This window comes from Deltaproteobacteria bacterium, from assembly GCA_009930495.1.
GTDB lineage: Bacteria > Desulfobacterota > Desulfovibrionia > Desulfovibrionales > Desulfomicrobiaceae > Desulfomicrobium.
In genome coordinates, this window is the sequence record RZYB01000002.1 from 1 (window position 1) to 56,093 (window position 56,093).

Here is a 56,093-nt window from a genome sequence, read left to right on the forward strand (position 1 = left end):
ACTACTACAGAAGGAGGATCCCCTCAATCAAAATATTCAATTATTTTAGAAAGATTTCTGCTTCCGCGACTTTACTAACAACCCCGAAAGTCGAGTTTCTTGAATGAAACGTTCGCCGCATGTATATTCAGGTATCTTTCAATGTCCGCTACGGAGATACCATGTTCAAGCATCTGAAAATGCGGTATAAAATTCTTTTTCCGGTCAGCCTGGTCATCATTTTGGTCTTAGTGGCCATGATGTTCGTTGTTCAGGACAGGCTCAAGGAACAGGCGCTCACGGACGCGCGGCGGCTGGCGCAAGAGATCAGTTCCCGCTACGCGAACATGGTCAAGGGCGAGCTGGGCGCCGTCACCTCCGCGGCCAAGGCCCTGGCGGCGGGCATGGCCAACGAACGCGCCCAGCCAGAGCCGGACCGGCGTGTGGCCGCGGGTCTGCTGCATCGAACATTGGATGCCTTTCCGGGGCTTTTCGGGGTCTGGACGGCCTGGGAACCGAACGCTTTTGATGGCCGTGACGCGGAATTCGTCAAGGCCGACGCCTTGCACGAGGAATCCGGTCGCTTCCTGGCCTATATCATCCGGGAAAAGACCGGGACCACCGAAACCCACACCACGGTGGTCAATGCCACGTCGCGCGCCGAGGATGACAAATGGTATTGGCAGCCTCTGCAGACCAAGCGCGTGTTTCTGACCGACCCCACGACATACGAAGTGGCCGGCCAGAACAGGATGATGATCAGTGTTTGCGTGCCGCTTTTCGAACAGGGTCAGGCCGTGGTGGGGGCGGATTTAAGCCTGGAGGGTCTGCAAGCCCTGGCCGCGCGGGTTCAGGTTTTCGATACGGGTTATGGCTTCTTGTTGTCCCAGACTGGGATGGTCGTGGCTCATCCCGACAAGGACTTGATCGGCGTGAATTTTCGCGATCATATCGCCGACGCCAATAGAGCCGATTTCGAAACGTCCCTGGCCCAGGGCGAACAGGTTCTCTTCACGCAGTATTCCAACACCACGCATCAGGACATGCTTTACTGCATGACGCCCATTTCGCTTGAAGGCGTGGATGGGTACTGGAATTTTGTCATCAACATTCCGCAAGAGGCCATCTTTGCCGGCGCCCGCGACATGCAAACCCTGTTGCTGGGCCTGAGCCTGGGCGGGCTGGTCCTGCTTGTGGTGCTGGTTTATGGTATCATCGGGATGATCGTGAAGCCCGTGGGCGAGATCACCGTCGTGGCCCAGGCTATCGCGGCCGGGGATCTGGACCGAAATATCGGGATTCAGCAGCGGGACGAGATCGGGATCCTGGCCGATTCCTTGCGGGGGATGGTTGCCTCGCTCAAGGGCAAGATCGAGACGGCCAACGTCAAGACGCGCGAGGCCGAGGAGCAGAGCCGACTGGCACGGGAAGCCATGGACCAGGCCGAGGCGGAGCGACGGCGCGCGGCTTTGGCCCGAGCCGAGGGTTTGGCCCAGGCCGGGGCGCGTCTGGAACGGATCACGTCCGTGATCGTCGACGCTTCCGAACGCATGGCTGCCCAGACCCGGATCATGCTCCAGGGCGCGGATGAGCAAGGTGGTCGTATCCAGGGCACGGCCACGGCCATGGAGGAAATGAACGCCACTGTTCTGGAAATCGCCCGCAACGCTTCCCAGGCGGCCGAGGTTGGGCAGCAGGCCCAATCCAAGGCCGAGGAAGGCGCGGGCGTGGTGGAACAGGCCAAGGCCACCATGGGCCAGGTCGTGTCCGAGGTGGATGTCCTGAAGCACAACATGGCCGAGCTTGGCACCCAGGCCCAGGGTATCGGAGCCATCATCGGGGTCATCGACGATATCGCCGATCAAACGAACCTCTTGGCCCTGAACGCGGCCATCGAGGCGGCCAGAGCCGGGGACGCCGGACGCGGGTTCGCCGTGGTTGCCGACGAGGTACGCAAGCTGGCCGAAAAAACCATGACCGCGACCAAGGAAGTGTCCGCGTCCATTAGCGCCATCCAGAGCGCGGCAATGGACAATATCGGGGCCATGGATTCCGCCTTTGGTAGGATCACCGAGGCGGATCGCTATTCATCCCGATCCGGGGAAGTGCTTTTGGAAATCGTGAGCCAGTCCGAGGCCAGCGCCGCCCAGATCAGGAGCATCGCCACGGCGGCCGAGGAACAGTCCGCAGCCTCGGAGGAGATCAACCACGCCATCGACGACATCAATCGCATCACCCAGGAAACCTCTCGGGGGGCACGCGAGGTGGGCGATTCCATCTCCGGGATGGCGGCCCAGATCGCGGAACTCAACGCCATCGTCATGGAACTCAAATCCTCGAAAGCGGACGAATAAAGAGAAGAGAAGGGGAGGCTTCAGGCCTCCCTTAGTTTTTGGAAGGACACGCCGCGCGTAGGAAAAGCCCCGGCCGGAGGTCGGGATGATCGCAGCGCAGGATCAGGCGCAGGCCGCTGTGCGCGTCGCGCACGAGACTACCGTCGTCTTTTTCCGCGCCGAACGATCCGGCCGCGAGACGGGGGCGGCGCAGGCCCGGGGCCAGGATTTCCAAGGGTTCGCTGTCCTGGAAGCGGTGCTTGACGTCCATGATCCATGCTCCGGGGCGGATTTCTTCCACAAGGCGGGCCACGATGTTCTTGCGGTGCTCGCGCGGCAGGGGCTGGGCCAGGGTATGGCGGATGGGCGTGAAAAAACCGGTGGACAGCGGCCGGGTCGCGGTCTGACGTAATTCGTCCAGATACAGGGCGGGGCGGAACACGCCCGTGGTCAGGTCATCGAGGGCCGTGCGGTGGATATCCGTGACCTGGGCCAGATAGGACGTGGTCTTCATGCGCCCCTCGATTTTGAGGCTGTGCACGCCGACGCGCTGGAACCAGCGCAGGTACTTGATCAGGCACAGATCCTCGGCGCCCATGATCTGGGTGTAGTCTTCGTCCTCGACCAATTCCCACATGTCCTGGCCGGACCGCAGCCGCTCTTCGAGACGGACTCCGGTGATTTTGTAATCAAAGCGGCAAGGGTGGGTGCACAGGCCCTGGTTGGCGGACCGGGCATTGACATGGGCCGAGAGCAGACATCGCCCGGAAATGGCCATGCACATGGCCCCATGCACGAAAACTTCCACCTCCAGGTCCCGGACATTTTCAAGCACGGTGCGGATGCGCGCCGCGCCCAGTTCACGGGCCAGATTGACCCGTGTCACGCCCTGGTCGCGCCAGAACGCGGCCGAGGCGGAGTTGGATGTATTGGCCTGGGTCGAGAGATGTATGGGGATGCGTGGAGCACGTCGCCTGGCCATGGCCATGACGCCGGGATCGGCGATGATGAGGCCATCCACGCCGGAGGCGTCCAGTTCGTCCAGATAGCGGGCGACTTCGGGCAGTTGTTCTTCCCAGGCCAACAGGTTCAGGGTGAAGTAGACCTTGGCCGCGTGGGCGTGGGCCGTGGCCACGGCCTGGCGCAGGGCTGGAAACGAAAAGCCGCCGGCCTTGGCGCGCAGGTTCAGGCCCTGGCCCCCCAGGTACACCGCGTCGGCTCCGTAGAGCAGGGCCGTGCGGAGCTTGTCCGGATCGGCGGCCGGGACCAGGAGTTCGGGCATGGCGTTCACGAGCATTCGGGCAGGGCCAATCCAAGGGCTGCGCGGCGTTCCTTCATGCGTTCCACCAGCCGGTAGGACGGACGCAGGCCTCCTTTGCCCCGGCCCAGGGCGATGTTGGGCTTGTTGTCGCCGTGGAAGTCCGAGCCGGCGCTTTCCAGCAGGTCGAGACGCCGGCACAAGTCGGCGTAGACCGTGGTCTGGGCCTGGGTGTGCATGGAATAGTAGACCTCCATCCCGTCCAGGCCCCAACCCTTGAGCTCCCGCAACACGTTCTCCAATCCCCCTTCGTCCAGATGCAGGGTGCAGGGATGGGCCAGGATGACCGTGCCTCCCTCGGCCTTGAGCAACTCGATGGCCTGACGTGGATCGAATTTTTCCTTGGGCGCGTAGCCCTTGGTGCCGGGGCGTAGCCAGGATGCGAAGGCGTCGCGCATGTCCAGGGCGTGGCCCTTGCTCACCAGAAGTTGGGCGATGTGCGGCCGGCCGATGGTGCCACCGGCGGCGGTGCGTTCCAATTCATCGTAGGTGATGGCCACGCCGTGGCTGTTCAGGTTGTGGATGATGGTTTCGTTGCGGGTTTTGCGCAGCCGGGTCAGCGTGTCCAGGCTGGCCTGAAGCCGGATCGGACGCAGGGGCAGCCACAGACCCAGGATGTGCATGCTGCCCTTGGGAAAATTGACGCTCAGTTCACAGCCGCCGATGACTTCGATTTTCCAGGCGCGGCCGGCCGCGCAGGCTTCCGGCAGCCCCTGGATCGTGTCGTGGTCGGTCAGGGCCATGGCCCGAAGGCCCATGGCCGCAGCCTGGGCCACCAGCTCGGACGGCGTCAGGGTGCCGTCGGAGGCGGTGGAGTGGGTGTGCAGATCGATTTCTGGCATGTAATTGGGTTGAGGCTGGAATCCGGGAATGGCAGAGCGTGTGTTTACCCGGAAAAAACAAAAATCGGCATGCGTCGGAACACACGCCGTTTTCAGAGCGCCGGAGCGCGGGACGTTATTTGAAGCGGTAGGTAATTCTGCCCCGGGTCAGGTCATAGGGAGAAAGCTCCACCTTGACCCGGTCGCCCGGAAGGATGCGGATGTAGAATTTGCGCATTTTGCCAGAGATGTGCCCCAGTACCTGATGACCGTTTTCCAGGCGCACCAGAAACATGGCGTTGGGCATGGCTTCCTCGACAATACCTTCGACTTCGATTGACTCTTCCTTGGCCATATAAGACGGATACCTTCTTTGTTTACAGGAGTTTTGATTCAAAGACGCAAATTCATACCCGCTTGAAAGTGAAATGACAAGCTTCGAAATTTCTCCCCAACCGATCCCGAGGCATGGATCAGGGGCCGATGCGCACGGGTCCGGCATCCCATCCTGGCCGTGGCCTCGTGGGGGCGCTTGTGCCCGGAGAAGGAAATACCCTCGAATTTTTGAAGCCGGAGCGGACACGCGGTTTTCGTCGAAAATGGACTTGCCTGTTCCCGCCCTTGCCTCCTAGGTCTTGGGCGGCTCGGCGCCGCTGGCGCCCTTTTTTGAACCTTTTCACGTGAGGACGATCTTCATGAAATATAAGGCAGTTGTTTTCGATATGGATGGCACCCTGCTCGACACCCTGGATGACTTGGCGGATTCCATGAATCGGGTCCTGGTCCGGAATCATTTACCGACCCATCCCGTGGCGGCGTATCGCGAGTTCGTGGGCAGTGGCGTGAAACAGCTGGTTCATCGCGCCCTTCCTTCCGAGGTCCGCGACAACGAGGGCGTGGCGGACGCCTGCGTGCGTGGATTTCTGGACGAATACGAAGCCAACTGGAATGTGAAAACAGGACCTTACGCGGGCATTCCCGAGCTTTTGGACAATCTTGTGGCCCGGAACATGCCCATGGCGGTGCTGACCAACAAGCCACAGGATTTCGCGGACCTGTGCATGCAACGATTTCTGGGGAACTGGCCCTTTGCCGTGACCATGGGTCAGGTACCCGGCGTGCCGGTCAAGCCTGATCCGGCCGGAACCTGGCGCTTGATCGAGCGTTTGGCGGTGCGCCCCGAGGAAATCGCCTATCTTGGCGACACGGATGTGGATATGCGCACCGCCGTCAACGCGGGCATGTTTCCGGTGGGCGTTCTGTGGGGCTTTAGGTCGGAAGGGGAGTTGCTGGATTCCGGCGCGGCCGCGATCATCGGGCATCCCCTGGACGTGCTGCGCCTTTTGAACTGAACGCCGGATTGGGCGTGTCGGCTGCTTTTCGTCCGAGGCCGTGGGCTCTTTGGCTGGCACGCGTGGCCGGGAGCCGGATGGATGCGCCGATTCGGACATGGGTCCGAAAAACCGGGATGGTGCCCACGGCTAGAGCAGGTTGGGCATGCGTCCCGGTCCGGTCGTGTCCAGGACGCGTGCGTCCAGAAGTTCGTCCAGCTCTTCCAGGAGGCGGCCCCGGTCCGTTGGCAGACGCCCGGCCAGGGGCAGGATGTTCGAGACATGGTCCGCCCTGAACACCGTTTGGCGGAGGTTTAGCGCCGCGAGCAGGTCGCGCAGCTCCCGCGCGGCCTCCGCCTCGGACAGGAGGGCAAAGCGTCCGGCCTGGATCCACGCGGACAGCGGCGTCTTGGGGATGGGAACAAGACGCAGACAGGAGAGCAGCCGGGGTTGCATGGCATTCAGGGCCAGGGCCGTGTCGCGGACATGGGCGGCCGAGGCGGCGCGTCCGCCAAGGCCCAGGAGCACCATGACCGAAACCGAGATTCCCGCCATCCGCATCCTTTGGGCGCCATCGATCATGCACGCGGCCGAAGTGTTCTTGGCCATGCGTTTCAGGATGTCCTCGCAGCCACTTTCCAGACCAAGGTACACCGTGCGCAATTTGGCGGCGCGCAGCGCGTCCAGGTCGTGATCGCTTTTGGCGGCCATGGCCCGGCCCGAGGCGTAGCACGTCACCCTGGACAGTGCCGGAAAGTGCTGGTCCAGCTGCTCCAGGATGGTCAGCAGACGTGGCGTGGGCAGGGCCAGGGCGTCGCCGTCGGCGAGAAACACGCGTCGGGCCAGGGGTTTCGCGCGCGCGGCCTGGGCAATGGCGCGGGCCGTGTCCTCGGGCTCGTGGACGCGGTAGGGCACGCCCCGGTACATGGCGCAGAAGGCGCAGGCGTTGTGCGGGCACCCGTCGGCCACCCGGATGAGCACGCTATCGTGCTCGGCCGGTGGGCGGAACATTTGGTGTTGGTGTGCGGACATGGGCGGTTTGCGCGGTGTAGGGTTTAAGAATCTTGACCAGATCCGCCTTGGCCACGGGCTTGGGAAGATGGCCGTTCATGCCCACTTCCAGGAAGCGCGCCGTGTCCGAGGCAAAGGCATGGGCGGTCATGGCGATGATGGGGATGCTTCCTCCCTTGTCCTTGGGCCAGGACCGGATGATGGTGGTAGTCTGGATCCCGTCCATTTCGGGCATCTGGATGTCCATGAGAACCAGGTCGAAGTTATCCGAGGCCAATTTTTCCAGAACCTCCTTGCCGGTCATGGCCAGGGAGCCGTGATGGCCGAGAGATTCCAGGAATTTGAGGGCGACGGTGCTGTTGATGGGATTGTCCTCGGCCACCAGCACGTTCAGGCTGTGCTTTCCGGGCATGGCCAGGGGCGCTGTTTCGGGTTTGGCCGGGTTTTCGAGTTTGGCCGGAGGGGATGCCAGGGGCAGAAGGACATAGAAGGCCGTTCCGAGTTCGTCGGATTCAAAAGCCATGGATCCGTTGAGTAAAACCACCAGCTGGTGGGTGATGCTCAGGCCCAGGCCCGAGCCGCCGAATTTTCTGGTCTGGGTGGAGTCGGCCTGGGAAAAGGGCTCGAAAAGGCGGTCTTGGGCTTCGGGTGGGATACCCACGCCCGTGTCGCGGATTTCGATGAAAATGCGGTGCTCGCCCGGTCGCACGGGCGAGAGCAGGGACATGGACACGTCCACCCGACCGTGCGGGGTGAATTTGACCGCGTTGCCGATGATGTTGGTCAGGATCTGGCGGATGCGCACCGTGTCTCCGAACAGATATCCGGGCACGGCCGCGTCCACGGCGATGTCCAGGACAAGGCCCCTGTCCAGGATCACGGCCTGAAAGCTGTCGTCGAGGTCCTGCATGAGCGCGCGGGGACTGAATGTCTCCGCGATCACGGGCATGCGCGAGGCCTCCAGCCGGGACAGATCGAGGATGTCGTTCAAAAGGCGTAGCAGGCTCTTGGCCGACTGCATGGCCGCCTGCAGGTAGCGTTGGTTGTCGGCCGGATCGGGGCTGTCCATGGCCAGTTGCAACATGCCCATGATGCCGTTCATCGGAGTGCGGATTTCATGACTCATGTTGGCCAGGAACTGGCTTTTGGCCCGGGCCGCCGTCTCGGCGTCCTCCTTGGCCTGGGACAGTTTTTGCTCGGCCGTCCGGCGTTCCTCCACTTCCAGACTGAGCTGGGTGAAGGTGTCGAGCAGGTTTTCGCGCATGTTTTCCAAGGCGGCGGTGACCTGGTCCAATTCGTCGTTATGATTGTTTTTGCGCAAGATAATGGGACGACGCAGGTTCGTGGGCGAAAGATCCATGACCTGGTTGGCCAGGGCGCCGAGGTGGCGGCCGATGAGATGGTGGAACAGGGCGATCAGGGCCGCCGCCAGGGACAGCGCGACCACGCTTTGGGCCGACAGGGTGCTCAGAAATTCCTGGCCAATTTGTTTTTGTAACGGGTCCAGGGACGCCGTGACCGAGAGCTGCCCAAGATGATAGGGCTGGCCGTTGAAGGCGTGGATGAGCTGGAAGTCGCGGTGCAGAAGATTTTTGCCGGTCATGGCGCCGGCTTCGGCGATGACCGTGCCGGATTGCGTGATCCTGGCGTGGATGAAGTTGGGCCGCTGGATCAGGCCCTGGAGCTGGATGGCGAGCAGATTGGAGTCGAGTTGCCACAGGCTGGCGGTGATGCCCTTCAAGTCGGAAGCAGCCACGTGGTCCAGGGTGTTTTTCAGCGTGGCGACATCATGACGATATTGATGAAAGAGTTGCAGGCCGGCCAGGAGGGCGCTCATGACCACGCTCAGCAGGCAGGCCGAGATGATGAGCCTGGAACTCAAGCTGCGACGGGTCGTGGACATGGCATGGTCCTTGTGGGCGACAAAAGGCTCCGCAGGATATTTTTTCCAAATATCGGGCATGCTACGTGTCCCTTGAATCTTTGACAAGTACTGTCCGAGATTGGAGATGCCGTCCTTTTTTGCATATCCGGCTGCCTCCTGCTAAACAGGCTGACCATGAAGACAACATTGCGCCTGCCCGATTACTTGGACTTGGAATGGTTTTTGAGACAGGACGGCGACATCCCGCCACGGGAAGTCGCCGAACGGGATCGGGCCATTGGCTTGCGGGTGCCTTCCCCCGAGGCCGTCAACCTTGGTTTGTGGTTGGCCGCGCGGCGCCAGACGGATTTAGGCCCCCTGCCCTCGAACCTGTTTCGTTCGGCTCGGACCGTGGCGGGGTGGGGGCTTGGCTTGGTGGGATTTTTGGCCGGGGTTTCCCTGGCCCAGGTTCTGCTGGCGTACTCCGGACAGGCCCCGATCAATGTGTCCGTGTTTCTGCTCGCGGCCGTGGCTCCGCAAACCCTGCTGTGTCTGGTGTCCTGTCTGTTTTTGCTTATCCGCCGCCCCGTTCCCGGTCCAGCGGGGTCGGTTTTTTTCCTGATTTGGCGTGGGTTGGCGCGTCATGCCGCCCCTGGCGATGCCAGCGCGCGCCTGGAGGGTCTGATCCGGGGTTCCGGGCGCTATGGTCGGATGCTGCTTCTGGAAGGCCTGCGCTTGTCGCATCTGGCCGGGGTCGCCTTCGCGGCTGGCGCGTTGCTCTGCCTCCTGGTGGCGGTCGTGGCCACGGACTTGGCTTTTGGCTGGCAATCAACCTTGCGGACGGGCGCCGCCGGCGTGCACGATCTGGTCATGATTTTGTCCTGGCCGTGGTCCATGGCGCCGGACTCCTGGAACCTGGCCCCTGGTTTGGAGCAGATCGAGGGCAGCCGTATCGTGCTCAAGGATGGGATCGCGGCCCTGGCCAATGCCGATTTGGTGGCATGGTGGCCCTTTTTGTCCATGTGTCTGCTGGTCTACGCGTTGTTCCCGCGCGTGGGACTGCTGCTGGTCGCGCATCTGGGTCTTTCACGGTTGGAGCGTCGTTTTATCCATCCCGATCAGGCCCGTATCGAGGACCGCATGCGCGCGCCGGTTCTCGGGCTGCGCGCGCCGGCTCAAGTCGGACCATCCGTGCCCCTGCCCCTGCGCGCCCATGAACAGGTTGAGCCGCCGGCTCCTTCCAGCCAGACAGGCGAGGTCGGGTGCGCTGTCCTGGTGCCCGAGGAATTGGCCGACCGTATTCCGAAACCGGATCTGGAACGCCTCGCGGAGCGCGTTTGCGGCTATCCGGAGACCAGGATCATGACCGTGGAACTCGACGCGGACGGGGCCCGGCTGGCGGCCCAAGCCTGCGCCGGCCTGACCTGGGTCGGCGGTTTTGAGCGCGTGGTGCTCCTGGTCGAGGCTTGGCAACCCCCGATTCGCGAATCCCTTCTGGCCGTGGCCGACCTGGGTCGGGACAATCCTTCCGGACGGAGTGTTTTCGTGGCCCTGACTGGCCGCCCCCGCGGCGGGGTCTGGCTGACCCCGCCCTCGGACACGGAGCGGCGGGTCTGGACCGAGGCCTTGGCCCGCTTGGCGCCAATCCGGATCACCGTGTTTCCCGTGGAGGCAGAATGAATCTCCCCGTGTTCGCCGTCATCGGTCATCCCAACGAAGGCAAATCCTCGGTGGTGGCCACGCTGGCCGAGAACGACAGTATCCGGATCAGTCCCACTCCGGGAGAAACCATGGTCAGCACCGCCTACCCGGTTCTGGTGGATGGTCAGCCCGTCATCACCTTCGTCGATACGCCTGGTTTCCAGAATCCGTTGCAAACCCTTGGGTGGATGCGCAAGTACGAGGGCCCCGACGAGGAGCTGCTGCCACGGTTTTTGAAGGAGTTCGAGAACGATCCGGGCCTGGCTCACGAGCGCGAGCTCCTGCGTCCCGTGGCCGAGGGCGCCGGCGTGATCTATGTGCTCGATGCCTCGCGCCCGGTTCGACGGGTGGATCTGGCCGAGATGGAGATTTTGCGCCGGACGGGACGGCCACGCATGGCTGTTCTGAACTGCAAGACCGGCGAGGAAGCTTTTTTGGAAGAATGGAAAGTGGAGCTGCGCAAGCATTTCAACATCGTCCGGACGTTCAACGCGCTGCGGGCGACTTTCGCCGAGCGCGTCCGGCTTCTCGAAAGTCTGCGCGCCCTGGAGCAGGACTGGGAAAAGTCCCTGGACAGGATCGTGGACGCCTTTACCCGCGACTGGTTCCGGCGCAACCGGGAGTGCGCCGCCCTGGTCTGTGATTTTTTGGGGCGGGTGTTGGTTCTGTCCGAAAGCGCCACCCTGGGCGAGGGCGAAAACCGGGCAAGGCTGGAAAGCGCCCTGGCCGCAAAGCTCAAGGAGCGTCTCCGGTCCGAGGAATCCCGGCTGCATGGTCATGTTTGCGCCCTGTTTCGGCACGAGGCAACGCTTTTTGACCTGCCCGAGCACTCGGTGTTGCATCAGGATTTGTTTGGCCGGACCACCTGGCGGGTCCTGGGGCTGAACCGGGCCCAGCTGGTCACGGCGGCCACGGCCGCTGGCGCGGCCACGGGCGTGGCCGTGGATCTGGCGACCCTGGGCACCAGCCTGGGCGTGTTCGCGGCCGTGGGCGGAGCCATCACGGGTTTGGCCGCCCTGTTCAAGGGGGAGAAACTGGCCCGGCACAAGATCATGGGCCTGGAACTGGGGCAGCGGACCGTGCGGGTCGGCCCGGTCGGCACGGTGCAGTGGATGTTCATTCTGCTGGACCGGTTTCTGCTCCATTACTGGTATGTGATCCGCTGGGCCCATGCCCTGCGGGACCACGGCGAACTGTCCACCGAGGTGCTGGCCGAGCGCGAAAAGCTAGAATTGAACATCCCGTGGGATCGCCCGACCCGCAAACTGTGCGCGGATTATTTTCAAGCCAGACAGGAAGGGGACGATGCGCGTCTGGTTGGCTTGGAACAGGAACTGCGGCGTTTTATCGAGGACGAGCTGAAGCGGCTTTCCTTTCTGTGAGGCGCCCACCGGAAGGACATGCTTGTTTTGTCCGCTGGGCGCGCTCGCCGTGCTTGTCAGTCGTCGTCCTTCGTGGCCGCATCGGATGTTTTCCAGCTGATTTCAACTTCCAGCTTGGTTTTGCGTTCGCCGCCCTTGTTTTTTTGCTCGACGCTGTACTCGACGTCCACGTCCTTGGGCACGGTCACGGCCAGCGGGCCGTCGGCTGTTTCGAGGATGAATTCCCGCCGGGACAGCCCATCGGCGATTTCCTTGAGCAAGACTCCGGCCATGTAGGCCAGACGGGTCTCCTCGATATCCACCAGTTTGTTTTTTTCGGACATGGAAACCTCCGTGTTATGGGTTCTTGGGGCGGTATTTCCGGGACCGGCTGATCGCGACACACTCCCGGACGTGAGTACGCCAATCGTTACGCCGCTTGCGCGGGGTTGACAAATCTGGGCTGGATTCCGGGTGGCGTGTCCGCGGGCCGTCCTCGGAGGCGCGGCTTGAGCCCCGGAGAGGGGCTTGGAACGGAGGGCTGGCGATGTGGCCCGGATTACTCCGGGCCGTGGCCCGATAGCATGTCGAGGTCTTAGTCGTCCTGGGGCGGGACCAGGCAGTTGAGACCCACGCCGTATTCCGCCTGGGACGAAATGGGCAGATTCTTTTTCCAGATGACCTTGGCGAAATAGCGGGCCGTGACGGCGCCGGTTTCGTCCTCGGGAGAGTGGGATGAGTCCGGTGGCGTTTCCAGGACCTCGATTTGGAGCTCTTCACCGAGTTTTGGCGGTGGGTAGTTGAGTTCCAGGTACATGCCCGTGGCGTTGTGGTTGATCATGCGACCTGGACGGTATTCGTCGTCGTTTCCAGAACAATATCTGATGATGGCCCGATGCGGGATGCGCGGGGTACGTCGTTTTTCAAAGCCGTTGGCCATTTCTCCTCCAATGCTGGCTGTTGGGAAGATTGTTTTTGGGAATGGTCATAATGAAATAGACGTGCCAAATAATAAAAAATAAATAAAACTAAGTATTTATTTTTTAATTGATACCTCTTGAAAATTGGTTTTGGGCCCGAATGTCCTGTTTTTTCGGAGAAAGCAGGGGAGAGGGGATGAATACAAGGAGGTATTCCGGTTTGCCCGGACTTTTCGGTGAGCTGATTGAATTGGTCCGTAAATGGCAAACCCCGCCAAAAGAGGCGGGGTTTGGAAGCCTGATCCGCTTCAAAGCGGATGACGCCGGGAAATCCTGTCGCGGGCAACGGTCTATTTGACGTGGCAGCTGTTACAGGCCAGGGGCGCGTCGCCCTGTCCGCTTTTTTTCAGGGCGCGGTGACAGCCCACGCAACTCTTGGTGGTGTCGGTGCCGGTGTGGAAGGCGGTGTACACGGAATTGGTCTCGCCCCTGGTCGCGATGTTGTCGTGGCAGCCTTCGGTGGTACAGCTTTCGATGGCAAGGCTGCTGGCCACGGTGTGGTGGCAATCGGCACAGGCGATATGCATGTGCGACGCGTGATTGAAGGTGACATCAGCCTTTTTGGGCGTGTATCCCTCGAATTTCGAGGCACTCATGACCACGCTTTCGGGGATTTCGAAATTTTCAGCCATGGCCGCTCCAGCCGTCAGCATCAAGGCCACCAGGACAAGCATTCCGATTCGTCTCATTTTTTCCTCCTTGAAATGTCTCCATGTTTCGTTTTCCGTGTTCGTGCCCGGGTTCGGGCGGAGCCGGAAAACGCACCCCTTCCCGTCAAGGGGCAAGTGCTACCTTGTCCCGACCGGAAGAGCAAGTCTCCAATGCCTGGGCAAGGCCTTCTTTTTTGGGCTAATAGTTTGAAAAAAAAGTTTAATTCTTTTTTCACAAGGTACCTTGCTTGACAAGGCGACGGGCCCCCGGCAAGCCCCGTTCCAAAGCGACCCGAACCGCCATGGGACGCTTCGGGCATCACGAACAGCAGGAGGATTCATGGCTGATCAGCATCCCCTGGAGCCACTCATCCAGGTCGAAATCGTCAAGGTCACGCCTGAAGGGCGGCGCGTCGAGTCCGACGTGGTCGCCACGGAAGTTCCGGTGACCATCATGGACGGCGCGGTGGAAATCGCGACCCTGATGTGCACGCCGGAAAATTTGGACGATCTGGCGCGGGGTTTCTTGTATACTTCGGGGTTGCTGGCCCGCCCCGAGGATTTTTTGGATTGTGAAATCGACCCTGGGCAGTGGGTGGCGCGGGTTCGCCTCGCGCGGAGCGTGGACCCGAGTCAGCTGGCCAGTCGGGCTTTCACCACGGGCTGTGGCAAGGGCGTGCTTTTTGGAAGCCCCCTGGAGCTGGCCGGGCATGAGCCGCTGCCCTCGGGGTTTACCGTGGCCGCGCCACGCATCCAGGATTTGGCCAACTGGTTTCGTCGTTATTCGGATTTGCATCACGCCACGGGAGGGGTACACACCGTGGCCTTGAGCCTGGATGGAGCCGAGCCGGGCCTGATTCGGGACGATGTCGGCCGCCACAACGGCATGGACAAAGTCGTGGGGCGGGCGCTGCGCGACGCTTTGGATTTGACCGCGACCATCCTGATTACCTCGGGACGGATTTCCTCGGAAATCGTGCACAAGGCGCGTCGGGCCGGAATTCCGGTTTTGGTGTCCCTGGGCGCGCCCACGCATCAGGCCGTGTTGCAGGCCCGGGAGCTTAACGTGACCCTGGTCGGCTTTGCCCGTCAGGCTCGTTTTTCCATTTTTTCCGCGCCCGAGCGGATCAGGTGAGGTTGGAAACCATGTCTCGGAAGGAAGTTCTGGTGTTTTTGGCGCGTCTTTTCGTGGTTGCAGTGCTGTTTTTGCCCGCGTGCTCGCGGCGCGATCCCAACGTTCTGGAGCCGACCGCCGCTCTGGAGTTGATCGCGTCGCGGCGGGGACACCCGGATTTTGTCCTCGTTGACGTGCGCACCCTGGGTGAGTTTCGCGCCGGGCATATCGAGGGCGCGCGTTTGATCGACTTCCACGGGGCGGACTTTTTGCAAAAAATGGCCGAGCTGGACCGCGAGTCCACGGTTTTTCTGTATTGCCGTAGTGGTAATCGCAGCGCCAAGGCCAGGAGGGAGCTTCGTGAGATGGGCTTTGTCACGACGTATGACCTGGCCGGTGGCGTTATCGCCTGGAGCGAGACTGGGTTGCCCTTGGTTCGGGCGGCGCCGTGACACGGTTGGCCGGTGACCCATCGATGCCGCCTTTCGTCGGGATGACGATTGGCGGCATTTTGTATCCGGGACGCATTCCGCGTGCGCGGTAGCGCGGTCGAGGCGCCCCACCGCTGGCCCAAAGCCCGAAACGGGCATGCTTGGCGCCGATGTCGTTGTCCCGGGGACAGCTCCGTCCGGCCATGATCACGCTGGACATGCCCCATCGCCGATGACTATGGCATCGAATCTGCTTATGTTTGACCTCAAGTCCCGTGAATGCACGCGGTGTCGTTGCCCCCTGTGTCAATTTGTTCCATTGGTCACGAATGATGATGTATCAAATTGGGTCATTATGGGCTGTGTGTCCGGGGCTGGGATTCATGTCAACCGGACGGTTCGCCGTTCCTTACCGCAAGTTGGGTATGCCTATGCAAATCTTTGATCTTGCTACTGCCGACCTTGATTTCATCGCCGAGGTCGAAGCCCGCAGCCATCAGAACGTCAAAAACTGCTACCAGTGCGGCAACTGTACGGCCGGATGTCCGTACAATTTCGCCTACGATTATTCGGTCAGCCAGATCATGCGCTTGATCCAGACCGGACAGAAGGAAGCAGTGCTCAAGAGTCGTTCCCTGTGGCTGTGTGGGTCCTGTCAATCCTGTACCACGCGGTGTCCGAACAACATCGACGTGGCCACCATCATGGATGTATGCCGGCACATGGCGCGGGAACAGGGCTACGCCACGGAGCGCAACGTCAAGTTGTTTTCCGACGCGTTCCTGCATTCCGTCGAGAAGCATGGCCGGGCTTACGAATTGGGGCTCATGACCGAGTACATGACCCGTTCGGGTCGGGTTTTTACCGATGTCGACCTGGCGCCGACGGTGCTCATGCGCGGCAAGCTGCCGTTCAAGCCGCATCCCATCCAGGGGCGGGAACAAGTGACACGCATTTTCGAGCGGTTCCGTAAAGGAGGCATCAATGAATAAAATTGCCTATTATCCGGGCTGCTCCGGCCAGGGCACTTCCGAGGAATACGACCGCTCCTCGCGGGCGATCTGCAAGGCCCTCGGCATCGATCTGGTGGATATCCCGGATTGGAGCTGTTGCGGCTCCACGCCCGCGCACACGGTCAACCATGTTCTGTCCGCGGCCCTGTCCGCCCGCAATCTGGCCCTGGTGGAGGGCATGGGTTTGGACACGGTGACCACGCCCTGTCCGAGCTGCCTGACCAATCTGCGCACGGCGGCTCACAAGATGGAGAATCCCGAGTTCCGCGCCAAGGTCAACGCCCTGCTCGACGTGCCCTGCACGAAGACGATCGAGGCGCAGTCCGTGCTGCAGATCCTCACCGAGAACGTGGACATGACGTTGATCAAGTCCAGGGTCGTCAAACCCCTGACCGGGATCAAAATTGCCTGTTATTACGGCTGCATCATGAACCGTCCGCCGGAGCTTATGCGTTTTGACCATCACGAGAATCCCATGGCCATGGACAACATCATGACCGCCCTTGGCGCCGAGGTCGTGCCGTACCCGCTCAAGGTGGAATGTTGTGGGGCGTCCTTCGGCATCGCGAGGGGCGATATCGTGGCCCGGCTTTCGGGCAAACTGCTGGACGCCGGCCGCCGGCTGGGGGCGGATGCGTTCGTGACGGCCTGTCCCTTGTGTCAGATGAATCTGGACATGCGCCAGGGCCAAATCAACGACGCCTTGCACGAAAATTTCAAGATTCCGGTTTTCTACTACACGCAGTTGCTGGGCTACGCCCTGGGACTGGACCGCGCGGACCTGGGATTTGAAAAACTGTGTGTGGATCCGCGACTGGCCCTGGGCAGGATCAAACAACCGGCGCAGGCCAGCTAGGGAGGACGCGATGCGAATTGGTGTTTTTATCTGCCACTGTGGCAGCAATATTGCCGCAACCGTGGACTGTCCGAGTGTCGCGGCCACGGCCCTGACCTATCCCGACGTGGTTTTTTCCACGGACACGATGTACGCCTGCTCCGAACCGGGTCAGGACGCCATCATTCAGGCCGTCAAGGAAAAGAACCTTGATGGCGTGGTTGTCGCCTCGTGTTCGCCGCGCATGCACGAGCCGACTTTTCGCCGTGCCGTGGAGCGGGCAGGGCTGAATCGCTACATGTTCGAAATGGCCAACATCCGGGAGCATGTATCCTGGATCGGCAAGACCAAGGACCTGAACACGGGCAAGGCCGCCGAACTGGTGCGCATGGCCGTGGAAAAATTGCGCCGCGACCGTCCACTGCTTGCCAAGCGTTTCGAGACAACCAAGCGCGTGCTGGTCATTGGCGGCGGCGTGGCCGGCATCCAGGCCGCCCTGGACTGCGCCGATGGCGGCCTGGAAGTGATCATGGTCGAGCGCGAGCAGAGCATCGGCGGCAAGATGGCCAAACTGGACAAGACCTTTCCCACCGTGGACTGTTCGTCCTGCGTTTTGGGCCCGAAGATGGTCGACGTGGCCCAGAATCCGAACATTACCCTGTACGCCTGTTCCGAGATTGAATCCGTCGGCGGCTACGTGGGTAATTTCCAGGTCACCATCCGCAAAAAAGCGACGTATGTGGACTGGAACAAATGCACGGGCTGCGGTCTGTGCACGGAAAAATGCCCCAGCCGCAAGCACCCGGATACGTTCAACGAAAATTTGTGCAACGCCCCATCCATCAACATTCCGTTCCCCCAGGCCATCCCCAAGAAGGCGGCCATCAACCCCGAGACATGTTTGATGCTGACCAAGGGCAAATGCGGGCTTTGCGCCAAGGTCTGCCCGACCAAGTGCATCGACTTCGAGCAAAAGGACGAGCTCATCAACGTGGATGTCGGCGCCGTGGTCGTGGCCACCGGGTACGATCTTTTTGATTGGCACAAGTATCCGCAGTACGGCGAAGGCCGCTATCCGGACGTGATCACGTCGTTGCAGTACGAGCGTCTGCTTTCGGCTTCCGGCCCCACGGGCGGACACATCAAGCGTCCTTCCGACGGCAAGGAGCCCAAGAACGTGGTCTTTATCCAGTGCGTGGGCTCGCGCGACAAGTCCGTGGGCCGTCCGTACTGTTCGGGGTTCTGCTGCATGTACACGGCCAAGCAGACCATTTTGACCAAGGACCACCTTCCGGATTCCCAGTCCTATGTTTTCTACATGGACATCCGCTCCCCCGGAAAGATGTACGACGAGTTCGTGCGCCGGGCCATGGAAGAGTACGGCGCCCAGTACGTGCGTGGTCGCGTGTCCATGATCTACCCCAAGGATGACAAGCTCATCGTGCGCGGCGCGGACACCCTCATCGGCACCCAGGTCGAGGTCCCGGCCGATCTGGTCGTGTTGGCCGTGGGCGTGGAAGCGGCCCATGGCGCGGTGCAGCTCGGTGAAAAGCTGCGCGTGGCCCCGGATCAGTATGGGTTCTTCGTGGAAAGCCATCCCAAGCTCAAACCCGTGGAAACCAACACCGCCGGCGTGTTTCTGGCTGGAGCCTGTCAGGGCCCCAAGGACATTCCGGCTTCCGTCGGCCAGGGCAGCGCCGCCGCGGCAAAAGCCCTGGTTCTTCTCTCCAAGAAAGAACTGGAATCCGATCCGGCCGTGTCCAGAGTTAATCCGGCCCGGTGCGTGGGTTGCGGCAAATGCGCCCAGACCTGCCCCTTTGGAGCCATCAAGATGGTCGAGGACCGCTTCGGCAACCCCAAGGCCGAGGTCATCGACACGGTTTGCCAGGGTTGTGGCATCTGCACCGTGACCTGCCCGCAGGGCGCGATCCAGCTTGAACATTTCACCGATAACCAGATCCTCGCGGAGGTGAACGCCTTATGCCCGCCCAAGATTCTCGCGAACTGCGAATAGTTGGTTTTTTGTGTAACTGGTGCTCGTACGGCGGCGCGGATACGGCGGGCGTTGGGCGCTTCATTCAGCCCACGGATCTGCGCGTCATCCGCGTACCCTGTTCGGGCCGTATCGATCCGTTGTTCGTGGTCCGCGCGCTTATGAACGGGGCCGACGGCGTGCTCGTGTCCGGCTGCCATCCCCGTGACTGCCATTATTCCGAAGGCAATTACTATGCCCGGCGGCGGCTGGAACTCCTGAAGCGCTTTTTGCCCATCACCGGGATCGATGAACGGCGCTTTGAGTACACCTGGGTTTCGGCCTCGGAAGGCCAGCGCTGGCAGCACGTGGTCACGGAATTCACCCGACGCATCCATGAGCTTGGCCCGGCGCCGCTGTTCAACCCCGTGTCCGAGGCGGACTGGAACGCCCTGGCGCTCAAGGCCAGCCAGGGACTGGGCTGTTCGTGTCACGGTTAGGGACCACAATGACCGCCGTTTCGCGGCAAGAGCATCAACGCGGATGCCTGGCATCCGTTTTTCTAAGGAGGACTCCATGTCCCAATTGGACGATCTGAAAGCAGCCATCAAGGACCGCCTTGGCGAGCTGGATTGCGTCATCGGCTGGGAGCAGGGCTACGATGCCCTACATGCCACGCCGCTGTTCATCCGCTCCGAGGCAGATCTGGACCGGCTGATCATCGGCCCCCTGGCCGTACATAACCTGTCCACCTATCTACCTGGACTCAAAGGTAAAAAAGTGGGCATTGTGGTCAAGGGCTGCGACAGCCGCAGCGTTATCGAACTTTTGAATGAAAAATTGATCAACCGGGACGACGTGGTCATTTTTGGCCTGTGTTGCGACGGCGTGGTCAGTCAGCGTAAAATCCGGGCGGCTCTTTCCGCCGATCCAGGCTTTGTCGAATCCGTGACCGTTGGCGCCGACGATCTGAAAATCACCGTCGCTGGTCAGAACGCGACCCTCAAACTGGCCGACGTCAAGGCGGACAAATGCCTGACCTGCCAGCATCCCGACGCAGTGCTTTCCGACGTCCTGATCGGCGCCAAGCACGGGGCTCCGGCCTTGGCCAGTCTGGCCTGCCAGGATGAATTCGAGGCCAAGTCCGACGCCGAAAAATTCGCGTTCTGGCAGGAGACCATGAGTCGGTGCATCCGGTGCTATGCATGCCGCAACGCCTGTCCCATGTGTGTCTGTCGGGATTATTGCATCGCCACCAGCCGCGATCCGCTTTGGGTCAGTCAGGAAAATTCCCCGACCGAAAACATGATGTTCCAGATGATCCATGTGTCCCATCTGGCTGGTCGGTGCACGGAGTGTGGCGAGTGCGAACGGGCCTGTCCCGTGGACATCCCGTTGATGCTGCTGCGGCGTTACATGAACAAGCAGGTCAAGGATGTTTTCGAGCATCAGGCCGGAACGGCCCTGGATCAGACACCGCCGCTCTTTACCTTCAAGGTCGAGGAAGAGCGCATCCACGAGCGAGGCTGGTAATGGAAAGATTCATCACAAAAACAAACCTGACCCGCCTGGCCGAGGATCTGGCCGCCACCTGCCGGGTGTTGGCACCCGTGGCCACGGGCGGCACCGTTACCTTCCACCGGCTTCGGTCCGGCATGAGCATTGACCTGCACTCGCGCATGGCCGCCGTGTCGCCCAAGGCCGCGACTTTTCCCCAAACCGAGGAATTGCTGCAGGTCACCCGCGAAGGCGAGGACAAGAAGCCGGAAATTCACGAAACCCTGCCCCAGGGCAAGAACGTGGTTATCGGTTGCCGGCCGTGCGGAGCCCGGGGCAAGCTTATCTTTAACCCGGTTTACGAGACCGAAAAGATCAAGGACCCGTACTTCATCCAGCGGCGCGACAACACGATCTTTATCACCCTGGCCTGCGACCGGCCGGAAACGACCTGTTTCTGTCACAGCGTGGGCGGTGGACCGGCCGACACCGCCGGTTCCGACGTGCTCCTGACGTTGGTCGGCGAAGGCTACGTGGCCCGGTCCGTGACTCCGGAGGGCGAGGAGATCATGAAGCACGCCCTGTTCGAGGATGCTGGCGACAAGGGCAAGGAAGCCGATGCCAAGAACGCCCGTGCCCTTGAAATGATGGGCCCGGCCCATGATTATTCCTCGGCCCCGGCCAAGATCCTGGCCCGTTTCGACGACATGGATTTTTGGACCGCCCAGTCTGCCAAGTGCATCTCCTGCGGCGCCTGCACCTACATGTGCCCGACCTGTTACTGCTTCAACATCACCGACGACGACCTGGGTCTGACCAGCCGTCGCATCCGGACCTGGGACAACTGCATGTCCCATACCTTCACCCTGGAAGGCAGCGGGCATAATCCGCGTCCAACCAAGGCCCATCGCCTGAAAAACCGGGTCGGCCACAAGTTCAGCTACTATCCGGATCTGCACAAAAAGGTCATCGCCTGTTGCGGATGCGGCCGGTGCATCAAGCAGTGCCCCGCCGGCGTGGACATCCGGCAGATCGTGAACGCAGCACAGGAGTATTCCGAATGAATACCAATCCCTATCTCCCGGACATGGCCACCATTGTCGAGGTGATCCAGGAGACGCACAACATCAAAACTTTCCGCGTGGTGCTCAATGACGAGGAGAAGATGAAGAATTTCACCTTCCGTCCTGGTCAGGTCGGGCAGCTCTCGGTTTTTGGTGTCGGCGAATCCACCTTTGTCATCAACTCCTCGCCAACCCGCATGGACTATCTCCAGTTCAGCGTCATGCGCGTGGGCGAGGTGACCACCCGTCTGCATCAGCTCCAGCCAGGAGACCAGATCGGCGTGCGCGCGCCCCTGGGCAATTCCTTTCCCATCGAGGACTTGAAGGGCAAGAACATCGTTTTTGTCGGCGGTGGCATCGGTATGGCCCCCTTGCGCACCCTATTCACATATATGCTCGACAATCGTAAGGATTACAAAGACATCACGCTTCTGTACGGTGCGCGCAGCCCGGCCGACCTGACCTACAAGGCCGAACTGCCCGAATGGACCAGCCGTAAGGACGTGAACACGGTACTGACCATCGACAATCCCTTCGACGGCTGGGAGCACAAGGTTGGCCTCATCCCGAACGTGCTCCTGGAAATCAACCCCTCGCCCAAAAACACGGTGGCCATCACCTGTGGTCCGCCGATCATGATCAAGTTCACCCTCCAGGCCCTCAAAAAGCTGGGTTTCGAGGATGAAAACATCATCTCCACGTTGGAGAAGCGCATGAAGTGCGGCGTGGGCATCTGCGGACGATGCAACATCGGCACCAAGTATGTGTGTCTGGATGGACCTGTATTCACCTATGCGCAGCTCAAGCAGCTGCCATCCGAACTCTAGGAGGCATCATGGCGGGAATATTCAAGGCGACCGACATTCTCCTGGCGGCTCAGGAAATCGAAACACGCGGCGAAGTCTTCTATAACCGGCTGGTGGCCACGACCGAAGACGCCAAACTCAAGGAAACGTTTTCGTTTCTGGCCAAGGAAGAAAGCAAACACAGGGAAATATTCCGCAAACTCTACGAGCGCGTGGGGCAGGTGGAACTTCCGGCCTGGGCCGAGGAAGATGAATATGTGGAATACATCAGGTTTCTCATCGATTCCCACACCTTGTTCCGGCTGGGAGACCTGGATCAGTTGAAACAGTTCATGGGCTCTCCCGAGGACGCCATTGAAAAGGCCATGGGCTTCGAGAAGGATACCATCCTTTTCTTCGTGGAAATGCACGAGTTCGTGCCCGAAGGCGAAAAGAAATACATCAAGGCCTGCATCGACGAGGAGCGCTCTCACCTGAGATTGTTGGCGAGCATGCTCCGGAAATAAACCCTAACAGAGTCACATCCTCCTCCAGAGGCTTCTTGGATGCAAATCCAGGGAGCCTCTTCTTTTGCGCGGTCAGCCTGGGGAGTAGGTCTAGGCGGGAGGCGCTTATGGTTGTTGTTGGTCCCGTGCCCAGATACGGGCCAAGGCCATGCCGGCCAGATTTTGCCAGAGACTGAAGATGGCGCCGGCCAGGGCCGATGTCGGGCCGAAAAATGCTCCAGCCAGAGCCACGGCCAGGCCCGAGTTTTGGATTCCGACTTCCAGGGAGATGGTCCGGGCGGAGCATTTGTTCGCTCCCAGGATGCGGGCACTCCAGAAACCGGCGAGAAAACCCAGACCATTGTGGAGGATTACCGCCAGAAAAATCAAACCAGGAAATTCCAGAAGATTTTTTTGGTTCAGGGCGACAACACAGGCGATAACCGCGGAAATGGCCAGCACGGAAATGGATGGAAAAATGTCGAGCAGGGGTTCAAGGCGTTTGCGGAACAGGCGGCGCAAGACAAGGCCGTCCAGCAGGGGAAAAACCACGATCCAGAAAACCGAACCGACCATGGCCCAGAAATCCACGCGTACCCGCGTGCCAGCCAAAAGTTCCACCAGGGCCGGAGTGGCCAGCGGAGCCACCAGGGTGGAGACAAGGGTCATGACCACGGACAGGGGGACATCGGTTTTGGCGAAATAGGCGACGACATTGGAGGCCGTTCCCGATGGGCAGCACCCGACCAGGATGACACCGATGGCGGCCTCGGTCGGCAGACCGAGGATGAAACACAATGACCAGGCCAACAGTGGCATGAGCGTGTATTGCAACGCCACGCCGAGTCCGGCCGTGCGCCATTCCCGTCCGACACGGGAAAAATCACCGAACTCCAGGGTCAGGCCCATGCCGAACATGATGATCCCCAGCCCCAGGGAAATGTGGGGTTTGATCCAGGCGAAAAGAGGCGGATACACCAATGCCAGGGCGGAAAACCCCACGGCCAGCGTCAGAAAGTGGTGTTCGATCAGTCGGGGCAGGGTGGATGGCATGGGCTCTCCGGGCGCGTGACCAGCTGTTGGAGTTCTTTCTTTTGTTGAGGCGTTGCTTTCCCGGGAATGCGTTTTGTCCTGGCGACATAGTGCACGTGATGCCCTGCATGCCAGGCCTCGTCGTGATGTTGGGGGAATTCAGCGCGGCCTGGTTGCGTTCCAAAGGCGCAGGGAGAGAAGAAACACCGCGGCCGTTTCGAAACGCAAAATGTTTGGTCCAAGGGTTCTGGGCGCAAAGTCATGGGCCTGGAAGATCTGGGCTTCCTTTTGCTCCAGGCCGCCCTCGGGGCCCAGCACGGCCACCGTGCCGCCGGCGTGGGTCAGATCGTCCGGATGGATGATCCGCGTTTGTTCGTGCTCCCAGCACAGGACGCGGCAGGAAAATCCGGCCGCGGCGTCGATCACGTCGCGTGGTCCGCCCAAGGAGCGTATTTCCGGCAGCCAGGATGTACCGCACTGTTTGGCCGCCGCCACGAGTTGGCGTTCCCATCCGTCCTTGCCCTGGTCCGGCGGGGCGCCTTGGGAACGCTCGGCCTCCCAAAACCAAATCCCCGCCGCGCCCAATTCCACGGCTTTTTCCAGCAGAAAGCCACGTCGGATATTCTTGGCCCAGCCCACGGCGAGAACAAGCGGGAATGCCGGGGCTGGGGCCTCGTTTTCCGAGATTCTGGCGAGGCGCACCTCTTTTTTGTCCATGCCGAGGATGCGAAACAGGCCGGTTCGGCCCTGGCCATCCATCAGCCGGACCTCCTGTCCGGTTTTAGCCCGCAAGACACGGGTGAGGTGATGGGCTTCCTCGCCGCCCAGAACAAAAGGCTCCCTCCATAAGGAAGGAGCCAGATAAAATGTGTTCAACCGGGCCATGTCAGCCGAGTTTTGTCCGCGCGGTTCCGGCGGTGTAAAAAGGCATGTCCGCGCGAATTGCCTCAAGGGTTGTTTTGGGGCCTTTGACCGTGAAGACGCCCTGGTCGGCCATGTCCGCCCGGACGTAGGCCATGGCCACGCAGTAGCCGAGGCTGGGAGCGAAGGAGCCGCTGGTGATCGTGCCCACCCGGGTTCCGCCCACGAAAACCTCGTCGGAGTGACGCGCGCTGCGGCGGCCGTCGATACGCAGGCCGACAAGGCGCTCCCGGACCGTGCCCAGTCCTGACTTGCCGATGAAATCCGCCTCGCTTTTGAGCATGCTTCCGTATCCGGCCTCGATCGGAGTATGGCCGGTGTCCAGGTCCTGGCCATAGAGGGGGAGGCCCACTTCAAGACGCAGCGTGTCCCGCGCGCCCAGGCCGGCCGGGCGCACGGCCGTGTCGGCCAAAAGGCGGGTCCAGAGTCGTTCGGCCTTGTCCCAGGGCAGATAAAATTCATAGCCCAGTTCGCCTGTGTAGCCCGTGCGACTCACGAGAAGCTTGAAGCCATCGCATTCGACCTCGCGGAATCCAAAATATCCCAGCGAGGCCCAATCGCCAGGCATGGTCCGGGTCAACACGGCGAAAGATTCGGGTCCTTGCAGGTCGATCTTGGCGATTTCGAAGCTGTGGTTGCTCAAGGACAGCCCCGTCGCGAGGTGATCCTTGATCCAGGCGAAATCGGAGTCGATGCACGCGCCGTTGACCACCAGCATGTACCTGTCCGCGGCCAGTCGATAGACAATGAGGTCGTCCAGGACGCCGCCGTGGTCATTGAGCAGGAAGCCGTAGCGGCATTTTCCCGGGGTCAACGTGGCTAGGTTTTGAGTGGCGACACGGCTCAGGGCTTCGGTCGCGCCCGGTCCGGAGAGGTAAAATTCGCCCATGTGGGAAATATCGAAAACGCTGGCCCTGGCGCGGGTATGCTTGTGCTCGTCCAGGATGCTGCTGTACTGGACCGGCATTTCCCAGCCGGCGAAGGGCACGATCCGACCGCCGTTTTCCTTGTGCCAGGTGTTGAGCGGGGTCTTGAGCAACTCGGCCATGGAGATTCTCCTTGCTGCTAGAGGTTGATGGCGCAATCGCTTTTTGTCTTGCGTATGGCCCGCAGTTCGTCAACCAGGGCGACGAGACGGCGATAGAGCCTTTTGATCTGGAGTCCGTTTTCGGTAAGCTGATCGTCCTTGCGGTTGATATAGGATCGGATCAGATACCGATCGTTGAGCATGGATTCCGCGAAGTAAATCGCCTTGAAGAAAAGCTGCTCGTAGTAATTGATGAACTCGAATTTCAGGTTCGTGAGAAGCTCGGTCCCCACCAGAAGCATCTGTTTGTACCCGATGCGTTTTCCCTTGTGGTATCTGTTGCCGAGGTCTTCGAGCTGTTTGATGTTCCGCGCCTGTTTGATGTAGCTGTAAATGGATCTGACCTCGTTGTGGACATCGTGCAGGTCGGCGAAGTCGTCCGCGAATTGTGGATTGGTCAGGTAGCCATCCAAAACCTGGGTTATTTCACTATAAAATTCGTCGGAATATCCGATCAGGCGGCGTTGATGCTTGTTGAGCCACGAATGGAGAAATTTGAGGCGTTTTTCGTGGCTGTCCGTGTTCTCGACGACTTCGCTACCCTTGAAAAGGATACGGCCTTCAAATTCTCCCCGTACGATGTCGTTGAGTTTGAGGCTCATGGAATACGAGTCCTTGATGACATTGACCGAGGAGCACACGGCACCGGTCAGGGGGTGGATGATCTCCTGGCGCGCCACGGACAGGGCCCGCTCCTGGCGGACGTTGTTGGCGTTGAATTCATGCTGGCGGTACAGGACGCGCAGGATGACAACCCGTTTTTTCGCGTCCACGAAGAACCCGTCGCGCTCCAAAAGCTGCACGGCCTCGGTGTTGCTTGTTTCCAACCGGACCAGGGCTGTCTTTTCCACATGGGGATAATGAAAGCCGGCCTTGATGTTGTGGATCGAGGTCAGAGTCCGGTCGGACTGTCCCAGAACCTTGATCAGGAAACGCTCACCCATTTTGTGTAGGCGTCGGGCGAAGATGGCGGCCGAGGTTTTCCGTTCGGAGGAGATGGGGTAGCCGTAGAGTTCCATCAAAAATTGATACACGAAATCCCGGTGGGCTTCATAGGACTGGTTGTCGTTGGGCCGGAATTTTTTGGTTTTCAGGCCAAACCGCTTGAGTTCCGTGTCCAGGTCCGAGGGAAGCGACGCGTAGATGCCGGACAGATAGAAATTTCCATCACAATCCCGGGCGAGTACATGTGCCCGGTCCATGTGGCTCAAATAATGGACAAGCAGGCTGTAGGTCGCGATATCCGAAATTTGGCGATCCTCGGTGGCGGCTTTGAATCCGTCGCGGGCTTGGCGGGGCAAACGACGCAAAAAGATCTCTTGGTTTTTTTGCTGCAACACGTCCTCCAGGACACAGGCTTGCCCCCGCGCCGAGCAGTCCGCGTCCCGGCAGGTGTGCAACAGGTCGAACTGGAAGACCTCGTTGAAATAGTCGATGCCCCTGTTGAAAACGACCATGGAGAATCCAGGCAGATCCGCGAATTCGTACAAACTCGGTTCGAATGACGGGAGCAGGTCCCGGGCGTCGACAAGGGGGTAGTTTTTGATTTCCCGAAAGGGTTCGAGCAGACAGAATTTGATGTGGATAAATTCCAAATAGTCCTTCAGATGTCCGAAATCGCGCAGCACATTGGTTGGCAGCAGATGGCCGTTGTCCAGGCAACGTAGGGAAGGGACCTTGGAGAATGCGGAATGCCATTTCATGCGGAAGCCAATTATCTCGTTGTGTTCGGTAGTGGTCTGTGTAGAGTGCGTTACACGTTTCGAGCGGTCCGTAAACAGGATTTTGTCTTCGGGGCCTGGCCGCGCTGGTTGCCGGTTGGATTGTTTCCCTATATGCCGGGCCTCGTTATTTTCGGCATAAACCAGCCTTTCCTCGATACCATGGCGATGTCTTGAACATGATGAAACATTCTTCCCTGGACCGGCTTTTGGAGACCATTGGCAGCGTTTTCGACGCCTATTCCGTGGTTTTGTTCCGTGGCGACGCCTCGGGCATGTACGAGCTGGTGTCCTCCTTTAGTCTGGGCGATTCCGTTATTCCGGGTTTGCGGATCGATTCCGGCCATGGTTTGGTGGGGTGGATCCTCAAGCATGGCAAGCCCCTGTTGGTCGACCGTTTTGATCAGAAAAACGCGCTGTTGGGGTATTACGGATACGAGCAGGAAGAGCAGATCAAGGTTTTTGTTGGCTGTCCCCTCCCCGGAGGTCGGGGCGCTTTGTGCATGGACAGCAAGAAAACCTATGCGTTCACCGACAAGGATCAACGCATCCTGGCCCTGTTCGCCGGAGTCATCGAGGCGATTTTCACGGATTTGGGGGATGCCTCGATCTCCAGTCAAGACCAAAAATTCTACAGATTTTTGCAGCTGGTCTATGCTCTGCGCGAAAAGCATCCCAAATGGACGGATTTTTTGAAGCGGTATTTGACGCTGTTGTCCGATGCCAGTGGCTATGAATATTCCTTTCTCGTGGTCAGCGACGAGTGGGGGAACAATTATTTTTTGGAAGGATGCAACAAGCCTTTTGCGGTTGATGGCATGCTGGATCGACTGACTTTCAGCACTGGCAGTGGCTTGTTGGGATGGGTGTTCAAGAAGAACCAGCCCGTTTTTTTGGGTGACGGCAAGGGCGAGCTGGGACGCGTTCCCCTGTTTGGCCGGGATGTTCCTGGACTGGCCCTGAACACGGTGCTGGCCTTTCCGCTCAAGGTGCACACGCGTTGTCGGGGGGTGTTGGTTTTCGGCGACCCGACCAGCCACGCCATTGGCGATGATGTCCGTGCCTTTGCCAAGATGACCGCGGAATATCTCGCTCTTTTTTTGGAGAATTTGTATTTGAAGAATCGGCTCAAGCAGGTAGCCGCCCAGGGGGCCGCGGACCGCTGCGATGCCTCCAAGGCTTCCTTTCCCGACAACTCCGACCTTATCGATTAGGATTGCCTATGTTTTTTAGCAAATTATTTGGCTTTCTCGGCAAGGATCTGGCCATGGATCTGGGCACGGCCAATACGCTTTTATATTCCCCCAAGGACGGCATCGTGTTGAACGAACCGTCCGTCGTGGCCCTGGATGTGCGCAGCGACTCCATTTTGGCAGTGGGGCGGGAGGCCAAGGAGTACCTGGGGCGTACTCCGGATCGGATTCGGGCCGTGCGCCCCTTGAAGGACGGGGTGATCGCGGATTTCGAGGTGACCAAGGCCATGATTGCCTACTTCATCCGCAAGGTCATCACCGGCATGCGCCTGGTCAAGCCGCGCATGGTTATCTGCGTGCCGGCCGGCATCACCCAGGTCGAGAAACGGGCAGTCATCGAATCCGCCCTGCAAGCCGGGGCGCGGGAAGTGAAACTCATCGAGGAGCCCATGGCCGCGGCCATCGGCGCCGGATTGCCCATCGACGAACCGCGCGGCAACATGGTCGTGGATATTGGCGGCGGCACCACGGAGGTCGCGGTTATTTCCTTGTCCGCCGTGGCGTATTCCGAATCCGTGCGCATCGCCGGTGATGAGATCAATGACGCCATCCAGCGCTTCGTGCAGGATGAATTTCAGCTTTTGATCGGCGAGAACATGGCGGAAACGGCCAAGATTCACATTGCCTCGGCCTTGCCGTTGGCCGAGCCCATGCAGTTTCGTGTGGCGGGGAAGAATCTGGTCGACGGCACGCCCAAGACCGTTGTCTTGACCGACAGCCATGTCCGTGAAGCCATCAAGGAGCCGGTGGCGGCCATTGTCGCGGCGGTACGTCGGGCCCTGGAGAAAACGCCTCCGGAGCTCGTGGCCGATATCGCCACCAACGGTCTGCTTCTGGCAGGAGGCGGGGCGCTTTTGAAAGGGCTCGACAAGTTGATCACCCAGCAGAGCTCCTTGATGGTGCACATCGACGACGATCCTTTGACCACGGTCGTGCGGGGCACTGGCCGATCGTTGGAGAACGAGGCCGCGTTTTCCAAGGTTTATATCAACTAGGCCCAAAGGCGATCTGCTCCGTCCACACAGTGATGAGCGCCGGGGTGAACAGGTCCGGGTGGGCGCTGGCCAGGGCGTCCAGTTCGTCCTGGTCCACGGAAAGGTAGTCATGATCGTGCAGCAAGGTCGAGCCTTGGGCGCTGTCAAGGCGGGCAAGGAAAATTTCCACGAAAGCATTGCCGGTACGGGCCGATGCGCCAAGAGTCCGCGCATGCCAGACCTCCAGACCGGGGAGGGAGGCAGGAACGCAGGCCCGGGCCACGTCTTCGGCGGCCAGACCGGCCTGAACATGTCCACCGCCGGCGATGTCCCAGCGGCCGGGATAGATAGGATGATCCGCCGGGCGCCGTCGCAGGACAAGACGGCCACGGGCGTCACTCAAGACCAGGGCCACGTTTCTGTGCTTGAGCCCCTGGCGTAGGACCTGTTCGCGGTCCATGACCGCGAGGGGTCGGTTGTTTGCGTCCACGACATAGATCTGGGTGTTGGTCGATTCTTCCGTCATCGGTGATCCTTGCGAGGTGTCCGTCGGTGCTTTCCGAAATAAAATTACGCCCCTTGAATACTGGTGACGCCGAGGCCCTGGCCGCGTTGGAGGCGGGTGTCTTCGTCGACGCCTGGAATGCCTCTCATTTCGGGGAGTTGCTTGTCCAGGAGTGTTTCATGGCCGTGGGCGCGATGCGTGCCGAGGATTTGCTCGGGTACGTAACCGCCTATGGCATCGAAGACGAGGTGGAAATCGTCAATGTGGCCATCCGGGCGGACATGCGTGGCCATGGTCTGGGTACCCGGTTGCTGCGGTTTTTTTTGGAACACGTCCGGGCAATGGGTGGACGCCGTGTTTTTTTGGAAGTGCGTGCTGGCAATTCTGTTGCCCTGGCCTTGTACGCCCGGGCTGGATTTGTCCATGTTGGTGTCCGGAAGCGGTATTATGCGGATACGGGCGAGGACGCCCTGATTTTGGCCTGGCCCGACTCGCATGGTCGGAATCCTTGAAACAGAGAACAAACGAGACGGAGTTGTAATGATTGTCATGGAAACGTCCCTGGGGACAATGAAAATTGAACTTTTCGCCGACAAGGCGCCTTTGACCTGCGATAATTTCCTGACCTACGTTCGGGATGGTTTTTATGATGGCACCATTTTTCATCGGGTCATCCCGAATTTTGTCCTGCAAGGCGGGGGCATGACCGAGACCATGGCCGAAAAAACGACGCGGAGCCCCATTAAAAACGAAGCCGACAATGGCCTGCGCAATGTGCGGGGCACCTTGTCCATGGCCCGAACCCAGGCCGTTGACAGCGCCACGTCCCAGTTTTTCGTCAATCTGCGGGATAACGCCTTTTTGGACCACGGCGCGCGTGATTTTGGATACGCGGTTTTTGGCAGGGTCGTGGACGGCTTGGATGTGATGGATGCCATAGCCGCAGTGGAGACGGGCACATATGGATTTCATCAGGACGTGCCCAAGGCGCCGGTCCTCATGACGCGGGTGTTCGTGGAGGAGTAGGCCATGGTGCGCCTGCGGACCGGTTTTCCGTTCTCCTCCGGGCACGTGCATACAATTTTCCCGCCGTTGTTTCGACCTCGGCCGCGTTTGGAATACCAGCGTCAGCGTGTCGAGACAGCGGATGGGGATTTCGTGGACGTGGATTGGCATTGCCGCGGTAGCGACCACTTGGTGATTATCCTGCATGGCCTGGAGGGCCATTCCCGCCGGACCTATGTTTTGGGCATGGCCCGGGCCGCTCGGGATCACGGCTTCGATGTCCTGGCAATGAATCTGCGGGGATGCAGTGGCGAGCCCAACCGTAAACTGCCTTCGTATCATTCCGGACTGACCGAGGACCTGCACGATGTGTTGCGCATGGTCCGCGCTCTGAACCGGTATGCGTCCTGCTTTCTGATCGGATTTAGTCTCGGGGCGAATCTTGTGCTCAAGTATCTGGGGGAGGCGCCGGAGCGCGTTCCCGTCGAGGTTCGGGGCGCGGTGGCTGTTTCCGTGCCCTGCGACCTGGAGGATTCGGCTCAAAGTCTGGCGCGCCCTGGATGCCGGTTTTATATGCGCTATCTGCTTGACCAGCTCGGAAGGAAGGTTATCGAAAAGGAGCGCCTTTTTCCGGGAGCTGTCGATCTTGCAGCGCTACGACATGTTCACACATTTCGGGAATTCGACGATCTGTGCACCGCTCCCTGGCACGGATTTCGCGACGCCCTGGATTATTGGCGCAAGTCAAGCAGTAAGCAATTTTTGGTCGCGATCGACCGACCCACATGCATCATCAATGCCCTGGATGATCCTTTTCTGGGTCCGAAATGCTTTCCCGAGTGGGAGGTTGAATGCAACCCATTCCTGATCCTGATCACGCCACCTGTCGGTGGTCATGTGGGTTTTGTCGGCACGGGGGATATGTATTGGTCCGAGTGGCAATCCATGCGTTTTTTGACCAGTCTGCGCCAGGACTAAACATGGGGGCATTGTGCAAACAGTGGGCGCCGATGTGCACGTAAACGTGCACATTCAACACAGAGGGTGTGCTTTCATGCCGTGATTTTTGATTTTTTTTACGGTACGATCGATGCATCCGCATGGTGTTTCGTAATGGAGCATTGGATTGATTGGAGGTTTTATGAAGAAATTTTTGTCTGTTCTCATTATCTGCTTGGTATTTCCACTATCTGTTGCCCTGGCGCGGGACTTGCCCGATTTTACCGATTTGGCGGCCTCGTCCGGGCAGGCGGTGGTGAACATCAGCACGGTCAAAATTGTCAAGAAGCAGCAGCAATTGCAGCGTTTTTTTCCACAAAATCCGCACGGTCAAAACCCTTTCGAGGATTTTTTCGAGCAATTTGATCGTTTTTTTGGCGATCAGGGGCGTCGTGCTCCCCGCGAACAGCGTTCGTTGGGATCGGGGTTTGTCATTTCCGCCGACGGCTATATCGTGACCAACAACCATGTCATCGACGGCGCGGATAAAATCAAGATCAACCTGCAATCCGACAAGGGCGGCGCGGACAAGTCCTATGACGCGGAGGTTGTGGGCTCGGATGCCGAGACGGATCTGGCCCTGCTCAAAATAAATGCCGGCACTTCCTTGCCATATTTATCCCTAGGCGATTCCGATGCTCTCAAGGTCGGGCAGTGGGTCATGGCCATCGGCAATCCGTTTGGACTGGACCATACCGTTACCGCCGGTATCGTCAGCGCCAAGGGGCGGACTATCGGGGCCGGCCCGTACGACAATTTCATCCAGACCGACGCGTCCATCAATCCGGGCAACAGTGGCGGGCCGCTCATCAACATGAATGGCGAGGTCATTGGTATCAACACGGCGATCATCGCTTCCGGGCAGGGCATTGGATTTGCCATCCCGAGCAAACTTGCCGGTCAGGTCATCGAACAGCTCAAAACACACAAGATGGTAAAACGGGGCTGGCTTGGTGTCTCCATCCAGGACGTGGACGACAATTCGGCCAAGGCGCTTGGGCTGGATGACGCGCGAGGCGCTTTGGTGGCCAATGTCACGCCTGGCGATCCAGCGGAAAAAGGAGGCGTGCGCGCCGGAGATGTCATTGTCGCCGTCGATGGGATCGATATTGAAAACGCGGGCGATTTGACCCGTAAAATCGGGGACTTGTTGCCGGGCGTGAAGATTACCCTGTCCGTGTGGCGTCAGGGCAGGCTGTCCAAGGTGGGGGTGGTTCTGGGTGAGCGCAATGCCGAAAAAGTTGCCCAGGGTCAGCCCGAGGCTGGGGCGGCTGGCGAGATGATACTCGGTCTGTCGGTGCGGCCGGTAAGCGCCGAGGAAGCCAAGGTCCTGGAGATGGACAAGCCCAGGGGGCTTCTTGTGCTCGAGGTGGAGGACGGGTCGGCGGCCATGGAGAGCGGAGTAAGTGCTGGCGATGTGATCGTGGAAGCCAACGGACTCCCGGTGAATACCGTCAAGGCGTTGCGGGACGTGGTCCAGGGCGATGCCAAGGCCAAGGGAGCGGTAATGCTCCTGATGCAACGACAGGGGCGCAACGTGTTCAGGACAATTCCTGTGAATTAACGACACAAGGCGCCGCCAAGGCGCCTTGTTCACGAGGTCTCATGAGTTGGACATTGCACGCTGGCTGCAAGATCAATTTATACTTGGATATCGTCGGGGTGCGGGAAGACGGCTATCACGAACTTGAAAGTTTGTTTTATCCACTGTCCGAGCCGTGTGACACGTTGCGCATAGGCCCTCGGACGGAGCCGGGGTTGGCTTTACGATGTTCCATTCCCGCGTTGGCTTCCTCGAAAAATATTTTGGCCCAGACCTACGATCGTTTTGCGCGGGCAACAGGGTTTGCTCCGGGCTTGGCTGTGTGGCTGGACAAGGGTATCCCAATGGGCGCTGGGTTGGGCGGGGGGAGCAGCGATGCCGCTGTTTTTTTGCGGTGGCTCAATGACCATGCGGGAACATCGGCCCTTGATGGCGCTGCTCTTCATGGGATGGCTTTGTCCCTGGGCGCGGACGTGCCTTTTTTTCTGGTCAACAAACCGGCCTGGGTGACGGGAATCGGGGACACAGTCCGTGCCGTGGCGCTCGATCTGTCCGCGTTCACGATGGTGCTGGCGTGCCCGGACGTGCATGTCGACACGAAATGGGCGTATGGTCGTTGGGATGCCATTCATGCTCGCGTGGAAGAGAGAGAAAGAAAATCGTTGACAGGGGATGACCTCCCGCATAAGAGACTTTGCTTCACGAATCTCTCGGGATTTCGGAATGTATTTGAAGAAGTGGTTTTTCCTGACTTTCCGGTTCTTTACAAGATCAAGCAGGGGCTTCTTCGGTCTGGAGCCGATGTTTGTGTCATGAGTGGTTCGGGTTCCAGTCTCGTGGCGATTTTTTCGACACGAACCGGCGCGCTTCAGGGCGCCAGCCTGATGCGGGCATGGAATGTTCGTTGTCATGTTGTTCAGTTCTCGTGAACGTGTTTCGCGAGAAATCGGTGGATGGCAAAGATCCCGCGTGGGTTGAAATTTTTTTGTGGCTTAGAGTTTGATACGCTGCCAGGAATTTTACTGGCAAGCCAGGATGGGGCGTCGCCAAGCCGGCAAGGCAACGGGTTTTGGTTCCGTCATTCGGAGGTTCGAATCCTCCCGCCCCAGCCAATATTTTTTTTGAGGATTGTCCAATGCGAGTGGGTGAACTGAAGATCGTCACAGGTACCGCTAATCCGGCCTTGGCTGCTCGAATCTGTGATCATTTGGGGTGTAAGATTACCCCGTCGCTTGTGGATGTTTTTAGCGACGGCGAGATCCGGATAGAGATGGGTGACAATGTGCGGGGGGATGATGTTTATGTCGTCCAACCGACCTGTGCTCCGGTCAACCATAACCTGATGGAGCTCTGCCTCATGCTGGACGCCTTGAAGCGAGCCAGCGCGGGCCGTGTCACGGCCGTGGTTCCATATTTTGGCTATGCCCGGCAGGATCGGAAGGTCGTGCCCCGTGTGCCGATCAGCGCCAAGATGGTCGCCGACTTCATCACCGTGGCCGGAGTGGATCGGGTTTTAACCATTGATTTGCACTCGGGTCAGATTCAGGGCTTTTTTGATCGGCCCGTGGACAATCTGTACGCGGCTCAGGTTATTTTGGAGTATATCAAGAATCTTGGGGACAATCTGATTATTGTTTCGCCGGATGCTGGGGGCACGGAGCGTGCCCGTGCCTACGCCAAACGTCTCGGAGTAGGGCTGGCTATCGTCGACAAGCGGCGTGAAGGCCCCAACCGCGCGCACGCGATGCAATTGATTGGCGACGTCAAGGGTAAAATCGCGGTGGTGCTCGACGACATGATCGACACTGCTGGCACCATGACCGAGGCAGGAAATCTGTTGGCCGAAAACGGAGCCGAGGATGTGGTCGCCTGCGCGACGCATCCGGTTTTGTCTGGCCCTGCGGTGGAGCGGCTGATGAGTTCCGCTTTTTCCCAGGTCATTGTCACGGATACTATTCCGCTCAATTCCAAGGCGGCGGCCAGCGACAAATTCAAGGTGATTTCCGTGGGCAGCCTTATTGCCAAGGCCATCCACAATATCCATTCCGAATCTTCGGTCAGCGTTCTTTTCAGCTAGCAGCTGGCGGAAATTGATTTTTAGTTGGTGCATAAAGGAGTACAGCATGTCTGAAGTCACTAGTTTGACGATCGTAAAACGCGAGGAAAGAGGCAAGGGCCCTTGTGGTCGTCTGCGCGCCCAGGGTTTTGTCCCCGGTGTATTCTATAATTCCAAGGGCGAAAATATTTCGTTTACCGTGGATAATCTGGCTTTGGGCAAGGCTTTCGAGAAAGTCCGCTACTCCAAGATGATTGAGTTGCAGATCGAAATCGATGGCAAGACGGAAAAGCGCAACGCGCTCTTCAAGAAGTTGGTCTCCCATCCGGTCAAGCGCCGTTACGATCATGTTGACTTCGTGGGTATTGATTTGGATAAGGAAGTCCAGGTCACAATCCCGGTTGAAGTTACTGGCCGTGCCAAGGGCGTGGTTCTTGGTGGTAAGCTCGAAGTTTTTCAGGAACGTGTTTTGGTTCGTTGTCTGCCTACCATCATTCCTGATTCCATCGTTGTCGATATTACCGAACTGGGTATTGGGGACAAAATTTTTGTCGACCAGTTGGTTCTGCCCGAAGGCGTGTCCGCCGTTTACGACCGCAACTATGTTGTGATGTCCGTTCTGGCTGGCCGTGGCGCCAAGGCTGGCGAAGAAGCTTAGCGTCTTTTCCAAGACAACTTCCGGGCCCTGCCTTGCGGGGCCTTTCTTCTTTCTTTCCTGAACATTTCGCGTCCAACGGCTTCCAATGAAATATGATGGCCTGATTGTCGGTTTGGGCAATCCGGGAACGCAATATGCCCGCACGCGGCATAATTTTGGGTTCATGCTTGTGGATTGCCTGCTTGATCGTTGGGCGGGATTGTCCGGTGTTTCATGCACGCCGATCAAAAATCGGGGGAACTCCTGCCTGTGGGAGGTCTCCGAGCCCTGTGGGGGGAGGCGTTGGCTAATCGCCAAACCTCTGACCTTCATGAATTTAAGCGGTCAGGCCGTGGGAGAGTTATGTCGTAAGAACGGGATCGAGGCCTCAAGGGTTTTGGTCCTGCACGACGAGTTGGACTTGCCCTTGGGTACGGTCCGTTTGAAATTTTCCGGAGGGTTGGCGGGCCATAATGGCTTGAAGTCCGTCGCGGCTCATCTCGGAACGCGGGATTTTGCTCGCTTGAGGCTGGGAATCTCCCGCCCCGCGACTCAGGAGCCCGTTGTTGACTATGTTTTGCGTGGATTTCCGCCCGCCGAAAGAGAGCTCGTCCGCGAAGCACTCGAGATTGGCGTCATGGCGGTCATGGATTATTGTGCCTTGGGACTGACTGCCGCCATGGAACGCCTTCATTCGCGAGCGTAAACACCATTTTTGAGTCTTAGTGGACTACCGCCTGTTTTTCATTTATATGAATTCTCCCATGCAGCTAGATTTCGTTTTTCTGGAGGTCGCTTGTGTTTTCAGTTGATGAACTTGTCGTCTATCCCGCTCAGGGGGTCGGTAAGGTCGAAAGAATTGAGACCCAGGAGATCGGTGGTGTTGCCACGGAGCTGATCATCGTGCGCATCTTGAGTAACAATGTCACCCTGATGGTTCCGGTTAAAAATGCCAAGAATGTAGGGCTGCGTGGTGTCTATTCTCCCGAGCAAGCGGATGAAATCCGTTCCTACCTTCGGGACCGTTCCGATTTCACGGGGTATTCCGGTCAGAATTGGAACCGTCGATACCGCGAATACTCGGAGAAACTCAAGAGCAGCAATCTCCGCGACGTGGCCTACGTGCTCAAGGAGCTCATCCTCATCGGCAAGGACAAGGAGTTGTCCTTTGGGGAGCGAAGGCTTTTGGAGCAGGCCATGGGGTTGATCACGCTTGAACTTTCCTTCGCGCTGCATCAGGATCAGGCTGATGTCAAAAAAGACATTGAAAGCCTTTTTGCCGATATTTTACAGGCAAAGGATGATTCCGCGTCTGAAGATATTGATTGAAGGGGGTATGTCCCCCTTGTTTTTTTCTTGAACGTCCATTACGGCTCTTTGCAATTCCTACCACATGGTCGAGTTCAGCTCGGTTTTCACGAATATATCTTGATTGATGCCCTATAGGGGTTCTCATAATCGATTTATCCAATTTTATATTCGGATTCTTTGTCCGCATTAGAGCACTTCAAGTCCGCTTGTTGCGAATCACATCGTCATGGCCACGGTCATATTTTATTGTTGCGAGGAATTGACATGAATCTTTCTGAATTGAAAACCAAAACCATGTCTGAACTCATGGACATTGCCAGTGAGTATCAGATTGAAAACATGAGCGGGTTACGCAAGCAAGAGCTTATATTTGCCTTGCTTCAGGCTTGTGCCTCTCAGAATGGTTCGATTTTTGGCGAAGGCGTGCTTGAAATCCTGCCGGATGGTTTTGGCTTTCTGCGGTCACCAATGTATAGCTACATGCCTGGGCCAGATGATATTTATGTTTCTCCTTCGCAGATTAGACGCTTCGGCTTGCGGACCGGCGATGTTATTTCCGGTCAGATTCGGCCTCCCAAGGAAGGTGAACGGTATTTTGCGTTGCTGCGGGTTAAGGAAATTTGCTTCCGCGAGCCCGAGGAAGCCAAGCGCATCGTTTTATTCGATAATTTGACCCCGATTTACCCGGACTCGCAATTCCGGCTGGAGAATGGGGACAAGAATTATTCCGCTCGAATCATGGATCTGATGACCCCCATCGGCAAGGGGCAGCGAGGCCTGATCGTCGCGCCGCCGCGAACCGGTAAAACCATGCTGTTGCAGACGATCGCCAACTCCATCAGCATCAACCATCCCGATGCGTACCTGATTGTTCTGCTCATCGACGAACGCCCCGAGGAAGTGACGGACATGGAACGCACGGTCAGGGCCGAGGTCATCAGCTCGACCTTCGACGAGCCGCCGCAACGCCATGTGCAGGTCGCGGAAATGGTTTTGGAAAAAGCCAAGCGCCTAGTCGAGCGCAAGGTGGATGTGGTCATCCTGCTTGATTCCATTACCCGCCTGGGACGCGCCTACAACGCCACCACTCCGTCATCCGGAAGGGTTCTGTCCGGCGGCCTTGACGCCAATGCCCTGCAGCGCCCCAAGCGGTTTTTTGGTGCGGCGCGCAATATCGAGGAGGGGGGCAGCCTGACCATTATTTCCACGGCCTTGATTGATACAGGCTCCCGCATGGACGAGGTTATTTTCGAAGAATTCAAGGGAACTGGCAACGCTGACATTTATCTGGACCGGCACCTGTCGGATAAGCGTGTCTTTCCAGCCATTGATCTCAATCGATCGGGGACCAGAAAAGAAGAACTTCTCCTTGACCCCGATGTCCTCAACAAGGTCTGGATCCTGCGTCGGATCATGGCCCCCATGAACTCCATTGACAGCATGGATTTTCTTCTGGATAAAATGCGCGGTACCAAGAGCAATAAAGATTTTCTCGACATGATGAATTCATAGGAGATCGCATGGCCGCCTTGCTCCGGATGGATTGCCCTCAAGACACCGATTACCGACTTTGGCTTGAGCTGTTATCTCTCAAGGCGTCGCCCGCCCTGCTCGACGCCATCGGGGACTCACTGGACGCCTACTTGCGCCATTCCGGATTGGCTACATATGTGATGGGTCTTTCCGGGGGTATTGATTCTTCCTTTCTCGCGGCGATTTTGCATTGGCGTCGTATCCCCTATCTGGGCTTTTGCCTGCCCATTGCCACCAACACCCCCGCCGAAATCGAACGTGGAGCCATGGTTGCCCAAGCTTACGCCAGCCCGCCAGCTGGAACGCAAGTTGGAGCCATGCAGGATTTTTCCACGTTGTATGCTGAGATATCCCGTGCCTTTGAGAGTGTTCACCTCAAGACAACGCCCTTGGCCGAGGGGAATATCAAGGCGCGTCTCCGGATGATGTTTCTGTATCATACCGCTCAGATTCATCATGGTTGTGTTTTGTCCACGGACCAGTTGGACGAATTGCTGACAGGATTTTGGACCTTGCACGGCGATGTCGGGGATATCAGTCCCATTCAGCTCATTCCCAAAAGCGTTGAATATGAACTGGCGAGGCAACTGTGCGCCAAGCTGGCGAATCCAGGGCCTCTCGAGGCCGCTATCGAAGCCGTGCCAACAGACGGTTTGGGCATCAGTGCCTCGGATCTTGATCAGCTGCAGGTGGACTCCTACGCCGAGGTGGAGCGTCTTTTTGTCGAATACTTTTCCCTGAAGTCCAAGGAGAATGCCCAGGGTTTGCTTCCCGGGGAACAAGCGCGTCGTGACTCCTTGGAACAAAGCGGCCCGGTGCGACGTTTTCTGAGCAGCGGCTTCAAGCGGAGAGGACCGGTTCTGTTTGACCCGAGGAGTGTGTGCTGAGATTCGTACAGTCTGATTGGTTGATTCGCTGTGTTTCCGCCGTGTGCGTGGTGGTATTGCTCGCTCCGGTCCGATGCTGGCCTGGGTTTGGGGAATTCACTATCCGCGACGAGATCGACTTGGCCCGTAAGTTCGATTTATTGATCGAATCGCGTTTTCCCGTTGTTGAAGACAGATTGATTGTCAATTACGTCAAAGGGTTGGTTGATCGGCTGGTCGAGGCCATGCCTCCCCAACCCTTCCCCGTCAAGGTGACCGTGGTGCGCGATGGGACCATGAACGCCTTTGCCTCGGCTGCTGGCCATATCACGGTTTTCACGGGCTTGATCACCAATCTGCGGAGCGAGGATGAGTTGGCCAGTGTGCTGGCACACGAACTGGCCCATGTTTCGGAGCGCCATGTCGCCAAGTCCATTGAAAAAAGTCAGTTGATCGGGGCCGGATCGTTGCTGGGCATGTTGGCCGGGGTCTTGATTGGTACCCAGGGTGATTCCGACGCTTCCGAGGCGTTGATCATGGGATCCGTGGCGGGTGGCCAGGCGATGGCGCTCAAGTATTCCCGTGCCAATGAAGAAGACGCGGACCAGCTTGGGCTTGGGTTTCTCGTCGGCGCGGGCTTCAACCCAATGGGCATGACCAGCGCCTTCGAGCGGATGCGCAAACTCCAGTGGCTCGGAGGTGGCGGGGCCGTGCCGTCTTATCTGGCCACGCATCCAGGCATGGATGAACGCGTTGGCTACATGCAGGAGCGTGTGGCTCGTCTGCCCCAGGACATTCGCCGTCGTCATACCGACAACAGTGCCTTTACTCGGGTGCAAGCCTTGGTCTTGGCGTGGTATGCAGATCCAAATACCGCCCTGGCCACGTTTTCCTCCAAGGGTAAATTTCCCGAATGCCTGGCCAGCCTGGGTTTGGCCATCGCGCACAGCCGCCTTGGGCAAAGCGAAAAAGCCAAGATGGAATTTCAACAAGCCTTGGCCTGCAATGGGCGGGATCCCCTCTGGCAACGCGAATATGGCCGATTTTCCTTTGAGTACGGGAAGCTCGACGTGGCGGCGGAAGCTTTGCGGACCGCCGTGCGCGAGGTCCCGGATGATTTGTTCGCTTTGTTTTTTTATGCCCGGGCCTTGGCCGAACAGGGCGATTTCGCCGCCAGTATCACGGCCATGCAACGTGTTTTGAAGGATGTTCCGCGCGATTCCGAGGTGCTTGAACATCTTGGGCGTTATCAAGCTGCCGCTGGCCGGCATTTCGACGCCCATGTGTCGTTTGCCAGGGCTTTTGCGTACACGCGAAAGTTTCGGAAATACGAGTACCATTTGCAACGGGCGGAATCCATGGCCCAAAGCGACAGCCAGCACGAGACTATCGACGACTTGCGCGATGAAATCGCGGAGTACCGGAACATTCTCGAAGGCAAGGCTGGCTAGCCCTTGAATTTCAACCTGCTACAGGGTAGCGAGTTCGTGGACACCACGCATACATTATTGGAGGAACTCATGTTTTTTGAAAATTTTGCCCATGCCATGGGGCAGGCCGGAGGGGTCGCCGGCGGACAGCCTGGAAATCCCCTGATGTCGTTCATGCCCCTCATCCTTATGTTCGTGATTTTTTATTTTTTGCTCATTCGGCCGCAGCAAAAAAAACAGAAAGAGCACAAGATGATGTTGGACAATCTTGGTCGTGGGGATCGTGTCGTCACCGCCGGGGGGCTGTACGGCCGCGTGGTCGAGGCCAAGGACGACATGTTGACCGTTGACTTGGGAAACGATGTCCACGTTCAGGTCGGACGGAGTTTTATTTCCGCGGTGCTTAATGGCGACGCCAGCAAGGCCAAGGATAAGGACAAGAAGAAATAAGACGACCGAAGCAGCGGATACGGCGGGCCTGTCTCGAGAACTGGGGCAGGCCTTGTTTTGCGTATTTCGGGCATGATTGGTCTCGGCGACGCGGTCATGCTTCAACCTGTTTGCTGGGATAAGGAAGAAGAGACATGGGGAGTTTGCGTTGGAGGGCGATAGTGGCCGCCATGGTGGTGCTTTTGGCCCTTGCTTACATTTTGCCCTCGATTCCCGCTGTCCGTACTTCGCCCCTGGGCGTGGTTTTGCCGGACGCTGAAATCAATCTGGGCCTTGATCTGAAGGGCGGCATCCATTTGACTCTGGGCGTGGATCTGGACACGGCCTTGTCCAATGCCATTACCAGTTATGGTCAGGATTTGCGTGTCGAGGCCCGGGAGAAGAAAATCGCTCTGTTTCGGCCCCGTCTTCAAGGCAAGACCAAGCTTGAATTTGTTTTGGTCAAGGCCGATCAGCGTGCCGAGCTGGATGCATTGCTCTCCTCGCGATTTTCGCAAATGCGGGTTGTTGCCCGTGACGAACAGGGCAACGGCCAGTTGCGTTACCTTCTCGAACCGACGCCTGACTACGTGAAGACCATCGAGACCTTGACCATGGATCAGGCATTGAAGACGATCCGTAATCGGGTGGACCAATTCGGGGTGGCCGAGCCGGATATCCGCAAGCAGCAGGGCAATAGGATCATAATCCAGCTGCCGGGCCTGGCCGATCCAAAGCGCGCCATCAGCATCATTGGCCGCACCGCGCATCTGGAATTCAAGCTTGTCGATGAAACCGCCGACGCACAGACCCTGGCCAAGGGTATCGCACCCTTGGACAGTGAATTGGCCTATCTGTACGATAAAACTCCGGAAGGCGCGGAAATCAAGACTCCCATCATGCTGCGCTCCGAAGTCGTCCTGACCGGTGAATACATCACCGACGCCAATGTGCAGTTTGATTCCTACGGACAGGCCTATGTGGGCATGACTTTCAACGCCCGGGGCGCTCGGATTTTCGAGGAAGTGACAGGCTCGAACGTCAAGAAGCGCTTGGCCATCGTGCTTGACGGCAAGGTGCATTCCGCCCCGGTCATCCAGGACCGGATTTCCGGTGGTCGCGCCTCCATCACCGGTCAGTTCACGACCGAGGAGGCCCACGATCTGGCCGTGGTGCTGCGGGCCGGCTCCTTGCCGGCGCCGGTGACCATTCTGGAGGAACGCACCGTCGGTCCTTCCCTGGGCCAAGAGTCCATTGAAAAGGGGATGTTCGCCGCGGCCGTGGGCGGCATCGCGGTGCTGCTGTTCATGAGCATTTACTACCGTCGCGCCGGTTTGATCGCCGCGTTCGAGGTGGTCTTGGACATGGCGTTGATTTTGGCTGGCATGGCCGCTTTCGGGGCCACCCTCACCCTGCCGGGCATCGCGGGCATTATCTTGACCATCGGCATGGCCGTGGATGCCAACGTGCTCATTTACGAGCGGATCCGGGAGGAGCTGCGCTCCGGCGCGGCGATTGGCGCCGCCATCCGGGACGGCTTCGAGCGGGCCACGCTGACCATTTTTGATTCCAATCTGACCACGATCATCGCGGCCGTGATTTTATACCAGTTCGGCACCGGGCCGGTGCGCGGATTCGCGGTGACTCTGACCTTGGGCATCCTGGCTTCCATGTTCACGGCGATTTTCGTGTCGCGGATCTTTTTCGACGCTTGGCTGGCTCGTCGTCAGCCGGGTACGCAACCGAGCATTTAAGGAGCGGTCATGTCTTTTGAACTCATCCGGCACGACACGAATTATGATTTCGTGGGAATACGCAAGTACGCGTACGCGTTGTCTGCGATTTTGTTGCTTATCGGCGTGTTTTCGTTGCTGTTCAAGGGCGGTCCTCGCTACGGGGTCGATTTCGCTGGCGGCATCAATATCCAGGTCAAGTTCAACCAGGGCGTCGAATTGGACGCCTTGCGCGTTGCCTTGGATTCTCCGGCTCTGCCCGGCCTCGTGGTTCAGAATTTTGGGGATGCCGATGCGCACGAGGTCTTGATACGGGCCGCGATGTCCTCGGCCACGGCCAATGAGATCCGCGATGTCGTCGCCCAGAGTTTGAACGCGAGTTTTTCTGGAGTGGGGCACGAGATCCAGCGCCTGGAAATGGTTGGCCCCAAGGTCGGAGCTGACTTGCGGGAAAAGGCTTTACAGGCGATTTTTTACGCGATTCTCCTTATTGCCACGTATATTTCCGGTCGCTTCGAACAGCGGTGGATGGTGGCCGGGCTCATGGCCGCGGCGCTGTCGGCCGTGGTTTATGTCTTGGAATTACTGCACGCCCCCATGAGCATGTCCGTCATCGCGGCCACCCTGGCCACCCTGGTTCTTTGCGCCGTGCTGCGATTGAAATATGCCCTGGGAGCGATGGTCGCCCTGATCCATGATGTCATGATCCCGCTTGGGATATTTTCCTTGCTGAACAAGGAAGTGGATTTGACCATCATCGCGGCCCTGCTGACCATTGTCGGTTATTCCCTGAATGATACGATCATCATCTACGACCGTATCCGCGAAAACATGCGGACCAAGCTTTCCCCGTCCCTGGATCAAATTATCAACCGGTCCGTGAATCAAACCCTGTCCCGGACCATCATCACCGGTGGCACGACCCTGATCGCGGTTTCGGCCTTGTATGTTTTGGGCGGAGCCGTGATCCAGGATTTTTGCCTGGTCATGATACTGGGAATCGTGGCGGGAACGTATTCCTCTATTTTCGTGGCATCTCCGATACTGCGTGCCTTTAACCCGCGGATCGACGACGAGCCCGCGCCCAAGACCGTCCAAGCCGAGGCTTGAGGTTTTTCGTTGCCCGTTCACGGCCCCCGCTTTTTGGCGGGGGCTTTTTTTTTTTTTTTATTCGAGTCGGATAGATCGTCTTGAGCGTGGCGCTCGGGAAGGCCTGTTCGTGGGTGCTGCCGCTACTGACGCAGGTCGGCAAATTTGGCGTTGATCAAGCGGGCGAGATCGTGTGGCGCGAGCTCGATTTCCACGCCTCTTCGTCCCGCGCTGACATGGATGGTGGGGTAGGTGAGCGCCGTGGCGTCGATGAAGGTCCGCAGACGTTTTTTTTGTCCCAAGGGACTAACCCCGCCCAGAACATAGCCGGTGGACCGTTCGACGAGCGTCGCCTCGGCCATGATCGCCTTTTTGCTCCCAGCGGCCTTGGCGATGTGCTTCAAGGCGAGCATGGCATTGACCGGCACAAGGGCGACGACCAACTCGCCCCCGGCGTCGACGACCAATGTCTTGAAGATTCTGCCGGGTGGAACATGCAATTTTTCCGCGGCTTCAAGACCGTAGGCGACACAGTCCGGGTTATGTGGATACTCATGGACAGTGAACGTGATTTTACCTTTTTTGGCGGCATTGATTGCTGGGGTCATGGACGTGCGGCTACAAAGAGGCGGGGCAAATGTCCAGGGCTGGGCGTCGTCTGGCGACGACGTCCAACGGGAATTATACGGCAACCCTGGCTGTGTTCTGGATGTAGTCCTTTAGGTCGTCGATGGTCACCACGGGAATGTCGTGACGCCTGGAAAATTCCAGAATTTCGGGCATGCGGGCCATGGTTCCGTCGGGGTTGGTTACTTCGCACAGCACCCCGTACGGTTTGAGTCCGGCCAGACGCATGAGATCCACGGTCGCTTCGGTATGTCCCTCGCGTTCCAGGACTCCACCGGGCCTGGCTTGCAGGGGAAAGACATGTCCGGGACGGTGTAAATCGGCGGGGGTGGCGTCATCGGCGATGGCGGCATGCACGGTTCGGACCCGGTCCGTCGCCGAGACTCCGGTGGTCACGCCCTGGGCGGCCTCGATGCTGACCGTGAACGCGGTTTGATAGCGGCTGGAATTGGTCGCGACCATGGGCGTCAGACCCAGGGCTTGGGTTTTGGACTCGGGCAGGCACAAACAGACGATCCCGCTGCATTCGCGGATGAGCATGGCCATTTGTGTCGCGGTCAGGGTTTGGGCTGGAAAAACGAGGTCGCCCTCGTTTTCCCGGTTTTCGTTGTCGGTCACCAAGACTCCGCGACCATTCCGAAGGGAGGCAAGGGCGCGTTCGACCCGGTCGAGGGGGGAGAGCTGATCAAAAAGGCTGGTCTGATTCACGGTGGTACTCCTGTCGTGACGTGAATCAGGGCGCGGCCACAAAGAACCGTCCAGTTCATGAACGGTGGCCGTCTTCTCTTCCATCCGGACTGTTACCGTCGGCCCTGGCCTCGCACCAGGTCTGCTGACCTTCCGGACATCCGGAAGCGCTCGCGGGCTCCCCGCCGCGAAGCGGGATACCGCCGGTGGGGAATTTCACCCCGCCCTGAGAATCAGGGCACCATGCGCGGCCACATATTACCTGTCAAGAATTTGTTGCCGTCCATTCCGGTGGGTATTCCGGCGTTGCCTATTGACCGGGAACAAGATAGAAAAACAGAAATGCAGCGCCACAAGGATATCCTTGTGGCTTTTTTTTCCAGACCTCTCATCCCAAGGATCCTCGATGTCCCAAAAACAAATACAGGCCGGTAGTTCCGTGGAGTCCATGTGTAAACGATGCAAGACTGTCACCGACCACCATGTCGTGGTCATGGATGGTGACAAGATCGCCAAGGTGGAATGCAAGGTGTGTGGAGGCCGACATGCTTTCCAATCGGCCACGCCCGCTCCCAAGGCCAAGCCCAAGACCACGACTCCTCGGGCTCCGAAGGGGCAGTCCGCGGCGGCCCAACGCAGGCAAAGCGCCGCCGTGGAGGCGGTCTGGGAGAAGAACGTGGCCGGAAGCGTTCCCCAACCCTATGCCATGACCTTTTCCTTCAAGGCCGGGGACGTCATCGACCACCCTACTTTTGGTCTTGGACATGTCCAAAAAATGATCGCGGCGAACACCATGGAGGTTTTGTTTCACGACGGTATCCGCAATCTGCGCTGCGCTCCGGGGAAATAATCCCGACCGGATTGGCGTTTCGTCGAATTTCCCTCCTTGGTGGCGCCCATGCCATGCTCTGATCACCGTTGATGTATCCAGGCGGAGACTGTTTGCCAGGGTCGTGTGAAAAATGAAAGACAAACCATCCGTTTCGGTCATGGGGCGCGCTCTGTGGCGTTTGACGCGGTTTGCCCGGCCACACGGCTCTTTGGTCGTGCTTGGATTGGCGGCCAATGCCGGCGCGCGTTTTTTTGATTTGCTGCCCATGATCGTGGTAGGCCAGGTCGTCGATACCGTGACCCGCGCCATCCGGGATGGGCAGGATCTGGCTCGGACCGAGTTTGTCTGGGCCGGCCTGCTTGTCCTGGCCACTTTTGCCGGTCTGGCCCTTTTCCAAAGCCTGAGCGATTACTGTCTGGACACCGTGGCCCAGAAGATCAGGCACGAGCTCCGGGTGGCCCTTTATGCCCACGTCCAGAAACTCGATGTATCCTATTTCGAGTCCCGCCAGACTGGAGACATCATGGCTGTCCTGGCCGGGGACGTGGACAATCTGGAACGGTTTTTCTCCGACACCTTGACCAGCATCGTCCGCCTGGTCATCACGTTCTCCGGTGTGTACGGCATCCTTTTCTGGCTCGATTGGCATTTGGCCGTATTGTTGATGGCGCCCATGCCCCTGGCGGTTTGGGCCGTGCGCTTTTTCGCCACCCGTGTCGCCCCGCGCTACCGCGAGGCAAGGCGGTCCGTGGGCGAAATCAATGCCGTTCTTGAAAACAACGTCCAGGGCATGCCGGTTATCCAGGCGTATTCAGCCCAGAGTCACCAGACAGAGCGTATCCGTCAGTGCTCCGCCGAGTATCGCGACGCGGCCATGCGCGCGGCCAAGGAGCGTGCCCGTTTCATTCCCCTGTTGTACGGGGTGGCTGGCGTGGGCTACGGCCTTTTGATCGGCCTGGGCGGGTGGATGACCCTGACGGGCACCGGCCCGAGCCTGGGGGATTTCACGACGTTTGTGCTCATGGCCATGCGCCTTGTCCTGCCGCTGTTCATTTTTGGCATGCTCATCAATCAGATCCAGCAGTCCGAGGCTTCGGCGCTGCGTATCAACGAGATTTTTGACACCAATCCCGTGGTTCGCGACCGTCCTGGATCCAGGGAGCTCGCCGGAGACTTGGAGCGGGTGGACGTCCATGACGTTTCTTTTGCCTATCCCGATCGAGATCGTGTTTTGTGTGGTATTTCCCTTTCCTTGGAACGGGGACGGGTCTTGGGCGTGGTTGGGCCGACGGGTGCTGGCAAGAGTTCCCTTGCCAAGCTCATGCTCCGCTATTTTGACCCCACCGAAGGGGAGATCGTGGTCAATGGAGTCCCCTTGTCCGATATCGCCCTGGATTCCTGGAGGCGCCGCATCGGATATGTTTCCCAGGACGCGTATTTGTTTCATGGCAGCGTGGACGAGAATATCCGTCTGGGCTCGCCCCTGGCCGTCGAAGCCGACGTCATCCAGGCCGCGCGCATGGCTGGAGCCCACGAGTTCATCGCGGCCTTGCCCCATGGCTATGCCACGATGGTCGGAGACCGGGGACTGAAGTTGTCTGGCGGTCAGCGGCAGCGAATTTCCCTGGCCCGGGCCATTTTGCGCGCTCCGGAATTTTTGATTTTGGACGAGGCAACGTCCAGCGTGGATACCCGGACCGAGGAAGTCATCCAAAGTAATCTCAAATCGCTCCGTGATGGCCGCATCACACTGGCCATTGCCCATCGTTTGTCCACGGTCCGGCATTGCGACGAAATCGTTGTTGTTGTCGATGGCGTCATTGTCGAGCGCGGAACGCACGCGGGTTTGGTGGACGCCGGCGGTGTTTACGCGGGACTGTGGCGGGTGCAGAGCGGTCTGTAGCCGGGGCGCGATTCTTGCTTGATGTTGGAGTTCCCCGCGCGGCGCATGGGGAAGGCCAGCTGAATTTTTTTGATTTGTTCTTTTTCTCGTTGAGCCAGATTGGTATTGCATGGTTCAGGCGGGATTGGGGAGTCTGGAAAATTCGGATTTTTGTCCGGGAAAAATGGATTTGCAGAGACAAGGAGGCGTTATGGACGTGGCGATTGAAAAACAGAAATGGGCATGGTGTTTTTTGTCCGTGGCAATGCTCGTGGTCGTATCCCTGGCGTGTTCATTCAGAACGGTCCACGCCAGCACGGAGGTCAAGGACCATGGCGTGGTCATTATTGGAAAGAATTACGTTGATGTGGATATCAACGACGAGGGCGTGACAGTCAAAAGCAAAAAGAAAATTTTCGCGCCGACCACGTTTCTCGGAGCTGAAGGCACGGCGTTGATGCTTTTTCTACACAACAGAATAACCCGCGACATGGGCGTCGACATTGTCGAGCGGACCTACACGGGCAGGATCGAAAGGCGGGACGCCGAGAAAATTGTTGACCGGGTGCTTGCTTTTTACAGGGACAACAAGTTGGTTTTCAAAAGTCGGTTCGAGGAAAGGCCGGCCACGAAAGTCGGCATTCTGCGTTTTCGGATTTAGTGCATCCATTGGCAGGGGGCGCATGCCCGATGTTGACCAAAAGGGCATTCGCCCCTGTCTACGCCGTTTGCCGGTCCCGTTCCCCGAGCATGGCCAGGACCATCTCCTTTTCCGCGTTCATCCTCCCCCGCACGCTGGCCTGAACCGAGGCTGTCGACGACCCGAAATGCTCCTTGCGATCATCGTACACGTTGTTGATGAGCTGTTGCGCGAAAGCGGTACCCGAGTGCGTGCCCTTGATGGAGCTGATGATCCGGCCAAAAATTCCGGCAGCTCCGGCCGGACCGTGCTGGACCGACGTGCTCCATAGGGCTTCCTGGGCCGCCTTGGGCAAGGTGTCCATGTCCACGCCGGTTTTGGCCAAAATTTTTTGGCGGGCCGGTTCGTAGTGCGTGGCGTCGACGAACTCTCGCTGGATTTGTCCAAATCGATCCGGGTCTTCCTTGGCGATGGCCGCCCATGCCTCGGGCATGCGACCCTTTCGGGAGCCGGTGTTGGCCGGCCCGGCCGCCTTGAGCTTGGCCGCCCAAGAGGGCTCCCGCTCTTCCAGATATTCAATGAACCGCCCCATGGTGCCGGGTTTCGACGCGATTTGATATGTGCCATAGGACGTGCCGCCCGTTCGGTCATAGCCGATGGCGTTCACGCCCTGGGTTCCGGACTCGAATCGCGCGGACAGGCTGCCCACGCCCTGGTGGGCTGATTGTTGACTCCGTGATGCCTTGCTGGAAATTTTGCTCCGCAAGCTCACGAGGCTGGACAGCCCATTCAGGGCGTCACGCATGAGCGTGTTTTCCATTCCCGACCCTTGTAGATTTTCCAGGACGTCCCTGTCGGATTGCGACATGGCGTTTTGGATCTGGCGCTGAAATCCGCCGGCTTTTTGGCTTGTGCCGGCGAGAGCGCGGTTGCTTCGGTCCGGGGCCGTGCCCATGAGGGTCATCAAGTGCAGGGGATCAATCAAGGTCATGCGCGGTCTCCGTGTCAAAAAACTGTCGATAGTGTGTGCCCACAAATGACAAGCAGTTTTCAGGCCAATTTTTCGGAGCTGCTCGCGAAACGCCGGCACGGCTCGTTTCCTGGACGATGTGGTCACGCTTTTGTCACGTTCTTGTCATGCATTTACGCCAATGATACGTGATTTTGCCTCCATGTCTTTCACCATCCAAAAGGAGAGTTGTCGCATGAAAAAAATGATTGTGTTGGCGGCGTTGTTGGTGCTGGCTTCGACCCCGGTCATGGCCGAAACCCTGCAGCTCTTGACCTGGAAAGGGTACGCGCCAAAGGAATTGGTGGACAAATTTCAAAAGGAAACCGGGATCACTGTCGAAGTGACCTATTCCAACAACGAAGAGATGATCGCCAAGCTGCGGGCCACGCGCGGCGCCGGCTTTGATCTGGCCCAACCCAGCCAGGATCGTATTTCCTCGGTACAAGAGGCGTTCGGTATCTACCAGCCCATCGACTACTCCAAGATCGACACGAATTTATTCATTCCGTCCATGCTCGACGCGGTCAAGAAGAACACCGTGGTCAAGGCCCAGTCCCATGCCGTGCCGTTTTGTTGGGGTACTTCGGGTCTGGTCGTCAACGCGGCCAAGGCCCAGGGCGCGACATCCTGGAAGGCGCTCGTCGATCCCCGGTACAAGGGCCGCGTCAGCTACCGTCTGAAGCGTCCCGTGATCATCGGCCTGGCCTTCGCGCTCGGGTACGATCCCTTCGCGCTGTATGCCGATGAGAAAGGGTATGCCGAGATGTTGATGAAGGTCGAGGCGGAGTTGATCAAGGCCAAGCCCTTGGTCAAGAATTACTGGGCCAATGGCGATCAGCTCTTGGAGTCCGTCCGTTCCGGCGAGGTGACCGTGGCCGAGGCCTGGGACAATGGTGGGTGGAAGCTGCACGACGAGAACAAGGATTTGGATTTCGTGGCCCCTGTTGAAGGCGCCCTGGGCTGGATCGACACGTTTGCCATTCCGGCCAAGGCCAAGAATGTGGATGCCGCCTACAAATGGATCAATTTCATGATGAAGCCCGAACACGCCGCGCTGTTCACCAGTGCCGAAAAGACGCCCACGGCCTCCAGGGACGCGGGCAAATTTATCGATCCGGCTTTTCAGGCGCATTTCGAACGATCCTTTCCGCAGGCGGTGATTGACAACATCAAATGGTACCCACCGGTTCCAGCCAAGCTCGAAGCCCTGGAAGGCAAGGTGCTGGACAAAGTCAAGGCATCGAAATAGCGTGCTTTTCGTCAATGGCCGGGAGCTGTTCCCGGCCACAACTTTTTGGGAGAACCATGGACGTCGATCTGGCCATCACGCATCTGGTCAAGCAATTCGGAACCTTTCTGGCCGTGGACGATGTGTCCTTCGAGGTGCCCAAAGGGTCGTTTTTTTCCATTCTCGGTCCTTCGGGTTGTGGCAAGACCACGTTGTTGCGGATGATCGCCGGGTTCGAGACGCAAACCAGTGGAACCATCGCCATCAGCGGGCGGGACATGCAGGGCGTGGCCCCCAACAAACGGCCGGTTAACTTGGTCTTCCAGCACCTGGCCCTGTTTCCCATGATGGACGTGGCCGGGAACATCGCCTTTGACCTGAAACGGCGGGGTCTGTCCTCGGCCGAGATTCGCCGCCGCACCGATGAGATCCTGGAACGGGTCGATCTGCCTGGTTTTGGGGGCAAGCGTGTTCAGCAATTATCCGGAGGCCAAAGGCAGCGCGTGGCCATTGCCCGGTGTCTGGTTCTGGAGCCCACCGTGTTGCTGCTGGACGAGCCCTTGGGGGCCCTGGATTTGAAGTTGCGCGAACAGATGAAGGTCGAACTCAAGAAACTCCAGGCCAAGATCGGAACCACCTTTGTCTATATCACCCACGACCAGTCCGAGGCCCTGGTCATGTCCGACCGGGTGGCGGTGATGAACAAGGGACGTTTCGAGCAGGTTGGCACGCCGCGCGAGTTGTACTCCGATCCGTGCACGCCCTTTGTCGCGGGTTTTGTCGGCGACACCAACCGCTGGCTCGGGGAGGTGCGGGGCCTGGACGGAGACGTGGCCGAGATCCGGACCACGGAAGGCTTTGTCTTTCGGTCCCGGTTTCGTCCTGGGATGACATCCGGGCAGCAGGCCATGCTTTTTTTGCGGCCCGAGGCCATGCGGATCGAGCCCGCCCCGGCTCCTGGGCTGAATCGCTTTCCGGTCACGGTCAAGGCCGTGCTTTTCGATGGCGCCAACAGCCGTTTGCTGACCATCACTGCTTCTGGTCATGAATTGCTGGTGGCCTTGCCCCAGAATCGGTCCTTCGATCATATTGTTCCGGGTGCGGTCATCGATATTGGATGGCATCCCCAGTCCGGCATCGCCTTCGAGCACCGGGGAGACGAGGCATGAGGATGCGCGCCACGTTCTGGTTTTTCCTGACTCCGGTTTTGCTGTGGCTTTTTTTGCTCATCCTCCTGCCGCATCTGGATCTTCTGATCCTCAGTTTTCGCGCCGACGGCGCCTGGACCCTGGCCAACTACATCACGTTTTTCACCGAGCCCATCTATTGGAACACATTCGTGCGCACGGCTTTGTATTCCATCGTGACCACGTTTTTGACCCTGATCCTGTCCCTGCCCGTGGCCTTTTACGTCACCAAGCTGGCCCGTCCGGGAGTGCGCGGTTTTTTCATGGTCCTTTTGCTGCTGCCGTTTTGGGTCAGCGAGCTGGTCCGGGTCTATGGCTGGATGATTTTGCTGCGCGAGTCCGGAGTGATCAATTATTTTTTGCTCAAAACAGGGCTGGCGCACGCCCCCGTCGAGATGCTCTACAATGACGCCACCATGATCATGGGTTTGGTTTATACCTCGATGCTGTTCATGGTCGTGCCGCTGGTCTCGGTCATGGAAGGCCTGGACGACAGCCTGATCGAGGCCGCCCACGATTTGGGCGCGAGCAAGCCGGTGATTTGGTGGTCGATCATCATCCCGCATTGCAAATCGGGCATTACCTCGGGCTCCATCGTGGTTTTCATGTTGGTTCTGGGAAATTATCTGACCCCGAATCTGATGGGCGGCAAGAATTCCCTGTGGTTCACGGAGCAAATTTACAATCAGTTCATCGCCAGCTTCAACTGGAACCAGGGTGCCGCCTTTGGATTTTTGCTGCTGGTTTTAAGCTCCGGCATCATCTGGGGCGGGCTCAAACTGTCCGGACAAAAGCTGGGCGAGGTGGCGTCATGATCCGTGGCCTGCCCAGATCCAGGCGGTATGACTGGTCCTTCGGGCTTTTCATTGCCCTGTATTTTATTTTTTTGTTCGCGCCCCTGGCGGTGACCTGTGTCCTGGCCTTCAATGACTCGAATTTTCCATCCCTGCCCTGGAACGGATTCAGCGTGGATTGGTTTTTCGCGGCCGGCCCGGAGCGGGTGGGGATTTTCGAGGACGCGGACAATTTGCGCGCCCTCAAGGTCAGTCTGCAAACCGCGGCCTGGGTATCGGTCTTGTGCGTGCTGGTTGGGGTCTGCGCGGCTTTTTTGTTCGAACAGGAAACATTTTGGGGCAAGGGCCTTTTGTATTTTCTGATGCTTGCGCCCCTGGTCATCCCCGGGGTGATTCTGGGCATTTCCATTTTGCTTGGCGCCAACACGGCCGGAGTGTTTTTCGAGGACTACCTGGGGTTGGATCTGGAGGTTTTCCGGCCCAGTTTCTGGCTGGTGATTCTGGGGCAGTTTTCGTTCATCACGACCTTTGTCTGTTTGGTGGTCTCGGCCAAGCTGCGCAAATTCGATCCAGCCCTGGAGGAGGCGGCTCTCAATTTGGGCGCGACCCGGTTTCAGGTGATCTGGTATATTACCCTGCGGTATTTGCGGAGTTCCATCATTGGCTCGGGAGCCGTGGCTTTTTTGATGAGTTTCGAAAATTTCAACACCACGCTTTTTTTGGTCGGTTCCCAACCAACCCTGCCCATCAATCTGTACCTGCAGGTCCGCGACGGCTCCACGCCGGTCATCAACGCCATCTCGTTGCTGTTGATCGTCGGCACCTTCTGTCTGGCCTTGATCAATCTGTATTTTGACCGGGCGGGCACGGACTGACGCGTTCACTTCCGAGGCGTCGGCCAGATGTCGTTCGTCCAAGGATGGATGGACTTGCGCCGCGGCGCGCGTCGTGGCGTGTGAATCCTTATGTGCTCGATTTGCAAGGGAGCTGGGCGCATTCATGATATTTCAATGCAGGAGGAACCATGCCGGGATACAAAGGGCATTTGATTGGCGGGGCGCTCGCCGCCGGCGCTGTTGGCGGCGGTGTGTATTGGTTTGGGCAATATCAGCCAGAGCCGCCGGTCGTGGCTGTTTTGGGCGGGTTGGTGCTGCTTGGTGCGCTTTTTCCGGACGTGGACACGGACTCCAAGGGTCAGCATGTGTTTTACACGATCCTGGGCGTGCTTGATTTTGCCCTCATCATCAAGGGGTTATACAGGTGGGCGGCCATCATCGGGTTCGTGGCCATGCTTCCCGCCATCGGGTCCCACAGGGGCTGGACGCACACCTGGTGGGCCATGCTTTTGGTGCCGCTGCCCCTGGTGCTGTTGCCGGTCTGGCTGTACGGCTCCTCGCCCCAGGACATGGCCCCGTATTACGCCGCGGCCGTGCTGGGGTACGCTTCCCATCTGTTGCTGGATCGGAAATTTTGAGTTTTTTAGCCGCGTTGACGTGGCGGATGCGCGGCGCCCAACTGCTCCAATCCTTGAAGATACTCGTCCGAATGGTCCAGGTAGAAAGCCAGGGCCTTGGAAAAATTCTTTCCGACCAATCCATCCACGAACAGTTGGCTGATCTCACGGTAGCGTTTGAGCACGAATTGTGATCGGTAGAAAATCAGCCATTCCTCCTGGGTCATGCTGCCAAGCAGTATGGACAGGGCTTTTCTGGCCCGTGGTTGGTACATCCAAAAATACATCAGATCCAACCCATTGACGATAAAGACCTGTTCGAGATCCCGGGTTTCATAGTTGATGGTTTCGATGAACATTTTGGGCGACCGCAGCATGTCCAGCACGTCCTCTTCCGGAAAAAGAACGTCCAGTCGGGCAAAGGCGTCGAACATGAGGATGAGTTTGGCGTGGTAGTCGGTCAGGCGCATGCGCACGTTGTTTTGGCGATCGGCCAGGCCTTCGATGACCGCGGCCACGCAGTCCGAGGCCAGCTTGGAAATCACGGCCGCCCATTTTTGCAGAGCCTGTTCGACTCCGGGAATGGCGGCCATGTGCATGGCGCCGGCCAGGCCGGCGTTGAAAAGGACCGCCAGGGGAATGGACAGAATGCTCCGGAAGAAATTGCCCACGGCCGCGCTCCGAGGCAGCCCGCGCACGATATTGTGGCTTGAGATGTAGATGCCATTGGCCAGGGCCATGACCGCATAGAGGGTTATGGGATCGGTCGCGGTGGTTATGCCCAGGCCTTTTTCCATCAACAGGCTTTTGACCAAAAAGTCGAGCAGGGGAACGGAAAAGCCCGTGTACAGCAATGATTCCGAGATACGGCTCCAGCTGACCAGGGAGTTCCATTGCAGCAGTGGAGAGCGCCGTAATCCGCCACCTCCCAGCACCGCCTGGATGATGTTGCGCACGCCCGTGATGCCGAACCAGATGAAGCCGCCCAGGTAGGCCAGCACCCACCAATCCTTGGTCAGGGCAAAGGTCAAAAAAGCCGGCACGAACCCGACCAAAATTTT

General features: G+C 58.7%; 56 protein-coding genes, 1 tRNA gene and 1 riboswitch (1 of these 58 running past the window's edge). Of the genes, 40 read left to right on the forward strand and 17 right to left on the reverse strand.

Annotation, left to right across the window (positions count from 1 at the left end; translation table 11 throughout):
* The first annotated feature begins 119 nt into the window (after positions 1-119).
* Entirely contained in the window at positions 120-2,333 is a 2,214-nt protein-coding gene (locus tag EOL86_00410; GenBank protein NCD24041.1) for a methyl-accepting chemotaxis protein, read from the forward strand.
* Positions 2,334-2,364: 31 nt separating this feature from the next.
* On the opposite strand, the gene EOL86_00415 is transcribed toward EOL86_00410, so the two are convergent.
* The 3 genes from EOL86_00415 to EOL86_00425 all read right to left on the reverse strand — a co-directional run bounded on the left by EOL86_00415 (position 2,365) and on the right by EOL86_00425 (position 4,806).
* Entirely contained in the window at positions 2,365-3,603 is a 1,239-nt protein-coding gene (locus EOL86_00415) for a U32 family peptidase (GenBank protein ID NCD24042.1), read from the reverse strand.
* Complete coding sequence (locus tag EOL86_00420) at positions 3,600-4,472, reverse strand: PHP domain-containing protein (GenBank protein NCD24043.1); 873 nt, start codon at positions 4,470-4,472, stop codon at positions 3,600-3,602. Before EOL86_00420 ends, EOL86_00415 begins: the two co-directional genes overlap by 4 nt.
* 115 nt (positions 4,473-4,587) lie before the next feature.
* On the reverse strand, positions 4,588-4,806 hold the full coding sequence (locus EOL86_00425; protein ID NCD24044.1) for a translation initiation factor IF-1: 219 nt from the start codon (positions 4,804-4,806) through the stop codon (positions 4,588-4,590).
* 340 nt (positions 4,807-5,146) lie between these two features.
* On the opposite strand from EOL86_00425, the gene EOL86_00430 reads away from it, so the two are divergent.
* Complete coding sequence (locus tag EOL86_00430; GenBank protein NCD24045.1) at positions 5,147-5,803, forward strand: HAD family hydrolase; 657 nt, start codon at positions 5,147-5,149, stop codon at positions 5,801-5,803.
* A gap of 129 nt (positions 5,804-5,932) precedes the next feature.
* Here EOL86_00430 and EOL86_00435 read toward each other — a convergent pair whose 3' ends face one another.
* Both EOL86_00435 and EOL86_00440 read right to left on the reverse strand, forming a co-directional pair.
* Positions 5,933-6,814: a radical SAM protein gene (locus EOL86_00435; GenBank protein NCD24046.1), complete on the reverse strand. Its 882-nt coding sequence runs from the start codon at positions 6,812-6,814 to the stop codon at positions 5,933-5,935.
* Positions 6,765-8,756 (reverse strand): response regulator, encoded by a 1,992-nt coding sequence (locus tag EOL86_00440; protein ID NCD24047.1) that lies wholly within the window; start codon positions 8,754-8,756, stop codon positions 6,765-6,767. The genes EOL86_00435 and EOL86_00440 overlap by 50 nt, the downstream gene beginning before the upstream one ends.
* 96 nt (positions 8,757-8,852) lie before the next feature.
* Here EOL86_00440 and EOL86_00445 point away from each other — a divergent pair, with 96 nt between their 5' ends.
* Positions 8,853-10,337, forward strand: coding sequence for a DUF2868 domain-containing protein (locus tag EOL86_00445; protein ID NCD24048.1), 1,485 nt, complete (start codon positions 8,853-8,855; stop codon positions 10,335-10,337).
* Complete coding sequence (locus EOL86_00450) at positions 10,334-11,740, forward strand: DUF3482 domain-containing protein (protein ID NCD24049.1); 1,407 nt, start codon at positions 10,334-10,336, stop codon at positions 11,738-11,740. The genes EOL86_00445 and EOL86_00450 overlap by 4 nt, the downstream gene beginning before the upstream one ends.
* 56 nt (positions 11,741-11,796) lie before the next feature.
* Here EOL86_00450 and EOL86_00455 read toward each other — a convergent pair whose 3' ends face one another.
* The 3 genes from EOL86_00455 to EOL86_00465 all read right to left on the reverse strand — a co-directional run bounded on the left by EOL86_00455 (position 11,797) and on the right by EOL86_00465 (position 13,388).
* On the reverse strand, positions 11,797-12,063 hold the full coding sequence (locus EOL86_00455) for an amphi-Trp domain-containing protein (protein ID NCD24050.1): 267 nt from the start codon (positions 12,061-12,063) through the stop codon (positions 11,797-11,799).
* 251 nt (positions 12,064-12,314) lie between these two features.
* Entirely contained in the window at positions 12,315-12,659 is a 345-nt protein-coding gene (locus EOL86_00460) for a PilZ domain-containing protein (GenBank protein NCD24051.1), read from the reverse strand.
* Positions 12,660-12,989: 330 nt separating this feature from the next.
* Positions 12,990-13,388, reverse strand: a complete 399-nt coding sequence (locus EOL86_00465) for a hypothetical protein (GenBank protein NCD24052.1) — start codon at positions 13,386-13,388, stop codon at positions 12,990-12,992.
* Between the two features lie 301 nt (positions 13,389-13,689).
* Here EOL86_00465 and fdhD point away from each other — a divergent pair, with 301 nt between their 5' ends.
* The 10 genes from fdhD to EOL86_00515 all read left to right on the forward strand — a co-directional run bounded on the left by fdhD (position 13,690) and on the right by EOL86_00515 (position 22,587).
* The gene (gene fdhD / locus EOL86_00470; GenBank protein NCD24053.1) at positions 13,690-14,484 is read left to right on the forward strand and encodes a formate dehydrogenase accessory sulfurtransferase FdhD; all 795 of its coding nucleotides are present in this window, start codon (positions 13,690-13,692) and stop codon (positions 14,482-14,484) included.
* A gap of 11 nt (positions 14,485-14,495) precedes the next feature.
* Positions 14,496-14,915, forward strand: a complete 420-nt coding sequence (locus EOL86_00475; protein ID NCD24054.1) for a rhodanese-like domain-containing protein — start codon at positions 14,496-14,498, stop codon at positions 14,913-14,915.
* Positions 14,916-15,325: 410 nt separating this feature from the next.
* Positions 15,326-15,886: a heterodisulfide reductase subunit C gene (locus EOL86_00480; GenBank protein ID NCD24055.1), complete on the forward strand. Its 561-nt coding sequence runs from the start codon at positions 15,326-15,328 to the stop codon at positions 15,884-15,886.
* On the forward strand, positions 15,879-16,763 hold the full coding sequence (locus tag EOL86_00485) for a heterodisulfide reductase subunit B (GenBank protein ID NCD24056.1): 885 nt from the start codon (positions 15,879-15,881) through the stop codon (positions 16,761-16,763). Before EOL86_00480 ends, EOL86_00485 begins: the two co-directional genes overlap by 8 nt.
* A 10-nt stretch (positions 16,764-16,773) precedes the next feature.
* Positions 16,774-18,756: a CoB--CoM heterodisulfide reductase iron-sulfur subunit A family protein gene (locus EOL86_00490; protein ID NCD24057.1), complete on the forward strand. Its 1,983-nt coding sequence runs from the start codon at positions 16,774-16,776 to the stop codon at positions 18,754-18,756.
* A complete protein-coding gene (locus EOL86_00495; GenBank protein ID NCD24058.1) occupies positions 18,723-19,214 on the forward strand; it encodes a hydrogenase iron-sulfur subunit in 492 nt (163 codons plus the stop codon). Before EOL86_00490 ends, EOL86_00495 begins: the two co-directional genes overlap by 34 nt.
* A 76-nt stretch (positions 19,215-19,290) precedes the next feature.
* Complete coding sequence (locus EOL86_00500) at positions 19,291-20,247, forward strand: 4Fe-4S dicluster domain-containing protein (GenBank protein ID NCD24059.1); 957 nt, start codon at positions 19,291-19,293, stop codon at positions 20,245-20,247.
* Positions 20,247-21,275, forward strand: coding sequence for a hydrogenase (locus tag EOL86_00505; protein ID NCD24060.1), 1,029 nt, complete (start codon positions 20,247-20,249; stop codon positions 21,273-21,275). The genes EOL86_00500 and EOL86_00505 overlap by 1 nt, the downstream gene beginning before the upstream one ends.
* Positions 21,272-22,102 (forward strand): hydrogenase, encoded by an 831-nt coding sequence (locus tag EOL86_00510; GenBank protein ID NCD24061.1) that lies wholly within the window; start codon positions 21,272-21,274, stop codon positions 22,100-22,102. The genes EOL86_00505 and EOL86_00510 overlap by 4 nt, the downstream gene beginning before the upstream one ends.
* Before the next feature lie 8 nt (positions 22,103-22,110).
* Positions 22,111-22,587, forward strand: coding sequence for a rubrerythrin (locus EOL86_00515; protein NCD24062.1), 477 nt, complete (start codon positions 22,111-22,113; stop codon positions 22,585-22,587).
* 105 nt (positions 22,588-22,692) lie between these two features.
* On the opposite strand, the gene EOL86_00520 is transcribed toward EOL86_00515, so the two are convergent.
* The 4 genes from EOL86_00520 to EOL86_00535 all read right to left on the reverse strand — a co-directional run bounded on the left by EOL86_00520 (position 22,693) and on the right by EOL86_00535 (position 27,309).
* Positions 22,693-23,619: a bile acid:sodium symporter family protein gene (locus EOL86_00520; GenBank protein NCD24063.1), complete on the reverse strand. Its 927-nt coding sequence runs from the start codon at positions 23,617-23,619 to the stop codon at positions 22,693-22,695.
* 138 nt (positions 23,620-23,757) lie between these two features.
* Positions 23,758-24,483, reverse strand: coding sequence for a 16S rRNA (uracil(1498)-N(3))-methyltransferase (locus EOL86_00525; protein ID NCD24064.1), 726 nt, complete (start codon positions 24,481-24,483; stop codon positions 23,758-23,760).
* Between the two features lies 1 nt (position 24,484).
* A complete protein-coding gene (gcvT, locus tag EOL86_00530; protein NCD24065.1) occupies positions 24,485-25,567 on the reverse strand; it encodes a glycine cleavage system aminomethyltransferase GcvT in 1,083 nt (360 codons plus the stop codon).
* Between the two features lie 17 nt (positions 25,568-25,584).
* Positions 25,585-27,309 carry a hypothetical protein gene (locus EOL86_00535; protein NCD24066.1) on the reverse strand — a complete coding sequence of 575 codons (1,725 nt, stop codon included), beginning with the start codon at positions 27,307-27,309 and terminating at the stop codon, positions 25,585-25,587.
* A gap of 197 nt (positions 27,310-27,506) precedes the next feature.
* On the opposite strand from EOL86_00535, the gene EOL86_00540 reads away from it, so the two are divergent.
* Positions 27,507-28,541: a GAF domain-containing protein gene (locus EOL86_00540; protein NCD24067.1), complete on the forward strand. Its 1,035-nt coding sequence runs from the start codon at positions 27,507-27,509 to the stop codon at positions 28,539-28,541.
* An 8-nt stretch (positions 28,542-28,549) separates the two neighbouring features.
* A complete protein-coding gene (locus EOL86_00545; protein ID NCD24068.1) occupies positions 28,550-29,575 on the forward strand; it encodes a rod shape-determining protein in 1,026 nt (341 codons plus the stop codon).
* On the opposite strand, the gene EOL86_00550 is transcribed toward EOL86_00545, so the two are convergent.
* Positions 29,568-30,080, reverse strand: coding sequence for a hypothetical protein (locus EOL86_00550; GenBank protein NCD24069.1), 513 nt, complete (start codon positions 30,078-30,080; stop codon positions 29,568-29,570). The two genes, EOL86_00545 and EOL86_00550, sit on opposite strands and share 8 nt — an antisense overlap.
* On the opposite strand from EOL86_00550, the gene rimI reads away from it, so the two are divergent.
* The 16 genes from rimI (at position 30,035) to secF (ending at position 44,711) form a co-directional block, all read left to right on the forward strand.
* On the forward strand, positions 30,035-30,571 hold the full coding sequence (gene rimI, locus EOL86_00555; GenBank protein NCD24070.1) for a ribosomal-protein-alanine N-acetyltransferase: 537 nt from the start codon (positions 30,035-30,037) through the stop codon (positions 30,569-30,571). The two genes, EOL86_00550 and rimI, sit on opposite strands and share 46 nt — an antisense overlap.
* Positions 30,555-31,085 carry a peptidyl-prolyl cis-trans isomerase gene (locus EOL86_00560; GenBank protein NCD24071.1) on the forward strand — a complete coding sequence of 177 codons (531 nt, stop codon included), beginning with the start codon at positions 30,555-30,557 and terminating at the stop codon, positions 31,083-31,085. The genes rimI and EOL86_00560 overlap by 17 nt, the downstream gene beginning before the upstream one ends.
* Before the next feature lie 3 nt (positions 31,086-31,088).
* A complete protein-coding gene (locus EOL86_00565) occupies positions 31,089-32,042 on the forward strand; it encodes an alpha/beta fold hydrolase (GenBank protein ID NCD24072.1) in 954 nt (317 codons plus the stop codon).
* A 163-nt stretch (positions 32,043-32,205) separates the two neighbouring features.
* On the forward strand, positions 32,206-33,627 hold the full coding sequence (locus tag EOL86_00570; protein NCD24073.1) for a DegQ family serine endoprotease: 1,422 nt from the start codon (positions 32,206-32,208) through the stop codon (positions 33,625-33,627).
* Positions 33,628-33,668: 41 nt separating this feature from the next.
* A complete protein-coding gene (locus tag EOL86_00575) occupies positions 33,669-34,535 on the forward strand; it encodes a 4-(cytidine 5'-diphospho)-2-C-methyl-D-erythritol kinase (GenBank protein NCD24074.1) in 867 nt (288 codons plus the stop codon).
* Positions 34,536-34,642: 107 nt separating this feature from the next.
* Positions 34,643-34,718, forward strand: a tRNA-Gln gene (locus tag EOL86_00580).
* 23 nt (positions 34,719-34,741) lie between these two features.
* Positions 34,742-35,683 (forward strand): ribose-phosphate pyrophosphokinase, encoded by a 942-nt coding sequence (locus tag EOL86_00585; GenBank protein NCD24075.1) that lies wholly within the window; start codon positions 34,742-34,744, stop codon positions 35,681-35,683.
* Between the two features lie 46 nt (positions 35,684-35,729).
* Positions 35,730-36,320, forward strand: coding sequence for a 50S ribosomal protein L25 (locus EOL86_00590; GenBank protein ID NCD24076.1), 591 nt, complete (start codon positions 35,730-35,732; stop codon positions 36,318-36,320).
* A gap of 85 nt (positions 36,321-36,405) precedes the next feature.
* The gene (locus EOL86_00595) at positions 36,406-37,005 is read left to right on the forward strand and encodes an aminoacyl-tRNA hydrolase (GenBank protein ID NCD24077.1); all 600 of its coding nucleotides are present in this window, start codon (positions 36,406-36,408) and stop codon (positions 37,003-37,005) included.
* A gap of 92 nt (positions 37,006-37,097) precedes the next feature.
* Complete coding sequence (locus EOL86_00600) at positions 37,098-37,628, forward strand: CarD family transcriptional regulator (protein NCD24078.1); 531 nt, start codon at positions 37,098-37,100, stop codon at positions 37,626-37,628.
* 246 nt (positions 37,629-37,874) lie between these two features.
* Positions 37,875-39,122 (forward strand): transcription termination factor Rho, encoded by a 1,248-nt coding sequence (locus tag EOL86_00605; GenBank protein ID NCD24079.1) that lies wholly within the window; start codon positions 37,875-37,877, stop codon positions 39,120-39,122.
* A gap of 8 nt (positions 39,123-39,130) precedes the next feature.
* The gene (gene nadE / locus EOL86_00610) at positions 39,131-40,030 is read left to right on the forward strand and encodes an NAD(+) synthase (GenBank protein ID NCD24080.1); all 900 of its coding nucleotides are present in this window, start codon (positions 39,131-39,133) and stop codon (positions 40,028-40,030) included.
* Positions 40,024-41,460 (forward strand): tetratricopeptide repeat protein, encoded by a 1,437-nt coding sequence (locus EOL86_00615; protein ID NCD24081.1) that lies wholly within the window; start codon positions 40,024-40,026, stop codon positions 41,458-41,460. Before nadE ends, EOL86_00615 begins: the two co-directional genes overlap by 7 nt.
* A gap of 69 nt (positions 41,461-41,529) precedes the next feature.
* On the forward strand, positions 41,530-41,889 hold the full coding sequence (yajC, locus tag EOL86_00620) for a preprotein translocase subunit YajC (protein ID NCD24082.1): 360 nt from the start codon (positions 41,530-41,532) through the stop codon (positions 41,887-41,889).
* 134 nt (positions 41,890-42,023) lie between these two features.
* The gene (secD, locus tag EOL86_00625; protein NCD24083.1) at positions 42,024-43,622 is read left to right on the forward strand and encodes a protein translocase subunit SecD; all 1,599 of its coding nucleotides are present in this window, start codon (positions 42,024-42,026) and stop codon (positions 43,620-43,622) included.
* Between the two features lie 9 nt (positions 43,623-43,631).
* On the forward strand, positions 43,632-44,711 hold the full coding sequence (gene secF, locus EOL86_00630) for a protein translocase subunit SecF (GenBank protein NCD24084.1): 1,080 nt from the start codon (positions 43,632-43,634) through the stop codon (positions 44,709-44,711).
* 122 nt (positions 44,712-44,833) lie between these two features.
* Here the strand turns inward: secF and ybaK are convergent, their stop codons facing one another.
* Both ybaK and ribB read right to left on the reverse strand, forming a co-directional pair.
* A complete protein-coding gene (ybaK, locus tag EOL86_00635; GenBank protein NCD24085.1) occupies positions 44,834-45,298 on the reverse strand; it encodes a Cys-tRNA(Pro) deacylase in 465 nt (154 codons plus the stop codon).
* A gap of 73 nt (positions 45,299-45,371) precedes the next feature.
* On the reverse strand, positions 45,372-46,025 hold the full coding sequence (ribB, locus tag EOL86_00640) for a 3,4-dihydroxy-2-butanone-4-phosphate synthase (GenBank protein ID NCD24086.1): 654 nt from the start codon (positions 46,023-46,025) through the stop codon (positions 45,372-45,374).
* Between the two features lie 68 nt (positions 46,026-46,093).
* Positions 46,094-46,242, reverse strand: a riboswitch (FMN riboswitch).
* Between the two features lie 210 nt (positions 46,243-46,452).
* Between ribB and EOL86_00645 the strand changes: the two genes are divergently transcribed.
* From EOL86_00645 to EOL86_00655, 3 genes are all read left to right on the forward strand, one after another.
* Positions 46,453-46,854: a hypothetical protein gene (locus tag EOL86_00645; GenBank protein NCD24087.1), complete on the forward strand. Its 402-nt coding sequence runs from the start codon at positions 46,453-46,455 to the stop codon at positions 46,852-46,854.
* Positions 46,855-46,966: 112 nt separating this feature from the next.
* Positions 46,967-48,739 (forward strand): ABC transporter ATP-binding protein, encoded by a 1,773-nt coding sequence (locus tag EOL86_00650; protein ID NCD24088.1) that lies wholly within the window; start codon positions 46,967-46,969, stop codon positions 48,737-48,739.
* A 190-nt stretch (positions 48,740-48,929) separates the two neighbouring features.
* A complete protein-coding gene (locus EOL86_00655; GenBank protein ID NCD24089.1) occupies positions 48,930-49,379 on the forward strand; it encodes a hypothetical protein in 450 nt (149 codons plus the stop codon).
* 58 nt (positions 49,380-49,437) lie between these two features.
* Here EOL86_00655 and EOL86_00660 read toward each other — a convergent pair whose 3' ends face one another.
* Positions 49,438-50,349 (reverse strand): hypothetical protein, encoded by a 912-nt coding sequence (locus tag EOL86_00660; GenBank protein ID NCD24090.1) that lies wholly within the window; start codon positions 50,347-50,349, stop codon positions 49,438-49,440.
* Between the two features lie 214 nt (positions 50,350-50,563).
* Here EOL86_00660 and EOL86_00665 point away from each other — a divergent pair, with 214 nt between their 5' ends.
* The 5 genes from EOL86_00665 to EOL86_00685 all read left to right on the forward strand — a co-directional run bounded on the left by EOL86_00665 (position 50,564) and on the right by EOL86_00685 (position 55,053).
* Positions 50,564-51,619: an extracellular solute-binding protein gene (locus EOL86_00665; GenBank protein ID NCD24091.1), complete on the forward strand. Its 1,056-nt coding sequence runs from the start codon at positions 50,564-50,566 to the stop codon at positions 51,617-51,619.
* Between the two features lie 56 nt (positions 51,620-51,675).
* On the forward strand, positions 51,676-52,767 hold the full coding sequence (locus EOL86_00670) for an ABC transporter ATP-binding protein (protein NCD24092.1): 1,092 nt from the start codon (positions 51,676-51,678) through the stop codon (positions 52,765-52,767).
* Positions 52,764-53,600 (forward strand): ABC transporter permease, encoded by an 837-nt coding sequence (locus EOL86_00675; protein NCD24093.1) that lies wholly within the window; start codon positions 52,764-52,766, stop codon positions 53,598-53,600. The genes EOL86_00670 and EOL86_00675 overlap by 4 nt, the downstream gene beginning before the upstream one ends.
* Entirely contained in the window at positions 53,597-54,454 is an 858-nt protein-coding gene (locus tag EOL86_00680; GenBank protein ID NCD24094.1) for an ABC transporter permease, read from the forward strand. The genes EOL86_00675 and EOL86_00680 overlap by 4 nt, the downstream gene beginning before the upstream one ends.
* A 149-nt stretch (positions 54,455-54,603) precedes the next feature.
* Positions 54,604-55,053 carry a hypothetical protein gene (locus EOL86_00685; GenBank protein ID NCD24095.1) on the forward strand — a complete coding sequence of 150 codons (450 nt, stop codon included), beginning with the start codon at positions 54,604-54,606 and terminating at the stop codon, positions 55,051-55,053.
* Positions 55,054-55,058: 5 nt separating this feature from the next.
* Here EOL86_00685 and EOL86_00690 read toward each other — a convergent pair whose 3' ends face one another.
* A protein-coding gene (locus tag EOL86_00690; GenBank protein ID NCD24096.1) for a hypothetical protein crosses the window boundary here: on the reverse strand, positions 55,059-56,093 show its 3' end. 2,136 nt of this gene lie beyond the right edge of the window; only the last 1,035 of its 3,171 coding nucleotides appear in the window; its start codon lies beyond the right edge, outside the window; it ends in the stop codon at positions 55,059-55,061.

What these genes read in the sequence shown, in the direction of transcription:
- EOL86_00410 (NCD24041.1), top strand. Translation starts at nt 120, where the DNA reads ATGTATATTCAGGTATCTTTCAATGTCCGCTACGGAGATACCATGTTC.
- EOL86_00435 (NCD24046.1), bottom strand. Translation starts at nt 6,814, where the DNA reads ATGTCCGCACACCAACACCAAATGTTCCGCCCACCGGCCGAGCACGAT.
- EOL86_00465 (NCD24052.1), bottom strand. Translation starts at nt 13,388, where the DNA reads ATGAGACGAATCGGAATGCTTGTCCTGGTGGCCTTGATGCTGACGGCT.
- EOL86_00685 (NCD24095.1), top strand. Translation starts at nt 54,604, where the DNA reads ATGCCGGGATACAAAGGGCATTTGATTGGCGGGGCGCTCGCCGCCGGC.
- EOL86_00670 (NCD24092.1), top strand. Translation starts at nt 51,676, where the DNA reads ATGGACGTCGATCTGGCCATCACGCATCTGGTCAAGCAATTCGGAACC.
- EOL86_00560 (NCD24071.1), top strand. Translation starts at nt 30,555, where the DNA reads ATGGTCGGAATCCTTGAAACAGAGAACAAACGAGACGGAGTTGTAATG.
- secF (NCD24084.1), top strand. Translation starts at nt 43,632, where the DNA reads ATGTCTTTTGAACTCATCCGGCACGACACGAATTATGATTTCGTGGGA.
- fdhD (NCD24053.1), top strand. Translation starts at nt 13,690, where the DNA reads ATGGCTGATCAGCATCCCCTGGAGCCACTCATCCAGGTCGAAATCGTC.
- EOL86_00650 (NCD24088.1), top strand. Translation starts at nt 46,967, where the DNA reads ATGAAAGACAAACCATCCGTTTCGGTCATGGGGCGCGCTCTGTGGCGT.
- EOL86_00565 (NCD24072.1), top strand. Translation starts at nt 31,089, where the DNA reads ATGGTGCGCCTGCGGACCGGTTTTCCGTTCTCCTCCGGGCACGTGCAT.
- EOL86_00485 (NCD24056.1), top strand. Translation starts at nt 15,879, where the DNA reads ATGAATAAAATTGCCTATTATCCGGGCTGCTCCGGCCAGGGCACTTCC.
- EOL86_00450 (NCD24049.1), top strand. Translation starts at nt 10,334, where the DNA reads ATGAATCTCCCCGTGTTCGCCGTCATCGGTCATCCCAACGAAGGCAAA.
- ybaK (NCD24085.1), bottom strand. Translation starts at nt 45,298, where the DNA reads ATGACCCCAGCAATCAATGCCGCCAAAAAAGGTAAAATCACGTTCACT.
- EOL86_00680 (NCD24094.1), top strand. Translation starts at nt 53,597, where the DNA reads ATGATCCGTGGCCTGCCCAGATCCAGGCGGTATGACTGGTCCTTCGGG.
- EOL86_00495 (NCD24058.1), top strand. Translation starts at nt 18,723, where the DNA reads ATGCCCGCCCAAGATTCTCGCGAACTGCGAATAGTTGGTTTTTTGTGT.
- EOL86_00515 (NCD24062.1), top strand. Translation starts at nt 22,111, where the DNA reads ATGGCGGGAATATTCAAGGCGACCGACATTCTCCTGGCGGCTCAGGAA.
- EOL86_00605 (NCD24079.1), top strand. Translation starts at nt 37,875, where the DNA reads ATGAATCTTTCTGAATTGAAAACCAAAACCATGTCTGAACTCATGGAC.
- EOL86_00490 (NCD24057.1), top strand. Translation starts at nt 16,774, where the DNA reads ATGCGAATTGGTGTTTTTATCTGCCACTGTGGCAGCAATATTGCCGCA.
- EOL86_00500 (NCD24059.1), top strand. Translation starts at nt 19,291, where the DNA reads ATGTCCCAATTGGACGATCTGAAAGCAGCCATCAAGGACCGCCTTGGC.
- EOL86_00460 (NCD24051.1), bottom strand. Translation starts at nt 12,659, where the DNA reads ATGGCCAACGGCTTTGAAAAACGACGTACCCCGCGCATCCCGCATCGG.
- EOL86_00455 (NCD24050.1), bottom strand. Translation starts at nt 12,063, where the DNA reads ATGTCCGAAAAAAACAAACTGGTGGATATCGAGGAGACCCGTCTGGCC.
- EOL86_00570 (NCD24073.1), top strand. Translation starts at nt 32,206, where the DNA reads ATGAAGAAATTTTTGTCTGTTCTCATTATCTGCTTGGTATTTCCACTA.
- EOL86_00510 (NCD24061.1), top strand. Translation starts at nt 21,272, where the DNA reads ATGAATACCAATCCCTATCTCCCGGACATGGCCACCATTGTCGAGGTG.
- EOL86_00505 (NCD24060.1), top strand. Translation starts at nt 20,247, where the DNA reads ATGGAAAGATTCATCACAAAAACAAACCTGACCCGCCTGGCCGAGGAT.
- EOL86_00440 (NCD24047.1), bottom strand. Translation starts at nt 8,756, where the DNA reads ATGCCCGATATTTGGAAAAAATATCCTGCGGAGCCTTTTGTCGCCCAC.
- EOL86_00645 (NCD24087.1), top strand. Translation starts at nt 46,453, where the DNA reads ATGTGTAAACGATGCAAGACTGTCACCGACCACCATGTCGTGGTCATG.
- EOL86_00590 (NCD24076.1), top strand. Translation starts at nt 35,730, where the DNA reads ATGTCTGAAGTCACTAGTTTGACGATCGTAAAACGCGAGGAAAGAGGC.
- EOL86_00420 (NCD24043.1), bottom strand. Translation starts at nt 4,472, where the DNA reads ATGCCAGAAATCGATCTGCACACCCACTCCACCGCCTCCGACGGCACC.
- EOL86_00575 (NCD24074.1), top strand. Translation starts at nt 33,669, where the DNA reads ATGAGTTGGACATTGCACGCTGGCTGCAAGATCAATTTATACTTGGAT.
- EOL86_00475 (NCD24054.1), top strand. Translation starts at nt 14,496, where the DNA reads ATGTCTCGGAAGGAAGTTCTGGTGTTTTTGGCGCGTCTTTTCGTGGTT.
- nadE (NCD24080.1), top strand. Translation starts at nt 39,131, where the DNA reads ATGGCCGCCTTGCTCCGGATGGATTGCCCTCAAGACACCGATTACCGA.
- yajC (NCD24082.1), top strand. Translation starts at nt 41,530, where the DNA reads ATGTTTTTTGAAAATTTTGCCCATGCCATGGGGCAGGCCGGAGGGGTC.
- secD (NCD24083.1), top strand. Translation starts at nt 42,024, where the DNA reads ATGGGGAGTTTGCGTTGGAGGGCGATAGTGGCCGCCATGGTGGTGCTT.
- EOL86_00535 (NCD24066.1), bottom strand. Translation starts at nt 27,309, where the DNA reads ATGAAATGGCATTCCGCATTCTCCAAGGTCCCTTCCCTACGTTGCCTG.
- EOL86_00545 (NCD24068.1), top strand. Translation starts at nt 28,550, where the DNA reads ATGTTTTTTAGCAAATTATTTGGCTTTCTCGGCAAGGATCTGGCCATG.
- EOL86_00480 (NCD24055.1), top strand. Translation starts at nt 15,326, where the DNA reads ATGCAAATCTTTGATCTTGCTACTGCCGACCTTGATTTCATCGCCGAG.
- EOL86_00660 (NCD24090.1), bottom strand. Translation starts at nt 50,349, where the DNA reads ATGACCTTGATTGATCCCCTGCACTTGATGACCCTCATGGGCACGGCC.
- EOL86_00425 (NCD24044.1), bottom strand. Translation starts at nt 4,806, where the DNA reads ATGGCCAAGGAAGAGTCAATCGAAGTCGAAGGTATTGTCGAGGAAGCC.
- EOL86_00550 (NCD24069.1), bottom strand. Translation starts at nt 30,080, where the DNA reads ATGACGGAAGAATCGACCAACACCCAGATCTATGTCGTGGACGCAAAC.
- EOL86_00520 (NCD24063.1), bottom strand. Translation starts at nt 23,619, where the DNA reads ATGCCATCCACCCTGCCCCGACTGATCGAACACCACTTTCTGACGCTG.
- EOL86_00585 (NCD24075.1), top strand. Translation starts at nt 34,742, where the DNA reads ATGCGAGTGGGTGAACTGAAGATCGTCACAGGTACCGCTAATCCGGCC.
- EOL86_00445 (NCD24048.1), top strand. Translation starts at nt 8,853, where the DNA reads ATGAAGACAACATTGCGCCTGCCCGATTACTTGGACTTGGAATGGTTT.
- EOL86_00655 (NCD24089.1), top strand. Translation starts at nt 48,930, where the DNA reads ATGGACGTGGCGATTGAAAAACAGAAATGGGCATGGTGTTTTTTGTCC.
- EOL86_00595 (NCD24077.1), top strand. Translation starts at nt 36,406, where the DNA reads ATGAAATATGATGGCCTGATTGTCGGTTTGGGCAATCCGGGAACGCAA.
- EOL86_00675 (NCD24093.1), top strand. Translation starts at nt 52,764, where the DNA reads ATGAGGATGCGCGCCACGTTCTGGTTTTTCCTGACTCCGGTTTTGCTG.
- EOL86_00540 (NCD24067.1), top strand. Translation starts at nt 27,507, where the DNA reads ATGATGAAACATTCTTCCCTGGACCGGCTTTTGGAGACCATTGGCAGC.
- EOL86_00430 (NCD24045.1), top strand. Translation starts at nt 5,147, where the DNA reads ATGAAATATAAGGCAGTTGTTTTCGATATGGATGGCACCCTGCTCGAC.
- EOL86_00525 (NCD24064.1), bottom strand. Translation starts at nt 24,483, where the DNA reads ATGGCCCGGTTGAACACATTTTATCTGGCTCCTTCCTTATGGAGGGAG.
- EOL86_00665 (NCD24091.1), top strand. Translation starts at nt 50,564, where the DNA reads ATGAAAAAAATGATTGTGTTGGCGGCGTTGTTGGTGCTGGCTTCGACC.
- gcvT (NCD24065.1), bottom strand. Translation starts at nt 25,567, where the DNA reads ATGGCCGAGTTGCTCAAGACCCCGCTCAACACCTGGCACAAGGAAAAC.